Source organism: Pseudoflavonifractor phocaeensis, from assembly GCF_038439875.1.
Taxonomy (GTDB): Bacteria; Bacillota; Clostridia; order Oscillospirales; family Oscillospiraceae; genus Vermiculatibacterium.
Genome location: NZ_JBCDMT010000005.1, coordinates 167,756 through 225,426 on the forward strand (window position 1 = coordinate 167,756; position 57,671 = coordinate 225,426).

General features: G+C 63.9%; 47 protein-coding genes (1 of these 47 cut by a window edge). 25 read left to right on the forward strand and 22 right to left on the reverse strand.

What is annotated here, in order from left to right:
- Positions 1-31: 31 nt before the first annotated feature.
- The 5 genes from AAEU42_RS10565 to AAEU42_RS10585 form a co-directional block, all read right to left on the reverse strand.
- Positions 32-1,243: a carboxylate--amine ligase gene (locus AAEU42_RS10565; protein ID WP_342233515.1), complete on the reverse strand. Its 1,212-nt coding sequence runs from the start codon at positions 1,241-1,243 to the stop codon at positions 32-34.
- A complete protein-coding gene (locus tag AAEU42_RS10570; RefSeq protein WP_342233516.1) occupies positions 1,243-1,422 on the reverse strand; it encodes a hypothetical protein in 180 nt (59 codons plus the stop codon). The genes AAEU42_RS10565 and AAEU42_RS10570 overlap by 1 nt, the downstream gene beginning before the upstream one ends.
- A gap of 217 nt (positions 1,423-1,639) precedes the next feature.
- On the reverse strand, positions 1,640-3,880 hold the full coding sequence (locus AAEU42_RS10575; RefSeq protein ID WP_342233517.1) for a RelA/SpoT family protein: 2,241 nt from the start codon (positions 3,878-3,880) through the stop codon (positions 1,640-1,642).
- Positions 3,881-3,895: 15 nt separating this feature from the next.
- Positions 3,896-5,962 (reverse strand): single-stranded-DNA-specific exonuclease RecJ, encoded by a 2,067-nt coding sequence (recJ, locus tag AAEU42_RS10580; RefSeq protein WP_342233518.1) that lies wholly within the window; start codon positions 5,960-5,962, stop codon positions 3,896-3,898.
- Positions 5,963-6,080: 118 nt separating this feature from the next.
- On the reverse strand, positions 6,081-7,127 hold the full coding sequence (locus AAEU42_RS10585; RefSeq protein WP_342233519.1) for a M42 family metallopeptidase: 1,047 nt from the start codon (positions 7,125-7,127) through the stop codon (positions 6,081-6,083).
- Between the two features lie 70 nt (positions 7,128-7,197).
- Between AAEU42_RS10585 and ybaK the strand changes: the two genes are divergently transcribed.
- The gene (gene ybaK, locus AAEU42_RS10590) at positions 7,198-7,674 is read left to right on the forward strand and encodes a Cys-tRNA(Pro) deacylase (protein ID WP_342233520.1); all 477 of its coding nucleotides are present in this window, start codon (positions 7,198-7,200) and stop codon (positions 7,672-7,674) included.
- A gap of 17 nt (positions 7,675-7,691) precedes the next feature.
- Here the strand turns inward: ybaK and AAEU42_RS10595 are convergent, their stop codons facing one another.
- Entirely contained in the window at positions 7,692-8,615 is a 924-nt protein-coding gene (locus AAEU42_RS10595; protein WP_342233521.1) for a cation diffusion facilitator family transporter, read from the reverse strand.
- Positions 8,616-9,297: 682 nt separating this feature from the next.
- Here AAEU42_RS10595 and AAEU42_RS10600 point away from each other — a divergent pair.
- The 5 genes from AAEU42_RS10600 (at position 9,298) to AAEU42_RS10620 (ending at position 16,499) form a co-directional block, all read left to right on the forward strand.
- Positions 9,298-10,167, forward strand: a complete 870-nt coding sequence (locus tag AAEU42_RS10600) for a DUF4358 domain-containing protein (RefSeq protein WP_342233522.1) — start codon at positions 9,298-9,300, stop codon at positions 10,165-10,167.
- Between the two features lie 468 nt (positions 10,168-10,635).
- Positions 10,636-12,507 (forward strand): purple acid phosphatase family protein, encoded by a 1,872-nt coding sequence (locus tag AAEU42_RS10605; protein WP_342233523.1) that lies wholly within the window; start codon positions 10,636-10,638, stop codon positions 12,505-12,507.
- Positions 12,508-12,596: 89 nt separating this feature from the next.
- Positions 12,597-13,742 carry a YibE/F family protein gene (locus tag AAEU42_RS10610; protein WP_342233524.1) on the forward strand — a complete coding sequence of 382 codons (1,146 nt, stop codon included), beginning with the start codon at positions 12,597-12,599 and terminating at the stop codon, positions 13,740-13,742.
- 106 nt (positions 13,743-13,848) lie between these two features.
- Positions 13,849-15,066 (forward strand): FprA family A-type flavoprotein, encoded by a 1,218-nt coding sequence (locus AAEU42_RS10615; RefSeq protein WP_342233525.1) that lies wholly within the window; start codon positions 13,849-13,851, stop codon positions 15,064-15,066.
- Between the two features lie 95 nt (positions 15,067-15,161).
- Positions 15,162-16,499, forward strand: a complete 1,338-nt coding sequence (locus tag AAEU42_RS10620) for a transglutaminase-like domain-containing protein (protein WP_342233526.1) — start codon at positions 15,162-15,164, stop codon at positions 16,497-16,499.
- A gap of 88 nt (positions 16,500-16,587) precedes the next feature.
- Here AAEU42_RS10620 and AAEU42_RS10625 read toward each other — a convergent pair whose 3' ends face one another.
- The 6 genes from AAEU42_RS10625 to AAEU42_RS10650 are packed head-to-tail and all read right to left on the reverse strand — an operon-like array spanning position 16,588 to position 23,456.
- Positions 16,588-17,868 (reverse strand): L-cysteine desulfidase family protein, encoded by a 1,281-nt coding sequence (locus tag AAEU42_RS10625; RefSeq protein ID WP_342233527.1) that lies wholly within the window; start codon positions 17,866-17,868, stop codon positions 16,588-16,590.
- 45 nt (positions 17,869-17,913) lie between these two features.
- The gene (locus AAEU42_RS10630; RefSeq protein WP_342233528.1) at positions 17,914-18,993 is read right to left on the reverse strand and encodes a M24 family metallopeptidase; all 1,080 of its coding nucleotides are present in this window, start codon (positions 18,991-18,993) and stop codon (positions 17,914-17,916) included.
- Positions 18,994-19,003: 10 nt separating this feature from the next.
- Positions 19,004-20,392, reverse strand: a complete 1,389-nt coding sequence (locus tag AAEU42_RS10635) for a Sapep family Mn(2+)-dependent dipeptidase (RefSeq protein WP_342233529.1) — start codon at positions 20,390-20,392, stop codon at positions 19,004-19,006.
- Positions 20,393-20,402: 10 nt separating this feature from the next.
- A complete protein-coding gene (locus tag AAEU42_RS10640) occupies positions 20,403-21,746 on the reverse strand; it encodes a YjiH family protein (RefSeq protein WP_342233530.1) in 1,344 nt (447 codons plus the stop codon).
- A gap of 15 nt (positions 21,747-21,761) precedes the next feature.
- Entirely contained in the window at positions 21,762-22,262 is a 501-nt protein-coding gene (locus AAEU42_RS10645) for an L-2-amino-thiazoline-4-carboxylic acid hydrolase (protein ID WP_342233531.1), read from the reverse strand.
- A 30-nt stretch (positions 22,263-22,292) separates the two neighbouring features.
- Positions 22,293-23,456 (reverse strand): iron-containing alcohol dehydrogenase, encoded by a 1,164-nt coding sequence (locus AAEU42_RS10650; RefSeq protein ID WP_342233532.1) that lies wholly within the window; start codon positions 23,454-23,456, stop codon positions 22,293-22,295.
- A 287-nt stretch (positions 23,457-23,743) separates the two neighbouring features.
- Here AAEU42_RS10650 and AAEU42_RS10655 point away from each other — a divergent pair, with 287 nt between their 5' ends.
- Positions 23,744-24,607 carry a MerR family transcriptional regulator gene (locus AAEU42_RS10655; RefSeq protein WP_342233533.1) on the forward strand — a complete coding sequence of 288 codons (864 nt, stop codon included), beginning with the start codon at positions 23,744-23,746 and terminating at the stop codon, positions 24,605-24,607.
- Between the two features lie 85 nt (positions 24,608-24,692).
- On the opposite strand, the gene galE is transcribed toward AAEU42_RS10655, so the two are convergent.
- The gene (gene galE, locus AAEU42_RS10660; RefSeq protein WP_342233534.1) at positions 24,693-25,679 is read right to left on the reverse strand and encodes a UDP-glucose 4-epimerase GalE; all 987 of its coding nucleotides are present in this window, start codon (positions 25,677-25,679) and stop codon (positions 24,693-24,695) included.
- Between the two features lie 297 nt (positions 25,680-25,976).
- Between galE and AAEU42_RS10665 the strand changes: the two genes are divergently transcribed.
- Complete coding sequence (locus AAEU42_RS10665; protein WP_342233535.1) at positions 25,977-27,344, forward strand: MATE family efflux transporter; 1,368 nt, start codon at positions 25,977-25,979, stop codon at positions 27,342-27,344.
- Between the two features lie 107 nt (positions 27,345-27,451).
- Positions 27,452-28,243, forward strand: coding sequence for a polysaccharide deacetylase family protein (locus tag AAEU42_RS10670; RefSeq protein ID WP_342233536.1), 792 nt, complete (start codon positions 27,452-27,454; stop codon positions 28,241-28,243).
- 125 nt (positions 28,244-28,368) lie between these two features.
- Here the strand turns inward: AAEU42_RS10670 and arcC are convergent, their stop codons facing one another.
- The 6 genes from arcC to AAEU42_RS10700 form a co-directional block, all read right to left on the reverse strand.
- Positions 28,369-29,310, reverse strand: a complete 942-nt coding sequence (gene arcC / locus AAEU42_RS10675; RefSeq protein ID WP_342233537.1) for a carbamate kinase — start codon at positions 29,308-29,310, stop codon at positions 28,369-28,371.
- Between the two features lie 65 nt (positions 29,311-29,375).
- Positions 29,376-30,722 (reverse strand): YjiH family protein, encoded by a 1,347-nt coding sequence (locus tag AAEU42_RS10680; RefSeq protein WP_342233538.1) that lies wholly within the window; start codon positions 30,720-30,722, stop codon positions 29,376-29,378.
- A gap of 124 nt (positions 30,723-30,846) precedes the next feature.
- Positions 30,847-32,085 (reverse strand): agmatine deiminase family protein, encoded by a 1,239-nt coding sequence (locus tag AAEU42_RS10685; protein WP_342233539.1) that lies wholly within the window; start codon positions 32,083-32,085, stop codon positions 30,847-30,849.
- Positions 32,086-32,122: 37 nt separating this feature from the next.
- Positions 32,123-33,475: a Na+/H+ antiporter NhaC family protein gene (locus AAEU42_RS10690; RefSeq protein ID WP_342233540.1), complete on the reverse strand. Its 1,353-nt coding sequence runs from the start codon at positions 33,473-33,475 to the stop codon at positions 32,123-32,125.
- Positions 33,476-33,544: 69 nt separating this feature from the next.
- Positions 33,545-34,678, reverse strand: coding sequence for a Rossmann-fold NAD(P)-binding domain-containing protein (locus AAEU42_RS10695; protein ID WP_342233541.1), 1,134 nt, complete (start codon positions 34,676-34,678; stop codon positions 33,545-33,547).
- Between the two features lie 61 nt (positions 34,679-34,739).
- On the reverse strand, positions 34,740-35,342 hold the full coding sequence (locus tag AAEU42_RS10700) for a TetR/AcrR family transcriptional regulator (protein ID WP_342233542.1): 603 nt from the start codon (positions 35,340-35,342) through the stop codon (positions 34,740-34,742).
- A 442-nt stretch (positions 35,343-35,784) separates the two neighbouring features.
- Here AAEU42_RS10700 and AAEU42_RS10705 point away from each other — a divergent pair, with 442 nt between their 5' ends.
- On the forward strand, positions 35,785-37,299 hold the full coding sequence (locus tag AAEU42_RS10705) for a sodium:solute symporter family protein (protein WP_342233543.1): 1,515 nt from the start codon (positions 35,785-35,787) through the stop codon (positions 37,297-37,299).
- 111 nt (positions 37,300-37,410) lie between these two features.
- Here AAEU42_RS10705 and AAEU42_RS10710 read toward each other — a convergent pair whose 3' ends face one another.
- Together AAEU42_RS10710 and AAEU42_RS10715 are read right to left on the reverse strand one after the other, a co-directional pair.
- Positions 37,411-38,100, reverse strand: coding sequence for a helix-turn-helix transcriptional regulator (locus AAEU42_RS10710; protein WP_342233544.1), 690 nt, complete (start codon positions 38,098-38,100; stop codon positions 37,411-37,413).
- A gap of 32 nt (positions 38,101-38,132) precedes the next feature.
- Positions 38,133-40,268: a CocE/NonD family hydrolase gene (locus tag AAEU42_RS10715; RefSeq protein WP_342233545.1), complete on the reverse strand. Its 2,136-nt coding sequence runs from the start codon at positions 40,266-40,268 to the stop codon at positions 38,133-38,135.
- Between the two features lie 228 nt (positions 40,269-40,496).
- Between AAEU42_RS10715 and AAEU42_RS10720 the strand changes: the two genes are divergently transcribed.
- From AAEU42_RS10720 to AAEU42_RS10760, 9 genes are all read left to right on the forward strand, one after another.
- Entirely contained in the window at positions 40,497-41,699 is a 1,203-nt protein-coding gene (locus AAEU42_RS10720; protein ID WP_342233546.1) for a dipeptidase, read from the forward strand.
- A 62-nt stretch (positions 41,700-41,761) separates the two neighbouring features.
- Positions 41,762-43,306 (forward strand): ABC transporter substrate-binding protein, encoded by a 1,545-nt coding sequence (locus AAEU42_RS10725; protein ID WP_342233547.1) that lies wholly within the window; start codon positions 41,762-41,764, stop codon positions 43,304-43,306.
- A gap of 116 nt (positions 43,307-43,422) precedes the next feature.
- Positions 43,423-44,373 (forward strand): ABC transporter permease, encoded by a 951-nt coding sequence (locus tag AAEU42_RS10730; protein WP_342233548.1) that lies wholly within the window; start codon positions 43,423-43,425, stop codon positions 44,371-44,373.
- Positions 44,373-45,275: an ABC transporter permease gene (locus AAEU42_RS10735; protein WP_342233549.1), complete on the forward strand. Its 903-nt coding sequence runs from the start codon at positions 44,373-44,375 to the stop codon at positions 45,273-45,275. Before AAEU42_RS10730 ends, AAEU42_RS10735 begins: the two co-directional genes overlap by 1 nt.
- Before the next feature lie 16 nt (positions 45,276-45,291).
- Positions 45,292-46,278, forward strand: coding sequence for an ABC transporter ATP-binding protein (locus AAEU42_RS10740; protein WP_342233550.1), 987 nt, complete (start codon positions 45,292-45,294; stop codon positions 46,276-46,278).
- A complete protein-coding gene (locus AAEU42_RS10745) occupies positions 46,278-47,237 on the forward strand; it encodes an ABC transporter ATP-binding protein (RefSeq protein ID WP_342233551.1) in 960 nt (319 codons plus the stop codon). The genes AAEU42_RS10740 and AAEU42_RS10745 overlap by 1 nt, the downstream gene beginning before the upstream one ends.
- Before the next feature lie 43 nt (positions 47,238-47,280).
- Positions 47,281-48,228: an ornithine cyclodeaminase family protein gene (locus AAEU42_RS10750; RefSeq protein ID WP_342233552.1), complete on the forward strand. Its 948-nt coding sequence runs from the start codon at positions 47,281-47,283 to the stop codon at positions 48,226-48,228.
- Positions 48,229-48,240: 12 nt separating this feature from the next.
- On the forward strand, positions 48,241-49,830 hold the full coding sequence (locus tag AAEU42_RS10755) for an L-serine ammonia-lyase, iron-sulfur-dependent, subunit alpha (RefSeq protein WP_342233553.1): 1,590 nt from the start codon (positions 48,241-48,243) through the stop codon (positions 49,828-49,830).
- Positions 49,818-50,771 carry an ornithine cyclodeaminase family protein gene (locus AAEU42_RS10760; RefSeq protein WP_342233554.1) on the forward strand — a complete coding sequence of 318 codons (954 nt, stop codon included), beginning with the start codon at positions 49,818-49,820 and terminating at the stop codon, positions 50,769-50,771. The genes AAEU42_RS10755 and AAEU42_RS10760 overlap by 13 nt, the downstream gene beginning before the upstream one ends.
- 66 nt (positions 50,772-50,837) lie before the next feature.
- On the opposite strand, the gene AAEU42_RS10765 is transcribed toward AAEU42_RS10760, so the two are convergent.
- Positions 50,838-51,710 carry an AraC family transcriptional regulator gene (locus AAEU42_RS10765; RefSeq protein ID WP_342233555.1) on the reverse strand — a complete coding sequence of 291 codons (873 nt, stop codon included), beginning with the start codon at positions 51,708-51,710 and terminating at the stop codon, positions 50,838-50,840.
- A gap of 292 nt (positions 51,711-52,002) precedes the next feature.
- Between AAEU42_RS10765 and AAEU42_RS10770 the strand changes: the two genes are divergently transcribed.
- From AAEU42_RS10770 to AAEU42_RS10795, 6 genes are all read left to right on the forward strand, one after another.
- Complete coding sequence (locus AAEU42_RS10770; protein WP_342233556.1) at positions 52,003-53,130, forward strand: ABC transporter substrate-binding protein; 1,128 nt, start codon at positions 52,003-52,005, stop codon at positions 53,128-53,130.
- A 150-nt stretch (positions 53,131-53,280) separates the two neighbouring features.
- Positions 53,281-54,789 (forward strand): sugar ABC transporter ATP-binding protein, encoded by a 1,509-nt coding sequence (locus AAEU42_RS10775; RefSeq protein ID WP_342233557.1) that lies wholly within the window; start codon positions 53,281-53,283, stop codon positions 54,787-54,789.
- A gap of 5 nt (positions 54,790-54,794) precedes the next feature.
- Positions 54,795-55,772 carry an ABC transporter permease gene (locus AAEU42_RS10780; RefSeq protein ID WP_342233558.1) on the forward strand — a complete coding sequence of 326 codons (978 nt, stop codon included), beginning with the start codon at positions 54,795-54,797 and terminating at the stop codon, positions 55,770-55,772.
- A complete protein-coding gene (locus tag AAEU42_RS10785) occupies positions 55,762-56,715 on the forward strand; it encodes an ABC transporter permease (protein WP_342233559.1) in 954 nt (317 codons plus the stop codon). The genes AAEU42_RS10780 and AAEU42_RS10785 overlap by 11 nt, the downstream gene beginning before the upstream one ends.
- Before the next feature lie 13 nt (positions 56,716-56,728).
- The gene (locus AAEU42_RS10790; RefSeq protein ID WP_342233560.1) at positions 56,729-57,610 is read left to right on the forward strand and encodes a sugar phosphate isomerase/epimerase family protein; all 882 of its coding nucleotides are present in this window, start codon (positions 56,729-56,731) and stop codon (positions 57,608-57,610) included.
- Between the two features lie 37 nt (positions 57,611-57,647).
- Positions 57,648-57,671: the beginning of a Gfo/Idh/MocA family protein gene (locus AAEU42_RS10795; protein WP_342233561.1), read on the forward strand. It continues 978 nt past the right edge of the window; only the first 24 of its 1,002 coding nucleotides appear in the window; the start codon lies at positions 57,648-57,650; the stop codon falls past the right edge of the window.

Genomic DNA, 57,671 nt, shown 5'->3' on the forward strand with positions numbered 1-57,671 from the left:
TTTGAAGGGCAGTTCCTTAAGGGACGGCGTTTTAGTCTTTGGGCTTTTCCATGCTGGAGGCATACCAGCCGTATTGGCGGCGCTGGATGCGCCAGACGCGCAGCTTGTGCAGGAGGGCGTGGTCGGCGGAGTACCACAGGGGGTTCACCGCCGCCCCGGCCTTCTCCAGGGCCTTCATCTCCGGGTGAAGGCGCTTGGGGATATAGTCGTAGGCTACCTTCTTGGGGATGGCCCACCACAGGTGGCGGTTTTCCGTCACCACCAAGGGCTGTTCCTGGTGGAACACCCGGTCCTCCACCAGGAACCTGGCCAGGTTATAGCCCGCGCCGGTGACATAGTAGTTGCTGCGGCCCTGGCGGCAGTTGATCTCGAAGGCCTTGTAGCTGCCGTCCCGGGGGTCGAACTTGATATCGAAGTTGGAGAAGCCCACAAAGTGAATGTCCTCCAGGAAGCGGCGGAAGGTCTCGCACAGCTCGGCATTGGGCTCGGTGATGATGACGGCGTGGTTGCCGATGCCGTGGCGGGTGTGCTCCTCCAGGAGGACGTGGCCCAGGCACATGAGGCGGACCTTGCCCGCGCCGTCTGAATAGCAGGTGAGGACCCGCATGTTCTCGTCCCCGCCGGGGATGAAATCCTGGATGATGAGGGAATCCTCATAGCCGTGGCCGTAGATGTCGTCGATGACGGCGTCCACCTCCTCCCTGGTCTGGAGGATATAGGCCTTCTTCTGGGTGTCGAAGGGATGGTCCCAGTAGGTGGCCGACTCGGCGGGCTTCACGGCGAAGGGGCCGGGGAAGGGCAGGGTGAAGTCGTGGCCCATGGACTTTTGGTAGACAAAGGTCCTGGGGTGGTCGATGCCGTACTGGTCGCAAAGGGCGTAGAACCGCTCCTTGTGGATGAGGCCCTCCATCTGCTCCAGGGGGACATAGGGGGCCACCACGTTGGCGGGGTAATTGGACAGGTTGGCGGCGATGGACGTGAGGTAGTTGTCCCCACAGCCCAGGAGTAAAATCGTTTTGTCGGGGAACTCCGCCGCCACGTGGCGGACGTTTTCCAGCACGATCTCCGGCTCGTCGTTGCGCTCGCTAACCCGGTAGTCAATGATGGCGCTGCCGTAGCAGGGCCCCGAGGGGTACATGCCATAGGCCACCGTCTTGACCCCATAGGCCTCGTGAAAGGCCCGGGCCATGGAGTATACATTGATGTCCGCCCCCAGCAGGAGCGGGACAAAAGGCTGATCCATCAGCAATACGCCCCCTGAAATTCCATGTCGTACCAGCCCTCCCCCAGCTCGGTGAGGGTGGCGGGATAGTGGGCCTGAGCCCAGCCGGCCTCCTCCGCCGTGAGGCGGACCTGGCGGCGGAGGGTCTCTCCGTGGGAAAACGCCTCGGAGAGGCGGGCGGTCAGTTCGTATTCATCCATATCTGGTTTCCCTCTTTTTCTCTGCTTCTCTACGTTGGGGGGAAGGTGCTTCACGAGACGTTCCCCTCTTTTTCTCTATGTGGGGGTTTTGCTTGTCGAGGGGTTCCCCTCATCTTCTCTATATTGGGAGGTTTTGCTTGGCGATAGGTTCCCCTCATCCGCCCCAGTCTGCGGACTGGGGCACCTTCCCCCTGGGGGAAGGCTTTAGGGGCGGCGTTTAGCCGGCGGAGCGCTTGACCTGGTAGACGCTCTGGATCTGGCCCAGCTTGTTCATCACGTTGTTGAGCTCGGCGCGGTCCTTGACCTCCAGCACCACCGAAATGACGGCGTAGCCGTCGGGCATGGACTTGGCCGAGAGGCTGGTCACCTTCACCTTGGCCGCCGAGAGGGCCATGGCCACGTCCAGGGTGAGGGCGTCCCGGTCCTTGGCGGAGAGCTCCAGGGAGGTGCGGTAGCCGGAGAGGTCCCCGTCCACCCAGTCCACCTTCACCCAGCGGCCCAGCTCGTCGGGCTTGCGGTTCTCCTCCATGGCGTTGGGGCAGTCGGCCCGGTGGACGGACACGCCGTAGCCCCGGGTGATGAAGCCCACCACCGCGTCCCCGGGCACCGGGGTGCAGCACTTGGCGAACTTGACCAGGCAGTTGTCCAGCCCCTCCACGATGATGCCCGACTGGGAGTGGCGGCGGGGGGCCTCCTTCAGGGTGGCGGCGGTGTTTGCGGAGGAGGCGGGCATGATGACCCCGCCGTTCCCGGCGGCCAGCTTTTCCGCCTGGGCCTTGTCGGCCACGGATTTGTCCATGCGGACCAGCTCGTCCTTCATCCGGGCCACCACCTTCACGGCGGAGACCCCGCCGTAGCCGATGGCGTTGTAGAGCTCATCCAGGGCGCTGAAGCGGACCTTTTTCAGCAGGGCGGGCAGCGCCTCCTCGGCGGTGACCTCCGCCAGGGTCATGCCCTGGTGCTTGAGCTCGGACTCGAAGAGGGAGCGTCCGGTGGCGATGTTCTCCTCCCGGCGCTCCTTTTTGAACCACTGGCGGATCTTGTTGCGGGCCTCGTTGGACTTGCACAGCTTGAGCCAGTCCCGGCTGGGGCCGTGGGCGGATTTGGAGGTGATGACCTCCACGATGTCGCCGGACTTGAGCTGGGTCTCAAAGGGGACGATGCGGCCGTTGACCTTGGCTCCCGTCATGTGGTTGCCCACGGCGGAGTGGATGGAGTAGGCGAAGTCGATGGGGGTGGCCCCCGCGGGAAGGCTCTTCACGTCCCCCTGGGGGGTAAAGACGAAGACCTCGTCGGCGAAGAGGTCCACCTTGAGGGTGCGGACGAACTCATCGGGGTCGGCGTCCTGCTGGCTCTCCAGCAGCTTGCGGACCCACTCAAAGGCCTCCTCGGTGCCCAGGGCGTTGTTGGCCATGCCCTGCTTGTATTTCCAGTGGGCGGCGATGCCGTATTCGGCGGTGTTGTGCATCTCCTGGGTGCGGATCTGCACCTCGAAGGGCAGGCCCTCCCGGCCGATGACGGTGGTGTGGAGGGACTGGTAGCCGTTGGGCTTGGGGGTGGAGATATAGTCCTTGAACCGGCCCAGCACCGGGTTGAACATATCGTGGATACAGCCCAGGACGTAGTAGCAGGTGGGCACGTCGGCCACGATGACCCGGAAGGCGTAGAGGTCGAAGATCTCGTCCAGGGTCTTGTTCTGGGCGTACATCTTGCGGTAGATGGAGTAGATGTGTTTCACCCGGCCGTAGACCTGGCAGGTGATGTTCTCCTCGTCCATGCGGCCCTGGATGCGCCTTTGGATGCCCGCCAGAAACTCCTCGTGGGCGGAGGAGCGGGCCGCCAGCTCGTCGGCGATCTCCTGGTAACCGATGGGGTCCAGGTACTTCAGGGAAGTGTCCTCCAGCTCCCACTTGATGCGCTGCATACCGAGACGGTGGGCGATGGGGGCGTAGATCTCCATGGTCTCCAGGGCCTTTTCTCGCTGCTTGCGGGCGGACTGGTACTCCATGGTGCGCATATTGTGGAGCCGGTCGCAGATCTTGATGAGGATCACCCGGATGTCCTTGGCCATGGCCATGAGCATCTTCCGCAGGTTCTCCATCTGCTCCTCTTCCTTGGAGACGTACTGGACCCGGGTCAGCTTGGTGACCCCCTCGACGAGATCGGCCACCGCCGGGGAGAACCGCTTGGCGATCTCCTCGTGGGTGACGCCGGTGTCCTCGATGGTGTCATGGAGGAGGGCGGCGATGATGGAGTCGGTGTCCAGCTCCAAATCGGCCACGATCTCGGCCACCGCCAGGGGATGGGTGATATAGGGGGTACCGTCCTTCCGAAGCTGCCCGGAGTGGGCGTTGTCGGCGAAGGAGAACGCGTCGAAGAGCCGTCCTGTGTCCAGGGCCGGGTTATAGGCTTTGATCTTATCCTCCAACGCCTGATAGCGCTCTAAAATCGGATCCATACGTTCTCCCTCCTTTCAGGATCGGTCCGCCAGCCGGCGAAGCTGGCGCATGAGCTCGCTGCTCTCCAGGTCCACCTTCCCGGCGGTGTCCCGGATCTGGATGCGCAGGTGGTCGGTGGCCCGCTCCACCCGGATAAGGCCCCGGTCGTGAAAGACGGCCAGGCACACCTCGGTGCGCATGAAGGTCTCCCGGAGGCCGCAGGACCGGGCCACGTTCCGGGCCAAACGCTGGGCGGTCTCCTCGATGCAGCCCTCCCCGCAGCGGGAGCGCAGGTAGCGCCACAGGTTGGCGAACTCCTGCCGGCTGGGCAGGAGAGCGGCCGCCTCCGAGCGGGAGAGGGCCTCCCCCTCCATGAGCCGCCGGAACAATTCCTCCTCCGCCTGGGCCCTGGTGCGGGCGGGGCGCAGGTCGCAGACCTGGAGCTGGACGTTCCTCCAGCCCCGGTACTCGTTGATCTGGGGGTAGAAGCACACGTCCACCCGGTCCCCCGGGTTGATCCCCGCCTCCGCCATCGTGGCGGAGAAGAAGATGGCGTCCAGGTGCCCCCCGGAGACCGAGAGCTTCAATTTCATATGTTTCCCATTTCCCACCTGGGTCAGACCCGCCACCGTGCAGCCGTCCAGCCGAAACACCGGTTTTTGGTTGCCGGGGCCGTAGGGCTCCAGGAGGGACAGGCCCTCCACCTCCGCCTGGGTCAGCAGGGAGACGTCGGGCAGGACGCAGTCCACCGTCAGGACGGTGACCGGCTCGGCCTGGTTCCGGGCCTGCCGGGCCAGGTCGTTGACCCGGGCGCGGAAGGCGGGGATATGCTCTTCCAGGATGGTGAAGCCCGCCGCCAGCTCGTGGCCGCCGTAGGACTCCAGCAGGTCCCCGCACCCCTCCAGCAGGGTGAAGAGGTTCAGCCCGCCGTAAGAGCGGCAGGAGCCCTTGCCCCTGCCGTCCTGGAGACAGATCATGAAGGCGGGCACGGCGTACTTCTCCGTCAGGCGGGAGGCCACGATGCCCACCACTCCCTGGTGCCAGGTGTCCCCGGCCAAAACCAGGGCGTCCCGCTCCCCGGCGGGGAGGGCGTCCACCAGCAGGTCGCACTGGTCGAAGATGTCCCGCTCCAACTCCTGGCGCTGGTGGTTGAGCTCGCACAGCTCCTTGGCCAGCGCCTCGGCTCGGGCGGGATCGGACGTGAGAAGGAGCTCCTCGGCCACCTCCGCCCGGCCCATACGGCCGGCGGCGTTGACCCGGGGGGCCAGGGTGTAGCCGATGGAGATGGAGGAGAGGGCCTTGCCCTCGGCCCCCGCCTCCCGCAGCAGCGCCCGCAGGCCGGGCCGGGCGGTGCGGGAGAGGGCGGTGAGGCCCCGGCGGACGATGGTGCGGTTCTCGCCGGTGAGCTCCATCACGTCGGCCACGGTGCCCAGGGCGCAGAGATCGGCGTACCGGTCCAGCAGCTCGTTTTCCCGCTCCGGCCCCGCCAGGGCCATGCACAGCTTGAGGGCCACGCCCACCCCCGCCAGGCACTTGAAGGGGTAGGGGCAGTCCGGCCGGTGGGGGTCCACCACCGCCGCCGCGGCGGGGAGGACCTCCTTGCACTCGTGGTGGTCGGTGATGATGACCTCCAGCCCCAGGCCGGCGGCGAAGGCCGCCTCTTCCACGGCGGTGATGCCGCAGTCCACAGTGACCACCACTCCGGCCCCCTGCTCCGCCAGCTTTTCCACCGCCCCCCGGTTGAGGCCGTAGCCCTCCTCCAGCCGGTTGGGGATGTAGGGGAGAACCGTCCCCCCCTCCGCCCGGAGAAAATCCGTCAAAAGGCAGGTGGCGGTGATGCCGTCCACGTCGTAGTCCCCGTAGACGGCGATGACCTCCCCCCGCTCCAGGGCCCGCCGCAGCCGGCCCGCCGCCCTGTCCATGTCCGCCATGGACAGGGGATCATGGAGAGGGGGCTCTTCCAGCAGAAAACGCCGGGCCTCCTCCCCATCGCCCCATCCCCTGGCCGCCAAGACCTTGGCGCACAGGGCAGGGATGCCGGCCCGGCGGAGAGGTGCGTCCTCCCGGCCTGGGGCCAGCTCATTCCATTGTCTGTACTTCATGGGCTTATCCCGCCCTCCGAATTGAACAAATTATCTTTTATTATATCAAATCAGCGGGCGGGTGACAATGTTATGGGAAATATTTTTCCCCGGGCATCTTTTCCCAGGGACCGGGCGGTCATTCACACTCCAGGTACAGCCCGATGAGCTCCACGGTGGCCTTCAGGCCCTTCCAGTGGGTGCGCTCCATGCCGTGGGAGGCGTGGACGCCGGGGCCGATCAGGGCGCAGCGGGTGTCCCGCCCCGCCTTCCAGCACACCGCCGCGTCGGAGGAGTAGTGGGGGTAGATGTCCACGGCGTGGTCCACCCCCGCCCCCTCCGCCAGGGCGATCAGGCGGGAGACCATGCCGTAGTCGTAGGGCCCCATGTTGTCCTTGGCGCAGATGGAGACCTGCTCCTCGGTGCAGGACAGGTCCTCCCCGATGCAGCCCATATCCACCGCCAGCAGCTCCTCCAGGTCCTCGGAGAAGGTGGCGCCGCCGTGGCCCACCTCCTCGTAGACGGTGAAGGTGATTTCGGTGTCGTACCGGGGCCTCTCCCCCCGGTCGGCCATGATCCGCAGGGCGGTGAGGAGGCAGGCGGCGCTGGCCTTGTCGTCCAGGAAGCGGGACTTGAGAAAGCCGGAGGGGGTGACCACCGTCTTGGGGTCGTAGCACACGAAGTCCCCGGCACCGATACCCAGAGCCCGGACCTCCTCCCTCGTGTGGACCAGCTCGTCCACCCGCACCGCCATGTTCTTCTCGTCCCGGGGCCGGGTGGCGGCGTCGTCCTGGACGTGGGCGGCGGGGGAGAGGGAGAGGATGGTGCCGGTGTACACCTTGCCGGACCTGGTATAGATCCGGCAGTACTCCCCGTCCAAAGTGGGCAGCAGGGGGCCGCCCACGGGGGTGATCATCAGCATCCCCCCGTCGGTAACGGAGCGGACCATGAGCCCCAGGGTATCCACGTGGGCGCAGAGCCCCACCTTCCTGGTGTGCTCCCGGCCGGGGACCAGGATGGTCAGGTTTCCCTTGTTGCTCCGCCGGGTCTCATAGCCCATGTCCCGGGCCAGCCCCTCCGCCGTCTCCACCGCCTTTCCGGTGAAGCCGCTGGGGCTGTCCTGGCCCAGCAGGGCCCTCGCGTAGTCCATGGCCGTATCCCGGTAGGGCGTCACGTCCCATTTCATTTGAAATTCCTCCTTGATGGGTCTATAATACCCCCATAGTTTACCACAAAACGGGAGGTATTTCCACGTTATGGCTGAGGAAAAGACCAATGTGATGCGGCTTCTGGACCAGAAAAAGGTGCCTTACGCCCCCCACCATTATGACGTCAGCGACGGCGCCCTGGACGGCGTCACCGCCGCGGCGCGGCTGGGGGTGCCGCCGGAGACCTGCTTCAAGACCCTGGTGACGGTGGGGGCCTCCAAGCGCAGCCACGTGTTCGTCATCCCGGTGGAGCGGGAGCTGGACCTGAAAGCCGCCGCCAGGGCCGCCGGGGAGAAGTCCATCGAGATGATCCGCCAGGCCCAGCTCCTCCCCCTCACTGGCTACGTCCACGGGGGCTGCTCCCCCATCGGGATGAAAAAACGCCTCCCCACCTTTATCGACGACAGCGCCCAAGCCCTTCCCGAAATGACGGTGTCCGCCGGGAAGGTGGGTTGTCAGGTGACCCTGTCTCCCCAAGCCTTGGCCGGCTTCGTGGGGGCCCGGTTTGCCCCGGTGAGCAAATAAAAGAAGGGCCGGAGCGTTTAAAGCTCCGGCCCTTCCGCCGCGTCGTCCGGGTTGACGTGGATCATGATGTGCTTGATGTCGGGGAACCGGGTCTCCACCTCGCTGTGGACCGCCTCGGCGATGGCGTGGGCCTGGCGCAGGGGCAGGTCCCCGTCCACGGCGATCTCGGCGTCGATATACACCCGGCTTCCAAACATCCTGGTCCGAAGCAGGTCCAGCCGGACCACCCCCGCCTGGGCGGCGATATAGTCGGACACCGACTTCTCGTAGTCCTCGCCGCAGGCGGTGTCCACCATCTTGCTCATGGCGTCCTTCAAAATATCATAGGCCACCTTGAGGATGAAGAGGCAGATGACCACGCTGGCGATGGGGTCCAGGATGGGCCAGCCCAGCATGGCGCCCCCGATGCCCAGCAGGGAGCCCACCGAGGAGAGGGCGTCCGAGCGGTGGTGCCAGGCGTCGGCCATAAAAGCGTCGGAGTGGAGGAGCTTGGCGCACCGGCGGGTATACCAGTACATGGCCTCCTTCACCACGATGGAGACCACGGCGGCCGCCAGGGCCAGGCCCCCCGGCACCGCCAGCTCCTCCCACCGGCCGGCGGCGATCTTCTCGATCCCGGCCGCCCCGATGCCCAGGCCAGTGGCCAGCAAGATGAGCCCCAGCACCAGGGAGGCCACGCACTCCATTCGCTCGTGGCCGTATGGGTGGGCCTTATCCGCCTTGCGCTGGGACATCCGCACCCCCAGGAAAGCCACGAAGGTGGCGAAGACGTCGGACATGGAGTGGACGGCGTCGGACACCATGGCCCCCGAGCGGCCAACGATACCCGCGAAGAGTTTGAACGCGGTCAGGATGATATTTCCCCCGATGCCCACGGCGGAGACTTGGTCGACGAGCCTGCGCTCCTCTTCCGGCGTCTTTACAGTCTCATGAAAAACCATGGCAAACCCCCCTTTCTCCCATCATAAAGCATGCCCGCGGAACATGTGACTGTCCCGCGGGCATGTATCATGTCCTCCGCTGCCGAATCCGGCCCGGCTCCTCGCCTGTCTCGTATTCAAATATGCCCCCGCCGGGGGAGAGATTTTTCCTATTCTAGCAGTGCAGGGGGTCTTTGTCAAGCATAAACTCCGCCGCAGCCCGCATTTATGACGGTTCCGGGAGTCCCAGGCTTCCGGCAAGGCTCCGTTCAAAAATATCCTGGTAAAAATATTTGACGTCGCATGACCAATACCAGCGGAGGCGGCTTGTCGAAAATATACTGCGCGGACCAGAGAAAAAACCGGAAGGAAGTTCTTCTGGCCGCTCTTTCCGGGACTGGGCTTTCTCCCTGCGGCTCCGGGGGAGCAGTTTTTTCCCCCCCACCCCATTGCGGATGATTGGGACTCTGTCTCCGTTCCCCGTAAGGAGCCGACCATCTTACAGGCACGGGGCACATCCCCTTCGCGGCCTGGCCAGAGGCTTTTTAAGCGGACGGCGGTGGTCCGGCCGAGCGGAAAACGGACATTTTTAATGTTTAAATATTTTTTATTTTCTTTGGGAACTTTTTTCCCGTCCCTTCGTCAAAGAGGAACGCATGCCGCCGAAGGCATGGATCAAAACGACAAAAGGAGCAGAATACTTATGATGAAACGCATTGGTTCCACGGCCCTGGCCCTCGCCCTGGCCGCCTCCATCGCCCCCGCCGCCATGGCTGAGGATATGATGGATATCGTCCCCCTGTCCGACACCGGCTACGCCGCCTCCATCGCCGTCAACGGCGAGGAGCTGGATCTCTCCGGCATCCCCGCCGCCGAGGACGGCATCTACCTGCTACCCATGCGGGTGGTGACCGAGGCCGACTACGGCTTCGCCGACTGGTACGCCGAGGAGAACCAGGGCTATTTCGCCCTGGACGACCACCGCATCTACGTCAACTTCTCCGACAACTCCGTGGAAGTGGACGGCGAGAAGCTGGAGGACGTGACCGCCACCGTCATCGACGGCGTCACCTTCCTGCCCGCCAGTGTCATCGACGGCCTGGAGGGCTACTCCGTGCTGGTGGCCGAGCGTGAGCCCGCCCTCATCTCCATCTCCACCCCCAACGGCGCCCCCCTGACCAAGCTGGCCCGGGAGATCATGGACACCACCGAGATGGCCTCCTCCATGAAGAACAGCGCCGAGACCCTGAAGGACTTCGTGGGCATCGACCCCGCCAACTATGACGAGTTCGTCTCCTTCTCCTCCATGATGATCCGGGCCGACGCCCTGTTCATCGGCAAGCTGGCCGAGGGCGCCGACATGGACGCCGCCAAGGAAGAGCTGGAGGCCGTCCGTGCCCGCATCCAGCAATCCTTTGAGCAGTACCTCCCCGCCCCCCTGGAGATGGCCAAGAACGGCAAGATCGTGGAGAAGGACGGCTACGTGGCCCTCTTCATCTCCCCCGACGTGGACAAGGCCATCGAGATGTTCGAGGCCGCTGTGACCGAGCTGAACGCCGCCGAGGCGGAGTAAGCCTCCACCATCCAAACAGCATGACGGGACGCGCCCAAGGGCCCGTACCCATAAGGAAAGATGCGGGCCTGCCTTAGCCCTTTTGGCGCAAAAGTCTGCAAAACCGCCCGGCATCCGTCAGGATTGCCGGGCGGTTTTTCGTCTTTTTCCCTCAAAAGGGCGTTGGCAGGACTCCTTCGGACCCAGTTGGGCCCAATGAGGAGGAAGATGCAAGCAACATCGGCGCCGGCGCCCTGGCGGGCGCCAAGCCGGGGTTGCGCCGCAGCTTCGCCTCAGGGGACCCAACTGGGCGCATCCTTCCTTATGGGTGCGGGCCCAGGGGCGCGTCCCGTTTTTTGTCCCCCTTTGTAAAGCCTTTTCAAAGCCGTGTAAAGCTTTGGAAAAGTCCATTGTTTTCAATCCTTTCCGGTGCTACACTGGCCCCGGGTTCCAAAATCTGAGCAGAATGGAAAGGAAGTTTTGAGACTGATGAACCTTCGCAGAACTGTGATGGCCGGTGTTCTGGCCGGCACCCTGGCCCTGGGGGCTCTTCCCGCCGCCCTGGCCGCCACCGCCCAATACAACGACTCCAGCGCCACTGGCGGCGACGCCGCCTGGAAGGCCTGGGTGGAGGGCTGGGAGGCCCTCTCCGGTGACTACACCCAGGTGTCCCTCACCCCCGGCAGGGATGAGACCGAGCTGAATTTCGCCTGGTACTCCAAGGTGGAACCCGGCAAGGCCGCCACTCCCGTGGTCCACTTCGGCGCCGACAAGAACGCCCTCACCGCCTTCACCGGCGTGTCCGCCGAGGTGGACGACAGCCTGACGGGCGGGGTGAAGTATGTTTACAACCACGTCACCGTCACCGGCCTGAAGGAGAACACCACCTATTATTACACCGTGGAGAAAAATGGAGTCCAGACCCAGGCCGAGACCTACGCCACCCACAGCTTTTCCAGCGTGAAGCTGCTCTACGTGGGCGATCCCCAAATCGGCGCCTCCAAGGGCCAGCCCCAGAACGGGGAAAAGCTGGTCGCCGACGCCGGAGCCGCCAACACCGCCGCCCGGAACGACGGCTTCGCCTGGGCCCGCACCCTGTCCATCGCCCAGGAGCAGAACCCGGATTTGAGCTTCGTCATCTCCGCCGGCGACCAGGTGAACAAGACCGGCAAGGCCAAGGAGGAGGAGTACGCCGGGTATCTCGCCCCCGCCGTTTTGAAATCCCTGCCCGTGGCCACCACCATCGGCAACCACGACTCCCTGAACCCCGACTACCTCTACCACTTCAATAACCCCAACGCCACCGATTACGGCGCCACCCAGGCCGGGGGCGACTACTACTACACCTACGGCGCGGGGCTGTTCATCGTGCTGAACACCAACAACTACAACGTGGCCGAGCACGAGGCCGCCATCCAGGAGGCCGTGGCCTACGCCCCCGACGCCGCCTGGCGGGTGGTGACCATCCACCAGGACATCTACGGCTCCGGCCTGGACCACTCCGACACCGACGGCATGATCCTGCGCACTCAGCTGACCCCCATCTTTGACGCCTACGACATCGACGTGGTGCTCCAGGGCCACGACCACACCTACTCCCGCTCCAAGCTCCTCTACGGCGACGGCCAGAGCCACGGCACCTACGAGTTCCAGCTCAACGCCGACAAGACCGACTACGACTGGGACAACGCCTACAACACCCAGAACAACGCCAAGATCCCCCTGTCCCCCGCCGACGAGGCGGGCAAGGCCGCCCAGAGCGCCTTCCAGGCCGACAACTACTGCTATACCATCGAGAGCACCAGCGGCAACACCGTGGTGAACCCCAAGGGCACGCTGTACATGTCCGCCAACTCGGCCTCCGGCTCCAAGTTCTACGAGCTCATCGCCGCCCAGCAGGACTATATCGCCCAGCGCAGCCAGAACTGGCTGCCCAGCTACTCCGTCATCTCCATGACCGCCGACTCCTTCTCCATCGAGACTTACCAGGTCACCGCCGACGGCAAGGCCGAGCGGATCGACGAGGCCTTCACCATCCGGAAGGATGCCGCTCAGCCCGCCAACGCCCAGAAGGCCGTCACTGCCGCCGCTTCCCTGACCCAGGACGGCCAGACCTATTACCGTCTGCGGGACCTGGCCGCCAGCTCCAACGCCTTTGACGTGAGCTGGAACGGCGGCGTGGTCATCACCACCAAGACCGCCTACACCGGCTACAAGCCCACCGGCTCCGCAGAGGGCACCGCCGCCACTCTGAGCGCCAGCGTGGACGGCAGGACCGTCACCACCCCGGCCCTCCTCTCCTGCGGCAACTACTATGTCCCCGCCGGCTTCCTCCCCACCCTGGGCGTGGAGCTGGGATGATTCCCCCATTCCCATGCGCCACGCGGCGGGCGGGTTTCAGACCCGCCCGCCGCGCCGTATCCACCTGAATAGAGAAGGGGTTGAAGCGTTTGAATAGGAATTGGAAGCAGGGGCTTCTCCGCTGGGGGGTGCCCGCGGTGCTGGCGGCGGTCTTTCTGGCCTTTGTCCTCTGGCTCAACGGCGTGGACAAGATCCCCCTGGTCTCCCGGGTGGGACAGACCTTTGAAAAGGGGGTGGTGACCGCCGTCCTCCAGGACAACCTCCAGCCCGACGGCACCCGGATGGGGGAGCAGAAGGTGCTGGTGAAGATGACCACCGGCATCCGGGCCGGCCAGGAATTGGAGACCACCAGCAGCTCGGGCTACCTCTTCGGGGCGGGCTGCACCGTGGGGATGAGGGTGGTGGTCATCCAGAGCGTGGCGGGAGACTCCACCATCACCGCCGTCTACTCCGTGGACCGGGGCGGGGTGCTGCTCCTCTTCGCCGGGCTCTACCTGCTGGCCTTGTGCCTGGTGGGGGGAAAGCAGGGGGTCAAGGGGGCGTTGGGGCTCCTCTTCACCTTCCTTTGCATCCTCTTTGTCTATCTGCCCATGGTCTACCGGGGCTGGTCCCCCTTCTGGACGGCGGTGTTCGTCTGCGCCGTCACTACGGTGGTGACATTGTGGCTCATCGGCGGGCCCAGCCGCAAGACCGCCGTGGCGGTGGGGGGCACCGTGGCGGGGGTGGTCATCGCCGGGGCGGCGGCCTCCCTCTTCTCCGCCGCCAGCGGCATCACCGGGTGGAACGTCTCCGACATCGAGAGCCTTATGACCCTGGCCAACGCCGGGGACGTGCAGGTGGGGGGCCTGCTCTTCTCCGGGCTCCTCATCTCCGCCCTGGGGGCGGTGATGGATGTGGCCATGTCCATCGCTTCCTCCATCCAGGAGGTGTACGCCCAAAATCCCGCCCTCTCCCGCTTGGAGCTCTTCCGGGCGGGGATGCGGGTGGGCCGGGACCTGATGGGCACCGACTCCAACACCCTCATCCTGGCCTTCGCCGGCTCCAGCGCCTCCATGCTGGTGCTCAATTACGCCTACGACCTGCCCCTTTTGCAGGTGGTGAATTCCAATAACATCGGCATCGCCGTGATGCAGGGGCTCTCCGGCAGCTTCGGGATCGTGCTGGCGGTGCCCGTCACCGTGCTTTTGGCCGTGTGGGCCTACACCTGGGGACACAATGTCCCGCGGGACCCCTGATCGAGGGCGCGTTTCCATTTCGGGAACGCGCTTCCTCTTGTATTTTTGGACACGCTGTGATAGAATACCCCCGAAAATACTATGAATAAGGAGGTCATCGCAATTTATGTATTGTGTACGCCAAGTGACCGACCAGCTTTATTGGGTGGGCGCCAACGACCGGCGGCTGCCCCTGTTTGAGAATATCCACCCCATCCCCAGGGGGATCAGCTACAATTCCTACCTTCTGCTGGACGAGGCCGCCGTCCTCTTCGACACGGTGGACTGGTCCGCCTGCCGCCAGCTGATGGAAAATCTGGAGCACCTGCTGGACGGCCGGGCGCTGGATTACGTGGTCATCCACCACATGGAGCCCGACCACGGTGCCTCCCTTCAGGCGGTGCTGGACCGGTGGCCGGGGGTAAAGCTGGTCGCCACCGCCATGGCCTTCCGTTTCCTGGACCAGTTCGGCGTCTCCTCCGCCGGGCATGAGCGGATCACGGTAAAGGACGGGGACACCCGTTCCTTCGGGAAGCACACCGTCACCTTCCTCACCGCCCCCATGGTCCACTGGCCGGAGGTGATGGTCTCCTTTGACCAGACCACCGGCGCCCTCTTCTCCGCTGACGCCTTCGGCACCTTCGGCGCCCTCAACGGCAGGCTTTTCAACGACGAGATGGACTTCGACCGGGACTGGCTGGACGAGGCCCGCCGGTATTACGCCAACATCGTGGGCAAATACGGCGACGCCACCCAAACCCTGCTGAAAAAGGCGGCGGCCCTGGGGGACGAGCTGAAGCTCATCTGCCCCCTCCACGGGCCGGTATGGCGTTCCGACCTGCGCTATTTCCTGGACAAGTATGACAAGTGGAGCCGCTACGAGCCGGAGGAAAAGGGCGTGGCCGTCATCTACGGCTCCATGTACGGCAACACCGAGCAGGCCGCCGACGCCCTGGCCGCCGCCCTGGTGGAGCGGGGGCTCACCCAGGTGTCCCTGTGGGACGTCTCCTCCACCCACGTCTCCCACCTGATTTCCGAGGTCTTCCGCCTGTCCCACGTGGTGCTGGCCTCGGTGACCTACAACATGGGCATCTATCCTCCCACCCTGGATCTTCTGGAGGACATGAGGGCCCTGAATGTTCAGAACCGCACCTTTGCCGTCCTGGAAAACGGCACCTGGGCTCCCAAGTCCGGGGAGCTGATGGGCAAATTCGTCACCGAGGAGCTGGCGGGCTGCACCCTGCTGGAGCCCAAGCTCACCCTCAAATCCTCCCTTCCCGCCGCCCGGGCCGGGGAGCTGGAAGCCCTGGCGGACGCCATCGCCGCCTCGGTCAAAGGGGAATAAACTGTTCTAAAAAGGACCGCCTTCCGGCGGTCCTTTTCCTTGCCCCCGGGGGCGGGTTGTGGTATTCTGGTAGGCAATGAGAGGAGCGGGTATCCATGACGAAAAACGATGATTTCCTGTCCCTGCACATCCCCCTGCCCCCTGACGTAGCCCGGAGAAAGGCGGCGGGGGACCTGGCGGGGGCCGCGCGGCTCATCGACCGGTATCTCGCCCTGGACGGCCAGCCCGGGCTGGCCCCCCGGCTGCGGGTGGAAAAGCTGCGGCTGGAACGGCTGGAGCGGAACTACCCCTATGACCGTGCCGCCGCCCTGGCCCTGGTGCGGGCAGAGTGGCCCGGCTGCACCGACGCCCAGTTCGACGCCCTGGTGGACAGCGGGCGTATCGATTGGCGGTACATTGGCGGCGAGGCCCGGTACCACGACGCCTTTCTGGACTCCGCCCGCCTCTACCCCGCCGAGGCCCCCGGCCTGCGCCAGGAGCCGGAGGACAACGCCCTGCGGGACCAGGTGTTGGAGCGGATGGAGCGGGAGGGGGAGCTCACCGCCGCCATCACCCTGAAAGCCGCCATCCGGCCTACGGTGGCCGCCGCAGGGCGGCGGGTCCAGGCCTGGCTCCCCCTGCCCGCCGACTGCCCCCAGCAGAGCGGCATCGAGATTTTGGACGCCACTCCCGGCTTTGTGGCCGCCCCCGCCGACGCCCCCCAGCGGACCATCTACTGGGAGAGCACAGAGCGGGACGCCTTCGAGGTGACCTACCGCTACCGCCACCGGGCGGTGTATGTGGACCCCCTGGCCCTCCCCTGTGACGCCGCCCAGCCGACCTTCGACACCGGCGAGCAGCTTCCCCACATCGCCTTCACCCCCTACCTCCGGGCATTGTGCGCCCGGCTGACGGAGGGGTGTGCCGCCCCGGTGGAGAAGGCGGTGGCCATTTACGACTACGTCACCGGGCACGTGGACTACCGCTACCAGCCCGCCTACGTCCAGCTGGACGACATTGCCGACACCTGCGCCCGGGAGCTGCGGGGGGACTGCGGGGTGATGGCCCTCCTCTTCATCACCCTGTGCCGCATGGCGGGCATCCCTGCCCGGTGGCAGAGCGGGCTGTCCGTGCGGCCCGGCCACGTGGGGGCCCACGACTGGGCCATGTTCTACCTGGCTCCCCACGGCTGGCTCTTCGCCGACCCCTCCTTCGGCTCCTCCGCCCGGCGAAACGGCGAGGCGGGGCGAAGGAAACACTACTTCGGCAGCCTGGACCCCTGGCGGATGGTGGCCAACTCCGCCTTCCAGGCCCCCCTGACGCCCCCCGACCCGGCCTACCGGTACGACCCCTACGACAACCAGATGGGGGAGATGGCCGTGGACGGCGTGGGGCTGGATGCCCCCGAGATGGAGCGGACAGTGGAGCAGGTGGAATTCACCCTGGAGGGCTGAACGCCCCGGCAAGCCCGTTTCCCGCACCCCGGAACAGAAAGAGCCCCGGCCTCTCACGAGGCCGGGGCTCTCTTGCTGTTTTGAGGGGTCAGCCCTCCACCATGATTCGCAGAATCTCCTTGTCGGTGGCGTCCATGCCGTCCTTCGCCATCCGGCAAAAGCTGTCGATGGTCCCGGCGCAGTTCTCCTTCACCAGGCCCTCGCCGGGGCGGAACACCCGCCCCCGCTTGGCCATCTCGTAGCCCATGAGCCCGGCCTCAATGGAGCTGGAAATTTTGGCGGCGCAGGAGGACTTGGCCCCGTCGCACACCACGCCCCCGATGTTGCCCAGGCTGTTGGTGATGATCATGCCGATGAGCTCGGCGCCGGCCCCTTGGAGGAAGGCGATGCCGCAGGCGGCGGCGGTGCCGGCGCTGACCGCCCCGCAGAAGGCGGAGAGGCGGCCCATCTTGTACTTCTGCATGATGGCCACCAGGTTGGATACCAGCAGGGCCCGGTACAACTGGTCCCGGGAACAGCCCAGCTCCCTGGCGTACTCGATGACGGGTACGGAGACGGTGATGCCCTGGTTCCCGCTGCCGGAGTTGATGACCACGGGCATCTCACAGCCGTTCATCCGGGCGTCGGACCCCGCCGCGGCAGCGGCCCGGGCCCGGACGCCCACCGACTCGCCGTACACTTCCAGAAGGGTCTGGCCCACCGACTCGCCCCAGCGGGCGGAGAGGCCCTCCGCGGCGATGGCGCTGTTGCAGGCGATCTGCTTGTCCAGCACCCGCGCCACATTGGAGAGGTCCGCGGTCTGGGCGAAGGCCACGATTTTCTCCAGCGTCAGGCAGGAGCGGTCCGTCCCGCCCTCGCCCACGTCCTCCGGGGAGTGGGGGATGTCGTAGACCACGGCCCCGTTCTTCTCGATGTGGACGATGTGGTTGTGCTCGTGGAGAATTTCCACCATCACATTGTCCCCGCCCTTGGCGCAGCGCACGATGATGTGCAGCTTGGCGGGGGTCTCCAACAGGCGGACCCGGCAGACGTTTTGGGCCAGGAGCTCTTTGGTCCGGGCCAGGTCCTCCTCTGTCACGCTGGTCAGGACTTCCAGCTCCTTGGCCGGGTCGCCCCCCACGGCGCCCAGGACGGCGGCTGCCTCGATGCCCCGCAGGTCCACCGTCATGGGCACCACCACGGCCCGGGCGTTCTTGATAAGGTTGCCGCTGCACTCCACCGTCATCTCCTCCGGGACAGCCCTCAGGACCTCCCGGGCCTTCGCCGCGGCGAAGGCGATGGCGATGGGCTCGGTGCAGCCCAGGGCGGTGAGCAGTTCTTCCTTTAAAATGGCCTCATACAGGCGGCAATCGGTCTGACTTACTTCCATGATAGCGGTATTCTCCGTTTCTTCTTCAAGTGGATTTGCGGCCCATCAGGGGATGACCCGCAGTTCTTTGGGCAGGTGGTTGAGGACCTCCGCGCCGTTGGCGGTCACCGCCACCAGGTCTTCCACGCGGACGCCCCCCGTCTGAGGAAGGTAGATCCCCGGCTCTATGGAGAAAATCATGCCCTCCCGCAGGACGGTGTCCGAGGTCTCGCTGAGATAGGGCTCCTCGTGGAGCTGAAGGCCGATCCCGTGGCCGGTGCGGTGGGTGAAAAAGGGGCCATAGCCGCTCTTTTCGATCACGCCGCGGCACACCCCGTCGATCTCCCTCGCCGTCCGCCCCGGCCGCACCGCGGCGATGCCCGCCAGGTTGGCCTCCAGCACCGTGCGGTAGACCCGCTCCATCTCGGGGCTCACGTCCCGGAAAAACACGGTGCGGGTCATGTCGGACTGGTAGCGCCGGTAGGGGGCCCCCGCGTCGATGAGGATACAGTCCCCCGCCTTGGGGCGGACCTCACGGGACTGGGGGTGGGGGCTGGCGCAGTTTTTGCCGAAGGCCACCAGGGCCCCGCCCTGGGCGCCCTCCGCCCCGTGTTTGGAATACAGGCCGTGGATGCTCCGGCTGAGGCCCGCCTCGGTGGAGGATTCGGAGATGGAGGAGATGAGCTCCTCCACCACCCGGTCGTTGATTTGGGAGGAGCGGCGCATCAGCTCCATCTCCTCCCCGTCCTTGCACACCATGGGCAGGGACAGCAGCCGCCCGGCGGAGCGGAAGATGTGGTTGGGGGCCAGGGCCAGCAGGTCCAGCAGATAGCCGCTGGGCCAGGTCTGGTCCACGGCCAGCACGCCCCCCGGCGTCAGGCGGCGGGCCAGGTCTTCCAGGGCCCGGCCCTCCTCCCCGTCCCGGTGGCGGACGGTCTCGGCCCCCGCCCCCAGAGGGGCGAACAGGGCGTTGGCGTAATAGCGGCAGTTCCCCCGCAGGTCCACTAGCAGCACCCGGAGCCGCTCCATGCTCTCTTCCTCGGTCCCGGTGTAGTAGGAAAGGTTCCTGTCGTCGGTGATGAGCGCCTGGTCCAGGCCCAATTCTCCCATGGAGCGGACCAGCCGCTCCAGTCTGCCCCGTCTCATGGTCTTTCCCTCACGCCCTGCCGCTCAGGCGGTACAGCGTGTAGGAGACCATGTCGGCGTGGTCATAGAAGTCCTGGATGAGGACGAACTCATCCGGGGCGTGGACCCCGTCGCCGCAGCCGCCGAAGGCCACCAGCCTGCCGCCGAATTTCTTGGCATAGGTGCCCCCGGCAATGGCCACACATCGGGGCTCGGGCTTCCCTTTGTCCAGGCAGACCTCCCGCAGGACGGCGAACTCCTCCTCCCGGACGCAGTGGTGCCCGTCCACGGCGGAGAGCACCTGGAGCCGGAGCCCCGCGGCGGAGGCGGCCGCCTCCAGCTTGGCCTGGAGCTCCCCGGCGCTGGTGGAGGTGGGGTAGCGGATGTCCCCCACCGTCCACACCCGGTCCCCCTGGGTCTGGATGAGGCCCAGGCTCAAGGTCAGGGGGCCCATATAGTCGTCCCGGCAGGCAATGTCCAGCTTGGGCACGGTCCAGTCCAGGCCGATGGAGTCGGCGATGAACCGGGTCAGGCCGTCGGCCCGCTCCCCCAGCGCGTCCCCGGCAAATTGGGCGTACAGGGAGATGGCGCTGCGCCCGCTCTCGGGCATGGCGGCGTGGGCCGACGCCCCCCGGAAGGTCACCGCGGTCTGGTCCCCCCGGTCCTCCCAGGTCAGGTCGGGGCCGGTTTTCAGCTTCGCCGCGAACCGCGCCCCCTCCTCCGGGTTCATCCGGGCCCTGTCGAAGACGGCGGTCACCGAGGCCGGCACCATGTTGGGGGCCAGGCCGCCGGTGACGTCAAGCACCGGGCAGCCGGCGGGTTTTTGGCCCTCCATGCGGAATTCCATCCGCCCCTTTTCCGCGTTGACGATGTTGTATCCGTCGGCGTCGGGGGTGAAACCGAACAGGGGAAGGGGCTCTTGTTCCAGGTAGTGGTCCAGGTCCTCCATCCCGGTCTCCTCCGCGCAGCCGTAGATGACCCGGAGCTTCCGCTGGGGCGTGTAGCCCAGCTCCTTCATGCACCGCAGGGCGTAGAGGCCCACGACCACCCCCGGCTTGTCATCCCCGGCGCCCCGGGCGTAGAGGATGCCGTTTTCCTCCTCCGCCCCGAAGGGGGGATGGGTCCAGCCGTCGCCGGGGGGCACCACGTCCAGGTGGGCGATGGAGCAGACGTAGTCCTCCCCTGGGCCGTACTCGCTGTACCCGATGTAGTTGTCCAGGTTCACCGTCTTTAGGCCGAAGCCCTCGGAGAGAGCCAGGACGTATTCCAGCGCCCGGCGGGGCCCCGGGCCGAAGGGGGCGCCGTCACAGGGCTCCCCCCGGACGGTGTCCATTTTCAGCAGCTCCTTGAAGTGGAAGAGCATCTCTTCCCGGTAGCCCGCCATTTTCTCCTGGAGGGCCCTCGCAAATGGATTGATCATCTTATCCTCCTCAATGGATCAGAAGCCGGGTCAGCAGCCAGATGATGGGCATGGAGAGGACGGTCCGCTCAATAAACACCAGGAAGATTTTGGCCAGGTTGAAGTCCAGCTTGGAGCGGATGATCATGACGCCGATTTCGGACAGGTAGATGATTTGGGCGATGGCCATGCAGAACACGAAGAAGCGGGTGTCGATGGCGGTGATGGCCCCCGCCATGGCCACGGGGAGGAACTGGTCCAGGAAGCCGGTGAGCAGCATGGGCGCGGCCACCGTGGCCTCGGCAAAGCCCATCAGGTTCAGGATGGGGACGAAGGGGGCGGTTAGGATTTGGAAAATGGGGGTGTACTCGTTGACAATCATGCCGGTGGCGGCCACGAACATGACCATGGGCAGCACGTCGAACCAGACGCTTCCCACCGTCTGAACGCCCTTGACCATGAACTTCTTAAAGGTCATGCCGTCGGCCTTCTCCACGGCGCACCGCACCGCCCACTGCATCTTGCCAAGGCCGGTGGGGATCTCCTCCTTGATTTCGGCGGCGCCGTCCACGTACTCGTCCTTCTGCCGGTTGAGGGGGTACACCCGGGGCAGGAGGATGGCGCAGGGGATGACGGCGGCGTAGATGGTGAGCACGGAGGGCAGGAAATAGTCCTCCAGGCCGCACACCCGGGCCAGGATGAAGATAAAGCTGAAGGCGGCGGTGGAGAAGCAGGTCATGATGACGCAGGCTTCCCGCTTGGAGTAGTAGCCGTCCTTATACTGGGTGGAGGTGAGCAGGGCGCCGGTGAGGCTGCTGCCCATCCAGGAGGCGATGCAGTCCAGGGAGGCCCGGCCGGGCAGGGTGAAGAGGGGCTTCATGAGCTTGCGGACCAGGATGCCCACAAAGTCCATGATGCCAAAGTCGGTCAGCAGGCTGATGAGGAAGGAGGTGCCCACCATCAGCGTCAGGATGGTGGAGACGATGTTATAGGCCTCGCCGCCGGTGGCCGGGTTCCAGATACACTCCGGCCCCACCTGGAACAGGTAGCACACCAGATAGACAAGGGCCACAATCCGCACCCCGATGATGACGGGGCTGACATCGAACAGGCTGCGCATGGTCTTATTTTCCGTGATGAATTTGGGCTTGCACACCTTGGCAATGATCGGGAGCGCCGCCGAGATGGCGAACAGCAGAATGGCAAGCTGGTTGACAAAGGGATTCATCCAGCCCTGGATGATGTCGCAGAGGATGGACACGCCCAGGACGAATTTCCCGTTCACCTGCATGGGCACCAGGAACAGGACCGCGCCCAGGAGGGAGGGAATCAAAAACTTCAGGACTTGCGCCGTACTCGCTTTTTTCGTCTCCATTGTCGTCTCTCCTCCTTACTTTTTCAGCCGGAAGGTCAAATCGCAGCAGGGGGCGCCGTCGGCGATGGTGTCCCCCAGGGTGAAGTCCAGCTGGCAGGCCTTGGCGATGTTCCGGTCGCCGTCCATGGCGATGTCGCACAGCTTGCTCACTTCCTCGTCGCTGCAGCCGATTTCCTGCCAGCCCGCCACCAGGGGGCAGTGGTGGAACTGGATGTGCAGCTTGTCCTCCCCGCACTCCACGATTTCCATGTCGAAATACTTCTGGAAATCCTCGTCGGCGAACACCTCGGCAAAGCTGCTCAGGCTGTCGTGTTGGGCCCAGTCCTCGTAGAGCCCCGCGCCCTGGAAACAGCCGCACCGGGAGGTGGCCGCACGGGCAATCTCCTCCCAGTCGGCGCCCCGCTTCTTGGCCTCGTCCAGCAGCAGGTACAGCCATTGGGCCCGGTGGCGCATGGCGCCTCTCACCTTTTCCACGCAGGGCTCCTTGCAGATGGGTTCATTCTTGATTTTGGACATGTTGTTTTCCTCCCTTTTCTGTTTGCTCTCTCAGCGATAGATTTTCTTGCTTTGATAGGCGTCTCGCAGGATGCGGACGTAGTCCTCTGTTTCAATCGGCTTGCGGTTGTCCAGGCTCATGGGGCTCTTGGCGGCCCGGGCGGCCAGCGCCTCAAAGTCGGCCGGGTCCACCTGGGGGAAGCTGGCGAAGGCGGGGATTTTCAACTGGGCAATCAGCTCCTCCACAAAGCGGATGGACCGCTTGGCGTTCTCCCCGTCTCCGGCCCCCGGCTCCGCCGCCCCCAGGCGGTGGGCGATTCGGGCGTAATATGCCTCGTTCCCGGCCCGGTTGAACTCCATCACGTAGGGCAGGAACAGGGAATTGGCCACCCCGTGGGGGATGTGGTAGGCCACGCCCACGGTCTCCGCCACCGCGTGGACGGCCCCCACGTCGGAGTTGATGAAGGCCGCCCCGGCCATGGTGCTGGCCAGCATCATGGCGCTCTGGGCCTCCCGGTCCGAGGGGGTCTCCCAGCAGCGCTTAAGGTTTTGGGCAATCATCTCCATGGCCTGGAGGGCCAGGGCGCTGGAAATGGGGTTCGCCACCGCCGAGGTATAGGCCTCGATGGCGTGGGTCAGCGCGTCCACGCCGCAGGAGGCGACCAGCTTGGGGGGCAGGGTCGTGAGGAGTGCGGGGTCGCACACCGCCACGTCGGGGGAGAGGCTATCCGCGTCCATGATGGTCATCTTATACTGGTCTTGGGTGTTGGTGATGACCGAGACGAAGGTGACCTCGCTGCCCGTGCCCGCCGTGGTGGGGACGCAGATCAGGGGGAGCATCCGCTTGGGGATGGGCACGTCGTCCAGCTCCCGGCAGGACTTTCCGTTGGTCACGATGGCCGCCATGGCCTTGGACTGGTCCATGACGCTTCCCCCGCCCAGGGCCACGATCAGCTCCACCCCCTGCTCCTTACAGAAGGCCGCGCCCCTGTCGCAGTCCACGTCGATGGGCTCGGGCTGGAGCTGGGTGTAGACCTCGCAGGAGACCCCCGCCCCGGCCAGCTGGGTCTGGATGGCGGCTGCCGCCGGGGTTTGGGCCAAAAATGAATCGGTACACAGCATCACCTTTTTGACGCCGAACGACCGGACGGCCTCTCCCAGCTGGTCCAGACACCCATAGCCGGTTATCAGCTTCGTCCGCATGGAAAATCGCATGTGCAGCACTCCTATCCTTTTGTGTCTGACAAAAGTCTACATCATATAGCTGCTATACCGTCAATAGGTTTGTTAAATTTTTCACTTTAACCAAAAAAAGCCGCCGCGCTTTGTGCATTTTCCAAAATCGCAAGGAATAAAAAGGATTTATTTGCCCTTGCGTCTGTCGCCGTCGAAAATTTTGATCAAAACGCCCTTTAAATTTCGTGCCTTTTCAGAAGACAAATGGTATACTAAGTATATGATTCGACAAAAAACGATTTGGCAGAACGGAAGGGGTGGCCCGCATGCCGGCCGAGCTTACAAAGAACGAACTTTTGGTCTCCGGGCGTTTCGCCAAAATATGCGGCGTAAACAAACAGACGCTTCTCTACTACGAAAAGCTGGGGCTCTTCCCGCCCTGTTATCGGGATGAAACCGGGCGGCGCTACTACTCCACGGAGCAGATCGACACCTTCCACGTGATCCTGGCTCTGCGCAAAATCATGTCGCTGACCGAGCTGAAGCGGTATATCCAGACGCGGAAAACGGAGTACTTCTTGGAGCTCTTCGACCACAGCATTCGAAATTTGACCGACCAGATTTCCCATCTGGAAAAGTCCAGGGACATGATGCAAAAAAAGGTGGAGCTGGTCCAGGAGGTCAGAGATATCGACACCTCCATCATTTACATCCAGCATTGCCCCAGGGAGTACCTGAAGGTGAGCTCCAACACCCGGGACGCCTCCGTGGGACCGGGGACCCTTTCGGCGTTGGGCGTCATCATCCAATACCGGGTGGAACACGACCTGTGCCTCGGCCGGGCCATCGGCGGCATCCTCCCGTCGGCCTGGTTGGAGGGGAGCCAAACCACCCGCCATCAGTACTACTACTCGGAGCTGGCCCCCGACGCGCCCCCGGCGGAGGCCTTCATCAAAGCCGAGGGCAACTACATGATCTATTACCACAGGGGCGATTACCACACCACCTATTTGTCCTACCCCAAGCTTCTGGCCTACGCCAAACAGAACCACTTCAAGCTCGGGCCCTACGTCTACGAGGAATCCCTGGTGGACGAGACTGTGGAACTGAACCCGGAACATTACATCACAAAGATTTCCGTCCCCTTTGTGGCGTCCCGGGCCGAATGGCCGGAGGCGGAAGGCAGCTGAGCGCCACCCAAAAGACAAAAGCTGCGGAAAATAAAAAAACGGAGCGTATTTCTCAAGCAGAGAAATACGCTCCGTTTTTACTCTCTTACCGCCCGTAGCCTTCCGGGTGCCCCTGGTGCCAGGTCCAGGCGTCGGCAATGATCTCGGTCAGTCCCCGCTGGGGTACCCAGCCCAGGACCTCCCTGGCCTTCTGGTTGGAGGCGATCAGTACCGAGGGGTCCCCCGCCCGGCGGGGCTCCACCACGGCGGGGATGGGTTTCCCCGTCACCTTCCGGGCGGTGTCGATGATCTCCTTCACGGAGAAGCCGTCGCCGCTGCCCAGGTTGAAGGAGCCGCTCTCGCCGCCCCTGTCCAGGTACTCCAGGGCCAGCAGATGGGCCTGGGCCAGGTCCCGCACGTGGATATAGTCCCGCACGCAGGTGCCGTCGGCGGTGGGGTAGTCCTCCCCGAAGATGCCCACGTGGGGACGCTTGCCCAGGGCGGCCTGGAGGACGATGGGGATAAGGTGGGTCTCGGGGGAGTGGTCCTCCCCGATGTCCACGTCGGTGTTGGCCCCGGCGGCGTTGAAGTAGCGCAGGGCTGCGTAGCGGATGCCGTAGGCCCCGTCGCACCACTTCAGCATCCCCTCAATGGCCAGCTTGGTGGCGCCGTAGGGATTGGTGGGCTCGGTGCGGTCGGTCTCCTCGATGGGCTGCTTCTCCGGTTCGCCATAGGTGGCGGCGGTGGAGGAAAAGACGATCTTGTCCACCTTGTGGTTCTTCATGGCGGTGAGCATGCTCACCGCTCCGGCGACGTTGTTGCCGTAGTATTTGAGGGGGTCGGCGACGCTCTCTCCCACCAGGGAGAAGGCGGCGAAGTTGATGACCCCGTCAATGGGGAACTCAGAGAACAGCCGGTCCAGGAAGGCCCCGTCCCGCACGTCCCCCACCCGGAGCTGGGCCCCCTTCACCGCCTGCCAGTGGCCGGTGCAGAGGTTGTCCGCCACCACCACGTCATAGCCCCGCTCCACCAGCAGGGCCACCATGTGGCTGCCGATATAGCCGGCGCCGCCGGCCACCAAAATGGTCTTCATCAAACAAATCTCCCTTCCGCGAAGAACGCGTGTTTCTTACTCACAGTCGTCATTGCAGGTATAAAGCGCCGTTGTAGTCTATTTTGAAAGCCAGAATCATACCCACGATGTGGTTATTATACCACAGGCACGAAGCGCCGTCGTGGTCTATTTTCAAAATCCAGCATGATAACCACATCGTGGTTATCATACCACATCCGGGCCCCTTTGGCTATCGGGAAAAGGCCCGCCGTCTTGACAAGCCCCCCTGAGGCGTGTTACGCTCAAAACAGAGAAAATGGAAGCGGAGACGAGGCTATGGACAAACAGAAAACACTCATGACGGAGGGGGTCATTTGGAAGATCCTCCTCCGTTTTGCACTGCCCCTTTTGCTGGGGAACCTGTTCCAGCAGCTCTACAACACGGCGGACTCCTTCGTGGTGGGCCGGTTCTGCGGCGACAACGCCCTTGCCGCCGTCAGCTCCTCGGGGAGCCTGTGCCACCTGCTCATCGGCTTTTTCCAGGGGGTCTTCGTGGGGGCCAGCGTCATCATCTCCCGCCGCTACGGCGCCCGGGACAAGGAGGGGGTGGACACCGCCATCCACACCACGGTGGTCTTTTCCCTGGCGGCGGGTATCCTCCTGTCCATCCTGGGCATCTGCTTCACCCCCGCCATCCTGACCTGGATGGGCACGCCGGAGAACGTGATGCCCAACTCCGTCCTCTACTTCCGGGTCTACTGTGCCGGGCTTCTGGCCCTGGTGCTCTACAATACCGCCAACGGCATTTTTCAGGCCTTGGGTGACAGCCGCCACCCTCTCCTCTACCTCATCATCTCCTCGGTGGTCAACGTGGTGCTGGATCTCCTCTTCGTGGCCGTCCTGGGCTGGGGCGTGGCCGGGGCCGCCCTGGCCACAGTGCTGGGGCAGGTCCTCAGCGCCGCCCTGGGCTTCCTCCACCTGATGAGCGGAAAGTTCGTGGTGCGGATCTCTCTGAAAAAGCTCCGGCCGGACCGGGCCGTCCTGGGCCAGGTCCTGCGGCTGGGCCTGCCCAGCGGCGTACAGAACAGCGTCATCGCCATCGCCAACCTGGTGGTGCAGTCCAACATCAACGCCTTCGGGGACACCGCCATGGCGGGCTGCGGCAGCTATTCCAAGGTGGAGGGCTTTGTCTTTCTGCCCATCATGAGCCTCACCCTGGCCATGACCACCTTCGTCAGCCAAAACCTGGGGGCCGGGCGGCCCGACCGGGTCCGGGCGGGGGCCCGGATCGGCATCCTCATGACCACCGGGTTCGCCGAGCTGGTGGGCATCACCTTCTTCCTCCTGGCCCCCACCCTCATCGGCCTCTTCAGCGACTCCCCCCAGGTGGTGGCCTTCGGGATCCGGCAGGCCAGGGTGGAGGCCCTCTTCTACTGCCTGCTGGGCTTTTCCCACGGCGCCGCCTCCATCCTCCGGGGCGCGGGCAAGGCCATGACCCCCATGGCGGTCATGCTGGCGGTGTGGTGCGTCTTCCGCATCTGCTACATCACCCTCATGGTACGCTTCATCCCCGACATCACCGTGGTCTTTACCGCCTACCCCGTCACCTGGGGCATCAGCTCTCTCCTCTTTATCCTGGCCCTGCGGCGGGGCGGCTGGGCGGAATCCGCCGCCCTCCCCGTCGAAAGCGGGCCGGCGGACTGACCGGGCGGTTTTCAGAACCCGGAAAAGCCTTTCCGCCCCTTTCCGTAACATGACCCGTCCCCCTTTGTCATATAGTTTCACTAAGAAAGACAAGGAGGGACCTTATCATGAAACTGTTCCTGCTCAAACGAAAACACGTCACCGTTCTGGCCTGTCTGCTGGCGGCGGCGGTCATGTTCTTCGCGGTGAACCACCCCCTGGTGGTGGGGGCCGCCGCCACAGAACGCCAGTTGCCCATCTACTGCGTCCAGAGGGACCAGAAGATGGTCTCCATCTCCTTCGACGCCGCCTGGGGCAACGAGGACACCCAAGCCCTCATCGACATCCTGGGCAAGTACAACATCAAGGCCACCTTCTTCGTGGTGGGGAGTTGGGTGGACAAATACCCGGAGTCCGTAAAGGCCCTTCACGACGCCGGGCACGAGGTGATGAACCACTCCAACACCCACGCCCACATGTCCCAGCTGTCCAAGGAAGAGATCATCGCCGACGTGGAGGCCTGCAACGACAAAATCGAGGCGGTCACCGGGGTCCGCCCCACCCTCATCCGCCCGCCCTACGGGGAGTATGACGACAACGTCATCACCGCCATCCGCTCCATTGGCATGGAGCCCATCCAGTGGGACGTGGACAGCTTGGACTGGAAGGAGCTGCCCGCCTCGGAGATCACCCAGCGGGTCACCTCCAAGGTCCAGGCCGGCTCCATCGTCCTCTTCCACAACGCGGCCCTCCACACCCCGGAGGCCCTGCCCACCATCCTGGAGACCCTGCTCCAGCAGGGCTACACCTTCGTGCCCATCTCCCAGATCATCCTGCCCCAGCCCTACACCATCGACCACACAGGCCGCCAGCTGCCGGCGGCGCCGTCCACGGCCGCCCCGACCGCATCTGCTCAATAACCTTGCCATACAGATTCCCGGAAACAGCGTGAGCGACCGTGCGGAAACTTAAGCGGAGGGGAGGCACAACTGTGCCTCCCCTCCGCTTTCTCATTCCAGAACCACTCTGATAAAACCCAACCGTCTCAAGCAAATGTGATGACGGTGCCCGTCGTGCCTTTCAAGGCGTCAACCGCATGGTCCAGCGAGGTAATGATCGCCTTCTTTCCCGGGTTGGAGCGCACAAAATTCATACAGGCCTGCACCTTGGGCAGCATACTGCCGGGGGCGAAATGTCCCTCCTGTACGTAGCGGGCGGCTTCCGCCAGGGACATATGCCTCAGATTTTGCTGATTGGGCTTTCCCCAGTGAATGGAGACCATCTCCACCTCGGTAAGGATCATCAGCGCGTCGGTGTCCATCTGCTCCGCCAGGAGCTCGGCGGCATAATCCTTGTCAATGACCGCCTCCACGCCCTCCAGCGTGCCGTCCATATTTTCCACCACCGGGACACCGCCGCCGCCGCAGGTGATCACGATGGTCTTGTCCCAAAGCTGGCGGACCTGGTCGATCTCCACGATTTTTCGGGGAAGCGGAGAGGCGATCACCCGCCGATAGCCCCGGCCGGCGTCTTCCTTCATCACATACCCCTTGCTGGCCGTCAATTCCTCGGCCTCCTCCCGGGTATAGAAGCCGCCGATGGGCTTGGTCGGATTGGCAAAGGCGGGGTCGTCCCGCTCCACCACCATCTGCGTGACGATGCTGACCACGGGGATGTTTTTGTTCCACTTGGCCAGGGCATACCGCAGCGCCTGCTGAATGTGATAACCAATGTAGCCCTGGCTCATGGCGCCGCAGACATCGAAGGGCATGGCGGGCACCACATCCCTGGCGGTCTCTCCGGCCAGCATGATCCGGCCGACCTGGGGGCCGTTGCCGTGGACAATGGCCAACTCGTAGCCGCTGGCGCTGATTTCCGCGATGTACTCGCAGGTCTTTCTGACGACAGCGAGTTGGGCTTCCGCCGTGGGCTCGCTGTTTTTACTTTGCAGGGCGTTGCCGCCCAGGGCAATGACGATTTTAGGCATTTCTTATTCTCCTCGCTGAAATTTGGACATATGCCGCGGCGAAGAAAGCGGCCGCTGACCTCGGATCAGGCAATGCCGAAGAGGTTCGCGCACAGGACTACAATCGGAATACTGATGACGATCCGCTCCAGAAAAACCACGAACATCTGCCAGAGGTTGAAGGGCATTCGGGAGGTCAGGACCAGGGCGCCGATATCGGTGATATAAAGGATCTGCAGGATACAGCAGCAGCCAACCACAAACCTGGTAAATAGGGATGAGAACGCCGAGCCGATCACGACGGGGATAAACTGGTCGGCAAACCCCACCAGAATGGCGGAGCCCGCCTCCATCGCGTCAGGCACGCTGAAGACTTTCAGATACAGCCCCAGGGGGACCCCCAGATAGTCAAAGACAGGGGTATAGTTGGCAACGATCAGCGCGATGGTCCCAAAGGCCATGATGACGGGCATTGTGTTCAGCGTGAGGTCTGCCGCCGTGGTCACGCCTTTTTTCAAGAATTCCAAAAAGCCGGGCGCCGCCTCCGCGCGCTTTAGGGCCTGCCGGTATCCCCACCGCAGGTTGCTCATGTTCCGCGGGGCCTCCTCGTCGACCTGCCTGCCGTTGACCGCGTCATAGGTCTCGGGGATCCCGCGCAGGGGCCACAGCCGGGGCGTAATGACCGCGCAGATGACGCCCGCGGCGACTATGGTCAGATAAAACCTGCCGAACATCGTCCCCAGGCCCAGCATGGCGGCGATCATGGAGCAGAAGCTGATGCTTAAAAGGGAAAAATTACTGCTGATAATGGCGGCCTCCCGCGCGCTGTAAAAGCCGCCCTCATACTGGGAAATGGTTAGGTAAATGCCGCATACGCTGGAGCCGACCCAAGAGGTGACGCAGTCCAGCATGGCCCGCCCCGGCACCTTGAACAGCGGCCGGGAGATGCGTTTAAACAGGGAGCTGAATATGTCCAGCAGGCCGTAATCCGTCATGAGCGGGAGCAGGAGCCCACCCACCAGGTACCACACCGCGCAGCTTGGCAGAATGGTGGTGAGCATGTTTCCGCCCGTGTCCGCCGACCAGACGGCAGCGGGTCCCAGCCTAAAAAACACCAGCAGAGTGATGGCTCCGCCCAGGGTGCGGACCACCAGCCAGAAGAGATTGGGGGAAAACAGCCTGTTCAGCGCCTCGTGGCGGGAGAAAAAGGGGAGGGGGCATATTCTGTGCAGCAGGGAAAGCGCCGCCGACCCCACGGTGAGGATGGTGAGCAGGGGGATCAAAGCTCCGCCCAGGGCGGACTTGAGCCCATTGGCGATAATGCCGACAACGATTTCCGACTCGCCCCGGTAATTGACCGGGACGAGAAAAAGGATGATGCCGATGAGGGAAGGGATCATCAGCTTTAAAACCGTTTTTGTTTTTGAGCTCATCGCTTATCTCCTCCGAAAGGCGCCGCGCGCCTGCGCATCCACCCGGCGCGCCGCTTCAGCCCGGCGGCCGCGCCTGCCGCCGGGCTACGGCCGCTGCCGCTCCTGCCATTGTCCCCCAGGGGCGTTACTTTTGGATGTTCTTGGTGGCGCAGTGGATGCCGCCGCCCCTGATGTTCAGTGCCATGGAATAGACCGGAACGATCTTCCGATCCGGATAGGCGGTCTGCAGGGCGGACATGGCCTCCTGGTCCCTCTTGCGGATGGCCTCGGACTTTCCCTCTCTCCAGTAGCACTGGGCGATGACGACCTTGTTGCAGACCAGATAATTGATGTAGCTCATGGCCGGCTGCATGATGATCTCCCCCTCAGGCATCGGGGTGCCGTCGTCCAGAAGGGGCGCCTCGTTCTCGGCAAACCGCTTGCCCCAGGTCCTGTTCGTCCAATCGTCGGGCGTGGTGACGATATATTCGGGGATGGGGGCGGGGATCCGAATGATCTTCAGGGGGTTCCCCTCGGCGTCGGTCTCGTTTTTGAGCACCTCGTAAGCCATGTCGCAGCGCTCCTTGGTGATGCGGGCCGACTCCAGGGCCGCCGCTTCCTCCTCGTCGACGTCGAGCAGGAGAACGGTATTTCGGTCTACGAAGCGGGCCAGCTCGTCAATATGGCCGTTGGCGGAGCCGGAGCGGTAGACGGGCTTTCCATCCACGTAGTCCAGCACGCCGATGGTGGAGGCCTCTTCCTCCCAATGGCAGAGAGGGAGCCAGATGATCTTTTTCAGGTTGAATACCCGCTTGAACTCGGCTTCGACCTCTTCCTTCGTCATGCCGCCGTTGCGTTTTCTGACCTCGGTGTCCTCAATGGCCATCATGACCCCGGCGCCGTTGAACTCTTTGTCGCCGCCCTCGGAGATCAGGCAGGACTCCAGGATGTCATAGCAGCCCATCTCAATGGCCATATGAGGCGCGTATTTTTTGCACATGGTGGACATTTCGCTGTCCTCTTCCCCCATGCCGTACATGTCGAAGCGGAAGTGGACCAGCCGCGTCTCGCCCTTGTCGTTCTTCATGATATCGGGGCCGTAATCACGGGCCCAGTGCATCATGTCGGGCATTTGGGTAATGATGACGTCGTTCAGGTCGATGCCGCCCTCCGTCAGGATCTCGCGGCAGCGGTCATAGGTCCCCGGCCAGCCGCAGTTGATGATGACCTTTTCCACCTGGCCGATGAGGTTTTTGACGACTTCGTGCATCACGGCCTCGGTATACATCCCCTTTACGGGCTCGATGATGCGGGGCCAGCCGATGATAACGGCCTCCTGCTCCTCAAACTCGCCGGCGTATCGGAACGTATTTTTATCACTCACAGCAAATCCAACCTTTCATTTTCAATTATGGTGCCGATCAAAGGATCACAAACCCCATGATCAGATAAATAACGGCGGTCAGTCCGCCGGCGATCAGCGCGTAGGGACGTTCACTCTTCATCAGGTCCACGGGGTTGGAGTTCAGCTCCTCGCCGATAAACATGACCAGCGCGCCGCGGGGGCTGAGCACCGTGCCGAAGGTGGCGGCGGAAAACAGGACCGCGGAGAGGAGGAAGGGGCTGATGCCCATTTCGGTGGCAATGGGCAGGCAGGCGGCCATAAACATGGAGGTGGCGGGCCAGAACATCCCCGTCAGAGTCCCGATCGCCGTGGCGGACACAAAGAAGAAGAGCAGGACCGCGCCGGGCACCAGGGTGCTGGCAATGACCTGCACCAGCTCCGGGAAGCCAATCAGCTTCAGCACCGCGGTGAAGGTAAAACCGAACATGAGGTAAACCGTGGGGCGGAAGGTGGAAAACATGCCCTTCCAAAGGCTGTCCATAAATTCACCGAAGCTCATGAGGCCTCTGGCCAGGAACCACACCATTTCAAAGGCGATCACAAGGAGGCAGGCCACCGCCAAATCGCCGTTGTTCCAGATGCCGATGGCCAGAAGCACCGCCAGAGGGACCACGAAATCAAAGGGCTTGACCTTGCCCTCTTCCTTGGCGTCCGCATCCTCCACACCATAGACGGAAAAATCATAGGTCCCGTCCTTGACCTGCTGCATGGCCTTTTTGACGCTGCCGAAGCCGGGGACGATCCCCAAGGCAAAGAGGACGATGATCAAGGTGAGAATGATAGGGAAGAACATAAACGGCATGACCTTCGTGACAAAGTCCAAGGTGCCGTTGTTGGTAAACCCGGAGCTCTCCATCAGCTGCACGAAATAGACCGACCACGTGGCCATGGGAATCCAGCTGACCAGAGGAATACACAGGGAGAGGATCATCATCCCCACCGTCTCGACCGGCAGCCGGTTTTTGTGCCCGATGGACTTGCCGTAGGAATCCAGGACCGCGGCCTTCAGGAATTCGTCCGCATAGACCACGATACCCAGAAGGATGATGGAAATCAAGGACTTTTTATCGTTGTTGGCAAACTTCCGGGTGACCCAGTTGGTAAAGGCCTTGGTGGCTCCGGAATCAAAAAGGATCTGGGTCACGGGGCCGATGGCCAGCGTGAAAATGATGACCCACATGTTTCCGGGAGAACTGCTGGTGTCGGCCAGGAAATTGTAGAACAGCACGGGGATGTTCCAGTCGCCGTTCAGAAAGGAGTAGATGACGATCCCGACAACAACGCCCAGAACGCAGGATTCGAACGCCCGTTTTGTCTTCATGATGACAACAAAGGCAACCACAATGGGAATGAGGCTTAATAAGTACATATTGGCTCCTCCTTCATATCTCTCGGGCCCTCCGCGGCAAAACCGCCGCGCGCCGGCTGCCGCCTGCGCTTATCCCTCGGCGTCGTTGCCCATAACGGCATAGGTCACGGCCTTGATGGTGTGCTGCCGGTTCTCAGCCTCGCGGAAAATGTACTCGGCGTTGGCCTCGAACACCTCGTCCGTGACCTCAAAGCCTTTCTCCAGGAACTTTTTAAGCTCGGGATCGCTGATGGAGTCCACCAGCTTTCTCGCGCCGCTGTGGTCGGCGTTGTGGGTGGCGGGCAGCATGTGGATGAAGATGGCGTCCGGGTTTTCCGTCCGCTCCATCAGCTCCCGGTTGACCTGATAGTCCTTGTATTTGACGATGCCGGGCAGCCAGGTGATGGCCTTGTTGGTAAAGAAGCCCCAATTCTCGGTGGACACCACATCCGCGCCCTTGATCTCGTTCACGTCCTCCGTCTCGGTGAAGGTGCATTGAGGGTTGTACTTCGCGTACAGCTCCCGGACAAACTTTTTCTGCTCCTCCGGCATGGCGCCGGACCAGCCGTCGATCCGGGTGCCCTTGGGAACCTCTTTATAGAAGGTCTCCTGCTCCTCCTTGGTGAGCCGGGAGACGGCCTCCTCCAAAGACATAAAGGAAGTGATAAATTTGAAGTTCATACCGAACATGGCGCAGGCCACCGCGTAAGAAAACGCGCAGCAGGCGCCGCCCCGGCCGATGTAGACAAAGGTCTTTCCCTTGTACCCCTCCCGGCCGTAGACTTCATCCAGCGTCATGAAGTCGGCCAGCATTTGGGTGGGGTGCTCATGCATCGTGTAGCCGTTGATGATGGGAATAGTGGAATACTCGGCCATCTTCAGCAGCTGCTCGTGCTCCATCCCCCGGTAGGCGATGACGTCGTACATCGCGGAAAACACCCGCATGGAATCCTTGATCGTCTCCTTGGTCCCAAAGTGGGAGTTGGAAAGGTAAGTAGTGCCCATGCCCAGGTCGGGCGCGGCGGTCTCGAACGAGCACCTCGTCCGGGTAGACTCCATCTCGAACAGCAGGAGCATATTTTTGCCGATGTTCTTTTTCTGGTCAATACCCGCCTTTTTCTCCCGCTTCAGCTGGATGGACAGGTCCAGGAGATATCTGAGCTCCTCAGGCGTAAAGTCCTCCAGCGTCAAAAAGTGTTTTCCCTTCAGCGAACCGTTTTTCATACCATTCTCTCCTTCTCCACAAACATACAAGAATGTATGTTATAGGCAAAATTTTAACCCTTCATTTTAGGGTGTTTAACAAAAAATCAACATAGGTTTCAATTTCTTCTTCCGAAATAAACTGACCCTTTTTGTCGGAATAATGAACTGTGTTGAACGTATCAAAGCCCAGCAGATACGTATAGAGGGTAAGCGCCAGAAAACCGGCGGGCCTGTCGGTTCTGAACTCCCCCTGCGCCTGTCCTCTGCCGATCTCTTCCTCAATGATCTTTAAAAAGTGGTTATCCAGCTTGGCCTGCCGCTCCTTAAGATCCGTCAGCTCCTCGCTGGCCTCTACCTTGTAACGAATAATGGTCACGTAGGGGTTCAGGGCGTTTTTCTTCTGCAAGTTCAGAAGGAGAAAGCCCCGCAGCGTGGAATAGGCCGAGTCTTCATGCGGATAACGCCCATAGATATCCACATAGAACTTCTCGTACCGGTTCACGATCTCGTCCAAAATTTCTTTCTTGCTTTTAAAGCTCCAATAAAACGCACCTCTGGTGAGGCCCACGTTTTTCACGATGTCCTCCAGCGTGGTCTTGGAATACCCTTTGTTCAAAAATATTTCGACCGCGGAATCGATCAACATCTCCCGCGTCTCTTTTGAATTATGCTGCCTAGCCATACTCTTATCTCCTTACTGTTGAGCATAGTTTATCCGCATTGAAAACCGTTGTCAAGATATTAAACATACATGAATGTATTTTTATTGATTCTCCCTATTTTTTTGTTTTGGTTTTTGTCTATTTTGCATACTCCATTTTACATCAAATTTCCTTCCAAACTCAACGCATGGATGGATTCCTTTCTCTCGGCTTCCTGGCTCTTTCCGCCCGCACCGGCGCCATCAACGCTCAAGCCCCGCCGCTCCGCGGCTTCGACAAACCCTCAGGGCCCCAGGGCAGTCATCACGGAGTTGGGGGTGATGTGCTTCGGGGAGGAGCGGACCGGCTTTGACATGGGCCTCTCCCGCGCCGTGGAGGCCCGTCCCCGGAGGAAGTGGTGCTGAAGATCTCCTTGACAAAGTGGGTCCGGCGCGTATCATGATCTAGGAGGGGGCGCGTACAATGACAGCGCTGAATTATCTCGGTGTCATCCTGGTCCTGCTGCTCATCATCGGGGTGGGCGTCCGCTCCGGCCGCAAGGTGAAGTCGGCGGACGACTTCGCCACCGGCGGGGGCCGGTCCGGGCCCTGGATGATCTGCGGCACCATCATGGGGGCCCTGGTCTCCAGCCAGGCCAGCATCGGCACGGCCCAGCTGGCCTTCCATTTCGGGGCAGCGGCCTGGTGGTTCACTCTGGGCTCCGGCCTGGGGTGCCTCATCCTGGCCCTGGGCTACGCGGGCCCCCTGCGCCGCAGCGGCCACACCACCCTGATGGGGGTCATCGACCAGGAGTACGGCCACACGGTGGAATACGCCGGTTCCGTCCTCAGCTCCATCGGCATCTTTATTTCCGTTCTGGCCCAGGTGGTGGCCTGCACCGGGCTTATCACCGTGATCTTCCCCCTGTCCCTCCCAGCGGCGGCCGCCCTGTCGGCGCTCCTCATGGCGGTCTACGTGGTCTTCGGCGGGGCCTGGGGCGCCGGGATCGGCGGCATCGTCAAACTGGTGCTCCTCTACATGGCCTGTATCGCGGCCCTGGCGGCGGTCCTGTTCCTCTCCGGGGGCCCCGGCGGGCTGTGGGCAGGCCTCCAGTCCGCCCTCATCGGGACGGCCCAGGGCACGGCGGCGGGGATCGAGACCGTGTCCGACCTGACCGCCCGGTACGCCAGCCTGATTGCCCGGGGGGCCGCAAAAGACATCGGCTCGGGGCTCTCCCTCCTGCTGGGGGTGCTCTCCACCCAGACCTACGCCCAGGCCGTCTGGTCCGGCAGCAGTGACCGCGCCGCCCGGCGGGGGGCCCTGCTGGCCGCCGGGCTTATCCCCCCTGTGGGGGCCGCCGGGATCGCCGTGGGCGTTTTTATGCGGGCCCACTACATCACCCAGGCCGAGGCCGACGCCCTGTTGGCCGCGGGGCAGGCCATGCCTCAGGGGATGGGGGTCCTGGCCTCCACCATCCAGGTCTTTCCCACCTTTGTGGTCAACCATCTTCCCGTCCTGTTCGCCGGGATCGTGCTGGGCACCCTTCTCATCACCGTAGTGGGCGGCGGAGCCGGCCTCTCCCTGGGCGTGGCCACTATCCTGGTCAACGACATCTTCCAGAAGATATCCACCCGGTTCCGTTCCGCCGCGGCCAACCTGGCCGCCACCCGGGGGACCATTCTGGCCGTGCTGGCGGTCTCGGCGGTCATCGCCTGCGTGGTGCCCTCGGCCACCATCAACGACTTCGGGTTCCTGTCCATGGGCCTGCGGGGGGCCGTGGTTTTCGTCCCCCTCAGCTGCGCCCTGTTCCTCCCCGGGCGGATGGACCGCCGGTTTGCCCTGCTGTGCACCCTGGGAGGGCCTCTGGGTGTCCTGCTGGGGCAGCTTTTGGGCTCCCCCGTGGACCCGCTCTTCATCGGGATGGGCATTGCCCTTCTCACCGCCTGCCTGGGCTGTGCCCTGGGGCGGAAAAAGGCCCCCCTTTCCCAGTGGCCCTGACCCGCTCCCCCGCCGCCAATCTGGCCGGCGGACCAATTTCAACGCAACACAAAAAAACAAGGCGTCCATGGACGGCAGATCTGCCGTCCATGGACGCCTTTTGCCGCGGCCTCACTCCGCCGCTTTTTCCGCCTCGTCATCCTCCCCGCAGCCCTTGCTGCGGATGATGTCCAGATGGTGATACAGCTGATATTTGGTGATCTTGAAGGTCTCGCAGACCCGGTCTCCCGCTTTTTTGATGCGGAATACCCCCTTGCTCTCCAAAAAGTCCAGGGACCGGGCCAGCTCTTCCTTGTTCATGTCCCCGGGCGCCCGCCCGATGAGGTGGGTGCATTGAAGCATATAGTGGTCCAGCAGTTCGTCCACGTTTTGGACAAACAGCTCGTTCATGTCCCGCTCGCTGCCGTAGCGGGTGAGGCCGTGGAGCACCTTCTCCGCCTGGCAGAGCTGGGTGATGTCCTGATTGATGCACAAGGAGCCGAAGATCCTGCCCTCCCCGTCCCGCAGCAGAGCGGTGGAGGAGCGGATGATCCTGCCGTCCGGCCCGGTGGTGATGTAATTGTAGAGCCCGTCGCCCAGCTGGTCAGACTCATTGCTCAAGGTCTCCAGGCCGCTGGTGGTGATGGAGGAGCCCACCTTCCGGCCGGTGACCTGGCCGTTTTCGATGGCGACCACGCTGTTTTCATAGCCCTGGCTGAAGTCGTGGAGCACTACCTCACACTCGGGGCCGAAGTGCTCGGCCATGGACTTGAGGATGCTCTTGATGTTGTCGAGGGAAAAGGAATGTTCAAGCTCGGCCATCAGATGATCGTCTCCTCGCTTTGCTCCGCCGCTCAGCAAAAGATCAGCGGCAGATTGATATGGCTGGGGTAGCGCCCGCCGTGGTAGATCTTGTTGACCGCCACCACCGAGCCCATGTCCTCGAAGGGGCTGTCCCCGGTGTTGGTGTTGGGGAACACCAGGTTCTTGCTGGAGGACTGCACCTGGACCCGGAGCCGGTGCCCCTTGGCCAGCCGCCAGCCGTTGCTCTCCATCTGGAGGAAGTAGCGCTCCACCTTGCCCGGCTCCAGCAGCTTGGCCGTCTCAAAGCCGTCCCGGAACTTGGCCCGGATGATGTTCTCCGACAGCTGGCGGGAGTTGCCCTCCTCGTCCACGTCGGTGAGGCGCAGGATCCAGTCGGTATCCAGGGCCGAGGAGCTGGCGAAGAACTCCGCCGAGATCTCCCCCGCCAGGATGACGTCCCGCTCCAGGGGCTTGGAGGTGTAGACCAGCATATCCTCCCCCGCCTCATGGCCCTTGTAGTTGATGGGGGAGCGGTGCCCCACCTGTTCGGAGACCAGATCGGAGAAGGGGGTCTGGGGATCATAGTGGTAGGTGTCCGAGCCCTCCTGGGCGGGGTTTTCCCACTCCAGGCGGCCGTCCCCCCAGCAGGAGTTGGCGCGGCCGTCGCTGTCCAGGTAACAGCAGGTCATCTTGGCCTCCGCGGGGCTCCAGTCATCGGAGGTGTGCCACTGGTTTTCCCCCACCACGTAGTAGGTGGCCCGGGGCTCCCCGTCCATGCCGTTTTGGATCCCTTTCAGGTAATAATCATACCACCGCAGGTTATTGATGTCAAAGTTGTAGATGATGGCGTTGTTGCCGAAGGCCACGCCCTCCACGTCCCGGGTGGTGTTGGGGCCGTGCTCCCACGGCCCCAGGACGATCCGGCGGCCGGGCACGTCGTACTTGGTCAGGCCCCGCCAGGTCTCGCTGACTCCCAGGCCGTCCCCGTCATACCATCCGCTGATGACCATCATGGGGACCTTCACCCGGTGGAAGTTCCGGGTAAAGTCGCTGCGCTGCCACCACGCGTTCTCCTCGTCGTGGGTGGTCCACTTCTTCCACAGGTCGTTCTTGGGCGTGCCCAGCACCTTCTCCGCCAAGGAGGAGAGGGGGCGGATGTCCATCATGGGGGCCCAGTCTACCGTGTCGGACATGTAGTACATGTTGGGCCGCTGGCCGCTGGACTGGGCCAGGGCCCAGCACAGCAAGGGCTGGGAGCAGAGGGCCCCGCCCCGGCGCACGGTGTCGATGAAGGGGGAGCCCACGTTCACCTCGTCGATGACGCACTTCAGGTGGGGGTTGCCGCTGGTGGCCGCCTGGACCACCACGTGGCCCAGGTAGGAGGCCCCCCACATCCCCACGTTTCCGTCGCTCCAGGGCTGGGAGACGATCCAGTCAATGGTGTCGCTGCCGTCGTCCCGCTCGTAGGCGAAGGGGTCCAGATCTCCCTCGGAGTCGCCGCGGCCCCGCACGTCCTGCATCACCAGGGCGTAGCCCTTGTTGACGTACTTGGACAGCTTATAGCCGAAGCGCTCCTTGGTATAGCAGGAGCGCACCAGGATGGTGGGCCACTTCTGGCCCGGCCGGCCGCCCTGGGGCAGATAGACCCGCTGGGCCAGCTTCACCCCGTCCCGCATGGCGCACTGCTGGATGCCCAGGCAGTCGATCCCGTAGACCGGCTGGGAGAGGAGGGGATCGGTCCTGTACTGGACCAGGGGGGTCAGATCCTCACAGCCGGGGCGGACCACCACCTCCATGCCGTAGCGGTTGCTCATGAGGAAGGCGATGACCTCCCCCTCCAGGGTGATGATGTCCAGGGCGGGATCGGCGTTTCGCTGGGCCCATACCTGGGAGACGCGGCCCGTCCGATCCTCATAGGTGATGTGGCGGCTGTACACGTCGCCGCAGGGGAGCTCCACCCGCTCCCCCTCCCAGCGGGCCGCCAGGTATTCCGGGCACTTCTTCTGGATGCCGGCCAGGTCCATGACGACAAAATCCTGGACCCAGGGGGCGGTGGGGGTCTGGAGAAAGCGGGTCCGCTGATCCACGTAGGCGATCATGAGCCCCTCTTCCTGAAAGTGGACCACGGCGTCGAACACGCCGGAGCTGTACAGGTTCATTCCCTCAAAATAGCGGCCGTCCTTCATGTGTCAATGCTCCTTTTCCACACCAGTTTCGTGGTTTTTTCCTGTGTTCGGGCAGGTTCCCATCGAGCCCATCATATCGGCTTTCCACAGCGGTGTCAATGCGCGGGAGAGCAAAATCAAAAAGTTTTTTCAAAAATCAAAAAATGAGTTGAATTCGCAGGACAGATATGCTAGTCTTGAGCTAAGTACCGAGAATCGACACGCAGCGACGGGCGGGACCCAGGCACAATGACGAAAAAGGAGATGACCCAGATGGCCCTCAACTACGGGAAATACGGCCTGTACGACTTTCACCTGACCCCGGAGCAGGAGGAGAAGGCCCTGGCGGTCTATGAGGACAGCTATGTGATCGACATGCTGTTCCAGGGCCCCCTCTCCCCCTATTCCCTGGAGGAGTCCTTCTCCAGGAAGATCGAGGAGAAGTATGAGCCCCTCAAGACCACCGACCCGGACCGCTACCGGGGGAAGATCGCGGGCGCGGTGCTCCAGGCCGCCCTGGACGGAGAGCTGCCCGAGTTCAAGCAGTGCTGGTACGACAGCGGCATCACCGCCGGCTGCCGCCAGCTGGAGACCTCCGGCGGGCTAGACGACCTCATCAAGTCCATGGGGGAGTGCCAGGCCCAGTTCGACCGCTTTAGTGACTGGCTCATCAAGGCCACCAAGGCCGACGACATCGTCCGGGCCAAGCGGGAAAACAAGAAGGCGGGCTTCCTCCTCTGCCAGGACTCCTTCGCCCTGGGCAAGGACCTGGATATGATCGACGCCCTCTACCAGTATGGCCTGCGGGTCATGCAGCTGAGCTACAACACCCAGACCCACGTGGCCGCCGGCTGTTACGAGCGCACCAAGGCCGGGGTGACCAATTTCGGCGTGAAGTTCATCCAGCGGATGAACGACCTGGGCATGATCGTGGACACCGGCCACTGCAGCGACCAGACCGTGCTGGACGCCTGCGAGCTGTCCAAAACCCCCGTCATCGCCTCCCACTGCTGCGTGCGCAGCGTCTACCCCCACAACCGCTCCAAGGGCGACGAGGCACTGAAGGCCATTGCCCAGTCCGGCGGCGTGGTGGGACTGGTGGCCATGCCCAACTTCATCCACGCCGACAGCCACCACGCCACCATGGACCACGTGATGGACCAGATCGACTACGCCGTGAACCTCTGCGGCATCGACCACGTGGGCATCGGCACCGACTGGCCCATGAGCGAGGTGATGGCCTCCCTGGTCTACCTGCGGGACGTGCTCTCCCTCCAGATGGGCTTCCTGCCCGGGGACGGCCCGGCGGAGGAGACGGTGGAGGGCCTCACCGAATATCGCCAGTTCATCAACTTCGCCCGGGGCATGGTGGCCCGGGGCTACGGCGAGGATGACATCAAAAAGCTGCTGGGCGGCAACTGGCTGCGGGTGTTCCGGGAGGTCTGCGGCTGACCGGTCCCGATCCATCATGAAACTCAAATCATGTGTGTGAAAAGAAAGAGGGTAAATCGATCATGAAAAAGAAAGTTGCGCTTCTCCTCTCCTGCGCGCTGACCCTTTCCCTGGCGCTCTCCGCCTGCGGCGGGAACGACAATCCCCCCGCCGGCTCCGCCCAGCCCTCCGCCTCCGCCGGAGAGCCCGGCGTGGTCAAGACCGAGCTGGTGGCCGGCGTGGACAGCCTGTCCACCAGCATCGACCCCATGCTGGCCAACTTCAGCAACACCACCTCCGTGGCCAACCACATCTACAACACCCTGGTCAAGTATGATCTGAACAACGAGATCGTGGGCGACATGGCCAGCAATTGGAGCCGCCCCGACGACACCACCTGGGAGTTCACCATCCAGGACGGCTACAAGTTCCACAACGGAGACGACGTGACCATGGAGGACGTGGTCTTTTCCGTGGAGCGCTGCAAGGACATCCCTCAGGCCGTGCAGTACGTCACCGGCGTCACCTCCGTGACGGCGGAGGGCAATAAGCTCATCGTCAAGACCGAGACCCGGAACAACAAGCTCATCCACGACTTCACCAACATCGTCATCACCAGCCAAAAGGCCGTCACCGAGGCGGGGGACAACTGGGGCCAGATCGCCGTCGGCTCCGGCCCCTACAAGGTGGCCAGCTTCATCCCCTCCAACGAGGTGGTGCTGGAGCGCTGGGACGAGCATCCCACCCTCAAGCCCGCCCTGAGCAAGATCACCGTCCGGGCCATCGGCGACGCCTCCAGCAAGTACATGGGCATTGAGAAGGGCGATTTGGACTTCGTGGACAAGATCAACGCCGGCGACATCGGCCGGGCGGATGCCAACGACAAGCTGACCACCATTAAGGTCCCCAGCCTGGGTATCTTCTTCATGGCCGTCAACGCCAGCGTGGCTCCCTTTGACAACGCCAAGGTCCGGGAAGCTCTCCAGTACACCATCGACCGTGAGGCCCTCATCTCCCTGGGCAGCGGCATCGACGCCGTGGCCAACACCATGCTCTCCCCCGCCCTCCCCTCCTATAACCAGGATGTAAAGGCCCCCGGGCTGGACCTGGAGAAGGCCAAGGACATGCTGACCGAGGCGGGCTATCCCGACGGCTTCGACACCACCCTGTGGATCTACAACGACAGCCAAAAGACCTACGCCGAGCTGACCCAGGCCCTCCTCAAGGAGATCGGCGTCAACGTCACCATCGAGCAGCTGGAGTTCGGCAAGTTCCTGGACAGCCTGGACAAGGGCGAGCACATGATGCTCTTCGGCAAGCAGACCGCCTCCCCCTACGCCATCAGCTCCCTGGAGATGTACTACGGCGACCAGAACTTCGGCGGCGGCGGCAACTTCGGCTTCTACACCAACGACGAGGCCAACGCCCTCATCGCCCAAGGCCTGGCGGCCATGGACGAGGCCGAGGAGATCGCCTGCGCCAAGAAGATCCAGGAAGTGGTGGCCCAGGACAACCCCTACTATCCCATCTCCAACACCGTGGACTGCCGGGTGGTGGTCAACAACCTGAAGGGCTGCGAGTTCTTCTCCAACAGCACCTTCTCCTTCCTGAACGCCTACTTCGAGTGATCCGGCCCAACAGATCGTCCGTGAGGAGGGTGCCCGCGGGCACCCTCCTCTTCTTGGAATGACCCAAATACCGCCCCGGCGCCGTTTGCCGGGCGGGAAGAAAACGAGGCGACGGTATGCACAAGTATGTATTGAAGCGCATCCTCATGATGATCCCCATCATCCTGGGCATCACCTTTATCGTGTATTTCATCCTGGCCCTGACTCCCGGCGACCCGGCCAAAATGATCCTGGGCCAGGGGGCCACCCAGGAGCAGATCGAGGTCATGCGGGAGCAGATGGGGCTCAACGACCCGGTGGTGGTCCGCTACCTGAAATATATGTGGGGCGTCCTCCACGGGGACTTCGGCACCTCCTACTCCACCCGGGAGCCCGTGTTCGCCATGGTCCTCTCCCGCTTCCCCTACACCTTTAAGCTGGCCGTGCTGTCCATGATCGTCACCGTGGCCATCAGCATCCCCCTGGGGGTCTATTCCGCCGTCAAGCAGAACACCCTGGGGGACAGCTCCGTCATGGTGCTGTCCATGCTGCTGGCCGCCACCCCCAAGTTCTGGCTGGGCCTGTTGCTGATGCTGGTCTTTTCCGTGAAGCTGGGCTGGTTCCCCACCAGCGGCCTGGACACCTGGCAGAGCTATGTGATCCCAACCATCGCCATGTCGGCGGCGGGGACGGCCATCAATACCCGGATCGTGCGGGCCTCGGTGCTGGACGTGATCAAGCAGGACTTCATCCGCACCGCCCGGGCCAAGGGCGTGAAGGAGCAGGTGATCTTCCGCAAGCACGCGCTGAAAAACGCGCTGCTGCCGGTGGTCACCGTCATGGGCACCAGCTTCGCCGGCTCCCTGGGCGGCTCCGTGCTCATTGAGACCGTGTTCTCCATCCCCGGCATCGGCCTTTTGATGATCGAGCGCATCCGCCAGAAGGACATCCCCACGGTGCTGGCCTGCGTCATCTTTATCGCCGTGGTCTTTGCGGTGGTCAACCTGCTCACCGACATCGCGTACAGCTACATCGATCCCCGGATCAAGGCCCAGTACGCCGGCGGCGGGAAAAGGGGGCTGACGTGATGGCAAGGACAGCGGCAGTTTCCCCCGGCGCGGAGCTGGCCTCCGACAGCCGCAAAAAGGGGCTGTGGCGGGAGGCCTGGATCCGTATGCGCCGCAACCGGGCCTCCATCCTGGGCATGGTCATCCTGGGCGTCATCGTCCTGCTGGCCATTTTCGCCGACGTGATCGCCGACTACGACGGCGTGGTCACCAAGGTGGACATGACCCTCCGCCTGGCGCCCCCCAGCCTGGCCCACATCTTCGGCTGCGACGAGCTGGGCCGGGACCTCTTTGCCCGGATCATCCACGGCGCCCGCATCTCCCTCACCATCGGCTTCGTCTCCGAGGTGGTGGCCCTGACCCTGGGCATGTTCCTGGGCGCCGCCAGCGGCTATTTCGGCGGGAAGATCGACAACGTCATCATGCGCTGCATGGACGTGTTCATGGCCATCCCCAGCCTGCTCCTCTCCATCGCCATGGTCACCGCCTTTGGAAACGGCACCCCGGTGCTCATCCTGGCGGTGGCGGTGGGCTCTGTGCCCAGCCTGTCCCGGGTGGTGCGGGCCCAGGTCATGTCCATCAAGGGACAGGAGTATGTGGAGGCGGCCAGGGCCCTGGGGGCCAGCAACTTCACCATTATCACCAGGTACATCATCCCCAACATCATGTCCCCCATCATCGTGCAGGTGGCCCTGGACATCGCCGGCGCCATCATGACCATCAGCAGCCTGAGCTACCTGGGCCTGGGCGTCTCGGCCCCCACGCCGGAGTGGGGCTCCATCCTCAGCGCGGGCCAGACCTACATCCGGGACGTGTGGCACATCACGGTGTTCCCCGGCCTGATGATCGTCATCACCGTCATCGCCCTGAACATGATCGGCGACGGCCTGCGGGACGCGTTGGATCCCAAAATGAAACGATAGAGAGGGGGACGCCGCTTTGGACGAGAATATCTTATTGGAGATCAAAGACCTGGTGATCCACTACCACACCGACAACGGCGTCGCCCAGGCGGTCAACGGCGTGGACCTGACCCTCCGCCGGGGCGAGACCCTGGGGCTGGTGGGGGAGACCGGCGCCGGCAAGACCACCACCGCCCTGGGCATCATGCGCCTGCTGCCCGAGGAGACCGGCAAGGTGGAGGCGGGCAGCATCACCTTTGACGGGGTGGACCTGCTGAGTTTGAGCCACGAGGAGATGCGCCGCAAGCGGGGCGAGGAGCTGTCCATGATCTTTCAGGACCCTATGACCGCCCTCAACCCGGTGCTCACCGTGGGGGACCAGATCAGCGAGGTGCTGCGCTCCCACCACCCCGTCTCCCTGCATGAGGCCATGGAAAAGGCGGGGGATATGCTGGAGCTGGTGGGGATCCCCCGGGCCCGCCTGAACGAGTACCCCCACCAGTTTTCCGGCGGCATGAAGCAGCGGGTCATCATCGCCATCGCCCTGGCCTGCCGGCCCAAGCTCCTCATCGCCGACGAGCCCACCACCGCCCTGGACGTGACCATCCAGGCCCAGGTGCTTGAGCTGATGAACAACCTGAAGCGGGAGATCGACACCGCCATGCTCCTTATCACCCACGACCTGGGCGTGGTGGCCCACACCTGCGACAACGTGGCCATCATGTACGGCGGCGAGATCATTGAGTACGGCACCAAGGAGCAGGTGTTCGACCATGTGGCCCACCCCTACACCAAGGGGCTGTTCGGCTCCATCCCGGACATCACCAAGAACGTACACCGGCTCACCCCCATCGAGGGGCTGATGCCGGAGCCCTTTAATCTGCCCGAGGGCTGCAAATTCGCCAACCGCTGCCACCTGTGCACCGGGGCCTGCACGGCAGGCCCCATCCCGGCGGTGGACGTGGGCGGCGGCCACCTGGTCCGCTGCGTGCTGGCCCAGGCCCAGGAAGGAGGCGGCGCGTGATGGACACCCCGCTGCTGGAAGTACGCCACCTGAAAAAATACTTCGACACCCCCCGGGGGAAGCTCCACGCGGTGGACGACCTGAATTTCACCATCCAGAAGGGACAGACCCTCGGCATGGTGGGGGAGTCGGGCTGCGGCAAATCCACCGCGGGCCGCACCGTCATGATGCTCCATCCCCCCACCGCCGGCGAGGTGCTGTTCGAGGGGGAGAACATCGTGGGCGCCCAGGGCCGCGCCCTCAAGGAGCTGCGCCGGAAAATGCAGATCATTTTCCAGGACCCCTTCTCCTCCCTCAACCCCCGGATGACCGTGTTCGAGTCCATCGCCCACCCCCTCATCATCAACGGCATCTATAAAAACAACAACCAGGCCGAGGCCGAGACCCTCCGGCTGATGGAGCTGGTGGGCCTGTCCCGGCGGCTGGTCAACACCTATCCCCACGAGCTGGACGGCGGCCGCCGCCAGCGGATCGTCATCGCCCGGGCCCTGGCTTTGAAGCCCAGCTTCATCGTCTGCGACGAGCCGGTTTCCGCCCTGGATGTGTCCATCCAGGCCCAGATCCTCAACCTCCTCCAGGACCTTCAGGAGGAGATGGGGCTCACCTACCTGTTCATCACCCACAATCTGGCGGTGGTCAAGCACTTCTCCAATGACATCGCCGTCATGTACCTGGGTCAGGTGGTGGAGAAGGCCCCGGCGGAGGAGCTCTTCGCCCGGCCCCTCCACCCCTACACCCGGGCCCTGATCTCGGCCATCCCGGTGGCGGACATCCACGCCAAGCAGGAGCGGATCCTGCTCAAGGGGGAGATCACCTCCCCCATCAATCCCAAGCCGGGCTGCCGCTTTGCCAAGCGCTGCGCCTACTGCACCGAGGCCTGCACCGCGCGGGACCCCGAGCTGAAGGAGGAGTCCCCCGGCCACTTCATCGCCTGCGCCCGCTGGCAGGAACTCTGGTGAGGGGCCCTCGGGGCGCCTCAAGCCGAAATGAAGGAGAATCATAATGGTCAACATCGAACACAAGGACGTGTTGGAGCTGTTGGACGCCGGGACCTGCACCGCGCTGATGGAGCGGACCCTGGCGGATCTGGAGCTGGGCAAAGGGGTCCAATACCTGCGGGGGGTGACCCCCCTGCCCTCCCATGACCTTTTGGGCTTTATGCCCGCCTATCTGGGGGGGGACTTTTTTGGCGCCAAGGTCATCACCGTCTTTCACCGCAACCAGGAGGAGGGCTACCCCTCCCACCAGGGCACCGTACTGCTCTTCGACTCGCCCCACGGCTCCCTCCAGGCCATGGTGGACGGCGGCGCCGTCACCCAGGTCCGCACCGGCGCCGTGAGCGCCGTGGCCACCAAACACCTGGCCCGGCCCGACGCCAAACGTTTGGCCCTTCTGGGCTGCGGGGCCCAGGCCGTCTCCCACCTGGAGGCCATCCGCCTGGTGCGGGAGCTGGAGGAGGTCACGGTCTGGGACATCAGCGGCCGGCGCGCCGACGAGTTCGCCCAGCGGATGGGGGCCCGGACCGGCCTGCCCATCCGCCCCTGCGCCAACGTGGAGGCGGCGGTGGCGGACGCCGACATCATCTGCACCCTCACCCCCTCCACCACCCCCATTCTGGAGGGCGGGTGGGTCAAGCCAGGGGCCCACGTCAACGCCGTGGGCGCCTGCCGGGCCCAGGACCGGGAGCTGGCCACCGACCTGGTGGTCAGGAGCAAGCTCTACTGCGACGCCATGGAGTCCATCCTAGCCGAGGGGGGCGACTTCCTCATCCCCAAGGAGGAGGGGGCCGTGGACGACAGCCACATCCGGGGGAGCCTGGGCCAGGTCATCACCGGCCGGTGCCCCGGCCGGGAGAGCCCCGCCGAGATCACCCTGTTCGAGGCCCTGGGACTGGCCATCGAGGACATTGCCGCCGCCAAAGCGGCTTATCTGGCCAAGCGCGGCGGCTGATCGGAGGAGGCCATGAAACAGTTCGCCAGCATCTTCAACGACGTGCTGGGCCCCGTGATGCGGGGCCCCTCCAGCTCCCACACCGCCTGTTCCGTCCGCATCGGGGCCCTGGCCCGGGAGATGGCGGGGGGAAGCCCCGCCGCCCTCCGGGCGGAGTTCGAGCCCAAGGGTTCCCTGGCGGCCACCTACCGCTCCCAGGGGGTGGACGTGGGCCTTGCCGCCGGCCTGCTGGGGATGGCCCCCGACGCCGAGGGGCTGATGGATTCCCTGGCCCAAGCCCAGGCCCAGGGCGTTTCCGTCACCTTTCACGTCACCCCCTTCTCGGCGGACCACCCCAACACCTACCGGCTCACCGTCACCGGCCGGGACGGGCAGGCCACCCGCTTCACCGCCCTCTCCGTGGGGGGCGGGATGCTCCGCGTGGTGGAGGTCGAGGAGTTTCCCCTCCTTCTGGAGGGGGGCTTTTATGAGCTGCTCCTCTTCTTCGACCAGGACCAGCGGGCCCGGCTGGACGGCCTGGAAAAGCTGCTGGCGGAGACCTCCGCCGGCCGTGTGGAGCGGATCCCGGGGCCGGAGGGGTGGCTGATCCGGCTCTCCTCCCCCCTCCCGGTGGAGCCGGGCGTTTGGGAGGCGGCTTCCGCCCTTCTGCCCCCCCGGCGGGTCCTCCGGCTCTCCCCGGTCCTGCCCACCCCGTCCCAGCTGGAGCCCAGCGTCCCCTTCACGTCCATGGAGGAAATGCTCTCCGCCCGGCCCGGCAGGGCCCTGTGGGAGATCGCCGTGGAATACGAGGCCCGCCGGGGCGGGCAGGCGGAAGCGGAACTGCTGCGGCGGATGGAGGACATCCTCGCCGTGATGGAGCGGGGGGTGGAGACCGGCCTCCGGGGCACCGAGTACCGGCAGCGGCTCCTGGGCAGCCAGTCCCACCGGATGCTGGACCCCCAGCGGCAGGCCCGGATGATCCCCGACCCCCTCCAGCAGCGGATCATCGCCAACATCTCCGCCATCATGGAGACCAAAAGCAGCATGGGCCCCTTCGCGGCGGCCCCCACGGCGGGCTCCTGCGGCTGTCTGGCGGGCACGGTCCTGGCCGCGGCCCAAGAGATGGGCCTGGGGCGGGACGCCGTGGTCCGGGCCCTCTTCGCGGCGGGTGCGGTGGGGGTACTCATCGCCCAGCACTCCACCTTTGCCGCCGAGGTGGCCGGGTGCCAGGCCGAGTGCGGCGCGGGCTCCGGCATGACGGCGGCCGCCCTGGTGGAACTGGCCGGCGGCACCGCCCGGGAGGCGGCGGACGCGGCCTCCATGGCCCTTCAAAACGTATTCGGCATGGTCTGCGATCCGGTGGCGGGGGGCGTGGAGGTCCCCTGCCTGGGCAAGAACGTCATGTGCGGCCTCAACGCCCTGGCCAGCGCCAACATGGCCCTGGCGGGCTTTGACGCCGTCATCCCTCTGGACGAGACCATCGGGGCCCTGGACCGGGTGGGGCGGATGCTCCCCCGGGAGCTGCGCTGCACCGGTCTGGAGGGCCTCACCATCACCGACACCGGGAAACGCCTGGCCCGCCGGCTGGCGGGGGAAGGGGGATGCGGCGGATGCTGCTGCTGAACGCCAAGGAAGTCCACGCCCTGGCCCGGCCGGAAGAGCTGGTCCCGGTCATGGAAGAGGCCGCCCGGCTCTACGAGGCCGGGGATTTCATCATGCCCGACCGCATGGGGGTGCCCCAGGGGGAAAACACCTACCTGTACATGCCCTGCTTCACCCCCTCGGTCCACGGCACCAAGTTCCTCGCCCTCTTTCCCCAGAACCCCGGCCGGGGGCTGGCCCGCATCCAGGGCATGATGCTGCTGGGGGACCCGGAGACCGGCCAGACCGTGGGCCTGCTGGACGGCGGTGCCCTTACGGCCTGCCGGACCGGGGCGGTGGGGGCGGTGGGCATCCTGCACACCACCCCGCCCCAGGCCTCCACCCTCGCCCTCATCGGGGCGGGGGTCCAGGGCTTTCACCAATGCCTTTTCGCCGCCAGGGTGCGCCCCATCCGCACCGTCTTTGTCTACGACCCCCGGCCCGGCGCCGCGGCGGCCCTCTGCCGCCGCCTGGAGGAGGAGCTGGGGCTGGAGGCCGTGGCCTGTGCCGGGGCGGCCCAGGCCGTGGAGCGGGCGGAGATCGTGGTCACCGCCACGGCCTCCCGTGAGCCGGTGCTCCCCGACGACCGGGAGCTGGTGCGGGGCAGGCATTTTATCGGAATCGGCTCCTACAAGCCATTCATGCGGGAATTTCCCCGGGCGGTCTTTCAGGAGGTCCGGGAGGTCCTGGTGGACGTGGAATTCGCCAAGGAGGAGACCGGCGACCTGGCCGTTCCCCTGGAGGAGGGCTGGATCACCCCCGGCCAGGTCCGCACCCTGGGCAAAGCCCTCTCCGCCCCCTTGGACTGTTCGGGGACCACGCTCTACAAATCCGTGGGCATGGCCCTCTTCGACGTTCTGGCGGCGGACCATCTGCTCCGCAAGGCCCAGGCCCTTGGGGCGGGGGTCAGCGTGGAGTGGTAAGCCGCCTCTCCGGCGCCGGGGCAGAAAAACAGCCGGCCAACTCAGGCTATGAGTTGGCCGGCTGTTTTACGTCTCCCGATCCTCCCGGTAGCGGCGGCGGTATTCCGCCGGGGTCATTTTGAAGTTCAGCTCGAAGATCTTGTAGAACTGGCTGATGTTGCTGTACCCCACCTCCTGGATGACCTCGTTGACGCTCTGGTCGGAGGCGATCAGCAGCTTTTGGGCGTTGGCCAGCCGGAGCAGGGTGATGTATGCCTTAAAGGAGATCCGCATCTCGTCCTTGAAAAGGTGGCGGAAATAGGACTCGTTCAGATTCAAATGCCCGGCCACCTGCCGGAGGGTCAGGCGGGTGTTGTAGTGATCGTTGATGTACTCCCTGGCTTCCGCGATCTTGGGGTTCTGGCCGGGGCCGTTCCGCACCGTCCCGCTGGAGGCGCTCCTGGCCCGGGACAGGGTCAGAAGGATCTGGCGCAGAAGGATGTCCAGCTCCATCTGGCAGAACTCGCCCCCCGCCTTATAGGTCTCATAGGCCTTGCGGATCAGCTCCCCCAGGGGGGCGGCGGCGGGCTCCTGGGCGGAGATGCGGTTTTCAAACCGCAGGGGGTCGTACTGCAAAAACCGCAGGTATTGGGCGTCCACCGACTGCCCGCTGGGGGCTGAGATGATGGAGGGGAGAAAGATCAGGAAGAGGTACTGGGTCTCCTCCCCGGCGTCGGAGATGGCCACGTGGCTTTCGTAGTTGTTGGAGACAAAGATGTCCCCCGGGCTGACGGTGTATACCTTATTTAAATAGACAAACTTCCCCGTGCCCCCGGTGCACAGGCCGATCTCGTGATAGCGGTGCCAGTGCATGCTGTCCCGGTTGCCGGTCACGTCAAAGGGAAAGAGGTGGATGGGAAACGCCGGATCAAAATCATATTCCCAGTTGAAAAGCTTCATACGGGCCCTCCCGGCAGCCCCGCTGCCTCCATACGCCAGAATTGGCAGGTCCATGTGTCGATTTTTGCCGAAATAGATCTTTGTTTCTCAAATTTGCCCCTAAATTCTAAAATTTATCATAACATGGACCTATAAAATTTTCAATGGACCAGCCGCTTTTGTTAGAAACAATACCACAAATGGGATTGTTCCTCTTTGAGACCAACTGTAAAATATAGACAAGGATGGGTGGGCGCTGTCTCCAAAATTTTTACAATTTTGCACACCCAAATTGATAAAGGAAGTGGGAAACATGAAAAAACTGCTTGCATTGCTCTTGTCCGGCACCATGGTCCTGGGTCTCCTGAGCGGCTGTTCCAGTGAGAAAAAACCCGTGGAATCCGACGCACCCTCCGCGCCCGCCGCCGAGAGCGCCGAGCCCGCCCCGGAGGGAAAGACCTATAAGGTCGGCTTCTCCAACGTCTGGGTGGGCAACACCTGGGGCGTCCAGTGCGTCAACGAGCTGGAGGCTTTCCTGAAGAACAACGACCAGGTCTCCGAGTACTACATCTACAACGCTGACAACGACGTCAACAAGCAGATCTCCGACATCGAGGACCTCATCGCCAAGGGCGTGGATATGCTCATCCTCCAGCCCATCTCCGCCGAGTCCGTGGCCGCCGTGGTGGAAGAGGCCTACGACGCCGGCATCGTGGTGGTGGACTGCACCTCCCCCCTCTCCGACGCCACCGACAAGTATAACGTGTCCGTGGTGGCCCGGGACTACGACTTCGGTTACGTGGGCGCCAAGTGGCTGTGCGAGCAGCTGGGCGGCGAGGGCAACATCGTGTGCCTCGACGGCATGGCCGGCCTGTCCAGCGCCGTGCTGCGCATGGAGGGCGCCAACGCCGCCTTCGCCGAGTACCCCGGCATCAAGGTGCTGGCCTCCGAGTACGCCAACTGGGACTACGCCACCGCCAAGCCCGTGATGGAAAACCTGATGGCCGCCTATGACAATATCGACGGCGTCTGGTCCTCCGGCGGCGACATGACCCGCGCGGCCATCGAGGTCTGGGCCGACTCCGGCCGGGACTGGATCCCCATGATGGGCGAGGACTGCAACGGCTTCCTCAAGCTGTGGAGCCAGTATAAGGACGACGGCCTCTCCTGCATCGCCACCTCCCTGCCCACCTGGCTGTTTGCCTACGGCGCGGAGCTGGGTCTGGAGGTCCTCAACGGCACCTATACCGGCGAGAAGGACATCATCGTGGAGATCCCCACCATCACCAACGAGCAGGTGGGCGACTATGTGCGGGAGGACCTGTCCGACAGCTTCTGGTGCGGCACCCGCATGAGCGAGGAAGACATCCAGGCCCTCTACGGCAACGGCAACGATGGCTCTCAGGGCCTCAGCGGCCAGGGTGTCACCGGGGACCACTGATCCCACACTAAAAATCAAATCGTTCTCCTTGAAAGCGGCGCGCCCTTCGCCTGCCCGGCGTCGCGGCGCGCCGCCCCTTTTTCCGAGCCTGAGCGTCAAGGGGCGGGGTCTGACCCCCGCCCCCCAACCACAGCGAGAGGATGATGCGCCTTGGAACAGGATTTTTTACAGTTCCAACATATCACAAAGCGCTTCCCCGGCGTCACCGCCCTGGACGACGTGTCCATGGGGGTCCGGCCGGGGGAGATCCACGCCCTGGTGGGCGAAAACGGCGCCGGCAAGAGCACCCTGATGAACATCCTGGGAGGCAACCTCCAGCCTGAGGAGGGGGAGATCTTCCTGGAGGGCCGGGCCGTCCGGATCGCCAGCCCCATCCAGTCCTTTCAGATGGGCATCGGCTTTGTCCACCAGGAGTCCAACCTTTTGGACAACCTGTCGGTCTATGAGAACATCTATCTGGGCCGGGAGCTCACCGGCGGCCTGGGCCGGACCGACAAGAAGCGGATGTGCCGGGAGATCCTGGCCTGTGGCCAGCGCCTTGGCTATCAGCTGGAGCCGGAGCGGCGGGTGGCCGAGCTGAACCTGGCCGAGCGGCAGAGCGTGGAGATCACCCGGGCCCTGCTGGCCAATCCCAAGATCCTCATCCTGGATGAGCCCACCGCCGCCCTGGCCGAGGACGAGGTGGCCCGGCTCTTCCAAAACGTGCGGCAGCTGAAGGAGCAGGGGGTCTCCATCCTGTACATCTCCCACCGGCTGGACGAGATCATGGAGCTGGCCAACCGGGTGACCGTCCTGAAGGACGGCAAACTGGTGGGCACCCTGGACCGGGAGGAGCTGGACAAGGACCGCATGGTCAACATGATGGTGGGCCGGGTCCTGGAGGACATCTACCCCGACCGCAGCCAGGTCCGCCCGGGCGGCGAACTCCTGACGGTGCGGGACCTGACCATCCCCGGCAAGCTGGACCACGTGAGCTTCACGGTCCGCGCCGGGGAGATCGTGGGCCTGGGCGGCCTGGAGGGCCAGGGCCAGCGGACCGCCGTGCGGGCCGTCTTCGGCGACCAGCGCTTCTCCCAGGGGCAGATCGCCGTGGAGGGCACGCCCCTGAGCGGCGGCATCGCCAAGCGCATCCGCGGCGGCGTGGCCTACGTCACCCACGACCGCCGGGGCGAGGGGCTGGTGCTCACCCAGTCCATCCGCAAAAACAGCGCCCTGGCAAGCCTCCGCCGCCTGGCCTCCCCCGTTGGCTGGGTGCGGGAGTCCCAGGAGCGCTCCGAGGTGCAGGGGCACATGGAGGGGTTTCAGATCAAGGCCGCCTCCATGGAGGAACTGGTCTCCCACCTGTCGGGGGGCAACCAGCAAAAGGTGATGCTCACCCGCTGGCTGATGACCAAGCCCCGGGTGCTCATCATCGACGAGCCCACCAAGGGCATCGACATCGGCGCCCGGATGTCCATCTACCAGATCATCCACCGGCTGACCCAGGAGGGGATCGGCATCCTCATGCTCACCAGCGACATGGTGGAGCTCATCGGCCTGTCCGACCGGACACTGGTGTTCTATGAGGGAAAGATCGTCCAGGAGCTCAGCCGGGCCGAGATCACGGAGGAGAAGGTCATGAAGGCCGCCAGCGGCATGACGGAGGAGGAGGCCGGATGAGACATATGGAACGACTGCGCCGGAAGTTTTCCGCCACCCCCCAGCTGAGCAGTGTATTGACCATCTGCCTGCTCCTCGTCGTCATTTTCCTCTCCATGTGCGCCTACTCGGAGAGCTACCGCTCCCTCTACAATATCACCAACGTCCTGGCCCAGTGCGCCCCCCTGGCCTGCGTCAGCCTGGGACAGACCATCGTCATCATCAGCGGCGGCATCGACCTGTCGGTGGGCTCCACCATCAGCGTGTGCACCGCCATCGCCGCCCGGCTCATGGGCGGCGACAACCCCGCCCAGATCGCCTTCGGGGTCTTGGCGGTGTTTGCCTTCGCCGCGCTGGTGGGGCTGGTCAACGGCACCTGCGTCACCCGGCTGAAAGTCCCCCCCATGATCACCACCCTGTGCACCAGCACCATCCTCAACGGCGTGGCCCTGTGGATCCTGCCGGTGGCGGGGGGCAAGATCAACCCCTCCTTCGCCCGGGTGGTCTATAAAAAGTGGGATGTCCTCAGCATGCCCCTCATTCTCATGTTTCTTCTGTTCCTGGCGGTCCGCTACCTCATGTACAGCACCCGGACCGGGAAGAGCCTCTACGCCATCGGGCAGAACCGGACCATCGCCGCCTCCATGGGGGTAAAGACGGACCGCTCCTGCGTCAAGGCCTACGTCATCGCCGCGCTGTGCGCCGCCGTCACCGGGCTGCTGCTGGCCTGCCGGATGCGGGTGGGGGACCCCACCTGCGGCACCACCTACGGCATGGACTCCATCGCCGCCACCGTCATCGGCGGCACCTCCCTGGCGGGGGGCACCGGCCTGCTCTCGGGCACCGTCGTGGGGGCCTTCCTCATCGGTATGCTCTCCAACGTCATGAACATCCTGGAGGTCAACCAGTTCTATCAGTATGTGATGAAGGGCGCGCTTTTGATCGGCGCCATGGTCATCTACTCCATTTCCGACAGGCTGGAGGTGCGTCGCCGTGCGTCATGATACGCTTTTGAGGAGGAATGGCTCCTCGCTCCAGCCCGTCATCCTGCTGGCCATCATCGTGGTGATGATCCTGGCCCAGGCTGTCCTGGTGCCCGGCTCCATCACCGTGAACCAGCTCCTGCTGATCTCCCGGCAGGCCTCCGCCCTGGGCATCATCGCCCTGGGGCAGGCCATGGTCATCCTGGTGGGGGGCATCGACCTGTCCGTGGGGGCCACCGTCATGACGGTGAATATCTTCTGCATCGCCGTCATGGGGGGCTCCAACGCCAACGGGGCCAAGGGCATCCTTGTCTGCCTGCTCATCGGCCTGGCCATCGGCGCCGCCAACGCCGTGGGGGTCTTGCTCCTCAAGATCGCCCCCTTTGTCATGACCTTGTGCACCACCATGATCTGTGAGGGCATCTGTTACGTGTACACCAAGGGCTCCCCCACCGGGAGCGCCGCCCCCTTCATCCGCTCTCTGGGCACCGGCCGGTGGATGGGCATCCCCTACTCCACCCTGGTCTGGCTGCTCCTGGCCCTGGCGGTGTGGCTGGTGCTCCGGTACACCACCCTGGGCCGGAAGCTCTACGCCGTGGGGGGCAACCCCAAGGCCGCCCGCCTCAGCGGCGTGGCCAACCTGCGGGTGGTGGCGGGGACCTACATTTTCTCCGCCCTGATGGCCGCCTTTGCCGGGGTCATCCTCACCGGCTACCACAACATCGCCTCCCTGACCCTGGAGGGGGACTACGCCATGAACTCCCTGGCCGCGGCCCTCATCGGCGGCAACGCCATCGAGGGCGGCCGGGGCGGCGTCTGGGGCGTGGTGCTGGGGGCCTTCTTCATGATGCTCCTCATGGCCATGCTGACCATGATCGGCATCAGCGAGGTGGGCAAGCTCATCACCCAGGGGTGCATCATCCTGGTGGTGGTGGCCGCCCAGCAAATCTTCAAAAAAGACTGAGAGGTGAACATTCGTGCGCATTGGGATCAACCAGTTCTGCTTTCCCGCCGACTGCGACGTGCGCCAGGCCTTGGAGCGGGCCAAGGCCCTGGGTTTCGAGTGCATGGAGATCTGCCTGACCACGGACCGGCAGGAGGGCCTCAGCGCCGGGGGCGTCACCGACGCCCTGGGCATCAGCGGCTACTATAACCGCCTGCTCCACGAGCACGCCGGGGAGCAGGAGTTCCGCCAGCTGCGGGCCATGGCCCAGGAAATCGGCATCTCCCTGTCCAGCGTGGGGGGCATCATCAGTTTTTCCATCTACCCCCTCACCGCCCCGGACGGGGCCACGGCCCAAAAGAGCATGGACGCCGTCAAGCGGATGCTGGACGCGGCCCAGGCCCTTGGGGCCGCCTCCGCTCTCATTATCCCCGGCATGGCCACCGAAGAGATGGACTACCAGTGGGCCTATGACACCGCCCAAAGCCGCCTGGCGGCCCTGGCCGACTACGCCCCGGCGGTGAGGCTGATGGTGGAGAACGTCTGGAACAACATGCTTTACAGCCCCCTGGAGCTCTCCCGCTTCGTGGACGGCACAGGGAAAGCAAACGTGGGGGTGTGCTTCGACATCGCCAACGCCCGCCGCTTCGGCTACCCGGAGCAGTGGATCCGCACCCTGGGCCATCGGATCATGGAGCTCCACTGCAAGGACTACCGCATGTCGGTAGACAACATCAACGGCTTCACGAACCTGCTGGACGGGGACGTGAACTACCCGGCGGTGATGGCCGCCCTCCGGGAGATCGGCTACGACGGCGACCTGATCGTGGAGCTGACCCCGCCCGCCCACCATCTGGTGGACCAAACCCTCCGCCACGCGCGGGAGACCCTCGCCGCTTTGCTGCAAACTTGCTGAATGGAAAGGATGAAGCGCAATGAAAAAGTATGGTGTTATGATCGTCGGGACCGGCTGGGTG

What these genes read in the sequence shown, in the direction of transcription:
- AAEU42_RS10705 (WP_342233543.1), top strand. Translation starts at nt 35,785, where the DNA reads ATGACAGCGCTGAATTATCTCGGTGTCATCCTGGTCCTGCTGCTCATC.
- AAEU42_RS10720 (WP_342233546.1), top strand. Translation starts at nt 40,497, where the DNA reads ATGACGAAAAAGGAGATGACCCAGATGGCCCTCAACTACGGGAAATAC.
- AAEU42_RS10750 (WP_342233552.1), top strand. Translation starts at nt 47,281, where the DNA reads ATGGTCAACATCGAACACAAGGACGTGTTGGAGCTGTTGGACGCCGGG.
- AAEU42_RS10570 (WP_342233516.1), bottom strand. Translation starts at nt 1,422, where the DNA reads ATGGATGAATACGAACTGACCGCCCGCCTCTCCGAGGCGTTTTCCCAC.
- AAEU42_RS10770 (WP_342233556.1), top strand. Translation starts at nt 52,003, where the DNA reads ATGAAAAAACTGCTTGCATTGCTCTTGTCCGGCACCATGGTCCTGGGT.
- recJ (WP_342233518.1), bottom strand. Translation starts at nt 5,962, where the DNA reads ATGAAGTACAGACAATGGAATGAGCTGGCCCCAGGCCGGGAGGACGCA.
- AAEU42_RS10745 (WP_342233551.1), top strand. Translation starts at nt 46,278, where the DNA reads ATGGACACCCCGCTGCTGGAAGTACGCCACCTGAAAAAATACTTCGAC.
- AAEU42_RS10715 (WP_342233545.1), bottom strand. Translation starts at nt 40,268, where the DNA reads ATGAAGGACGGCCGCTATTTTGAGGGAATGAACCTGTACAGCTCCGGC.
- AAEU42_RS10625 (WP_342233527.1), bottom strand. Translation starts at nt 17,868, where the DNA reads ATGGAAGTAAGTCAGACCGATTGCCGCCTGTATGAGGCCATTTTAAAG.
- galE (WP_342233534.1), bottom strand. Translation starts at nt 25,679, where the DNA reads ATGAAGACCATTTTGGTGGCCGGCGGCGCCGGCTATATCGGCAGCCAC.
- AAEU42_RS10605 (WP_342233523.1), top strand. Translation starts at nt 10,636, where the DNA reads ATGAACCTTCGCAGAACTGTGATGGCCGGTGTTCTGGCCGGCACCCTG.
- AAEU42_RS10710 (WP_342233544.1), bottom strand. Translation starts at nt 38,100, where the DNA reads ATGGCCGAGCTTGAACATTCCTTTTCCCTCGACAACATCAAGAGCATC.
- AAEU42_RS10780 (WP_342233558.1), top strand. Translation starts at nt 54,795, where the DNA reads ATGGAACGACTGCGCCGGAAGTTTTCCGCCACCCCCCAGCTGAGCAGT.
- AAEU42_RS10585 (WP_342233519.1), bottom strand. Translation starts at nt 7,127, where the DNA reads ATGAAATGGGACGTGACGCCCTACCGGGATACGGCCATGGACTACGCG.
- AAEU42_RS10665 (WP_342233535.1), top strand. Translation starts at nt 25,977, where the DNA reads ATGGACAAACAGAAAACACTCATGACGGAGGGGGTCATTTGGAAGATC.
- AAEU42_RS10635 (WP_342233529.1), bottom strand. Translation starts at nt 20,392, where the DNA reads ATGATCAATCCATTTGCGAGGGCCCTCCAGGAGAAAATGGCGGGCTAC.
- AAEU42_RS10765 (WP_342233555.1), bottom strand. Translation starts at nt 51,710, where the DNA reads ATGAAGCTTTTCAACTGGGAATATGATTTTGATCCGGCGTTTCCCATC.
- AAEU42_RS10640 (WP_342233530.1), bottom strand. Translation starts at nt 21,746, where the DNA reads ATGGAGACGAAAAAAGCGAGTACGGCGCAAGTCCTGAAGTTTTTGATT.
- AAEU42_RS10755 (WP_342233553.1), top strand. Translation starts at nt 48,241, where the DNA reads ATGAAACAGTTCGCCAGCATCTTCAACGACGTGCTGGGCCCCGTGATG.
- AAEU42_RS10735 (WP_342233549.1), top strand. Translation starts at nt 44,373, where the DNA reads ATGGCAAGGACAGCGGCAGTTTCCCCCGGCGCGGAGCTGGCCTCCGAC.
- AAEU42_RS10695 (WP_342233541.1), bottom strand. Translation starts at nt 34,678, where the DNA reads ATGAAAAACGGTTCGCTGAAGGGAAAACACTTTTTGACGCTGGAGGAC.
- AAEU42_RS10615 (WP_342233525.1), top strand. Translation starts at nt 13,849, where the DNA reads ATGTATTGTGTACGCCAAGTGACCGACCAGCTTTATTGGGTGGGCGCC.
- AAEU42_RS10600 (WP_342233522.1), top strand. Translation starts at nt 9,298, where the DNA reads ATGATGAAACGCATTGGTTCCACGGCCCTGGCCCTCGCCCTGGCCGCC.
- AAEU42_RS10670 (WP_342233536.1), top strand. Translation starts at nt 27,452, where the DNA reads ATGAAACTGTTCCTGCTCAAACGAAAACACGTCACCGTTCTGGCCTGT.
- arcC (WP_342233537.1), bottom strand. Translation starts at nt 29,310, where the DNA reads ATGCCTAAAATCGTCATTGCCCTGGGCGGCAACGCCCTGCAAAGTAAA.
- AAEU42_RS10760 (WP_342233554.1), top strand. Translation starts at nt 49,818, where the DNA reads ATGCTGCTGCTGAACGCCAAGGAAGTCCACGCCCTGGCCCGGCCGGAA.
- AAEU42_RS10700 (WP_342233542.1), bottom strand. Translation starts at nt 35,342, where the DNA reads ATGGCTAGGCAGCATAATTCAAAAGAGACGCGGGAGATGTTGATCGAT.
- AAEU42_RS10595 (WP_342233521.1), bottom strand. Translation starts at nt 8,615, where the DNA reads ATGGTTTTTCATGAGACTGTAAAGACGCCGGAAGAGGAGCGCAGGCTC.
- AAEU42_RS10575 (WP_342233517.1), bottom strand. Translation starts at nt 3,880, where the DNA reads ATGGATCCGATTTTAGAGCGCTATCAGGCGTTGGAGGATAAGATCAAA.
- AAEU42_RS10620 (WP_342233526.1), top strand. Translation starts at nt 15,162, where the DNA reads ATGACGAAAAACGATGATTTCCTGTCCCTGCACATCCCCCTGCCCCCT.
- AAEU42_RS10725 (WP_342233547.1), top strand. Translation starts at nt 41,762, where the DNA reads ATGAAAAAGAAAGTTGCGCTTCTCCTCTCCTGCGCGCTGACCCTTTCC.
- AAEU42_RS10650 (WP_342233532.1), bottom strand. Translation starts at nt 23,456, where the DNA reads ATGCGATTTTCCATGCGGACGAAGCTGATAACCGGCTATGGGTGTCTG.
- AAEU42_RS10680 (WP_342233538.1), bottom strand. Translation starts at nt 30,722, where the DNA reads ATGAGCTCAAAAACAAAAACGGTTTTAAAGCTGATGATCCCTTCCCTC.
- AAEU42_RS10630 (WP_342233528.1), bottom strand. Translation starts at nt 18,993, where the DNA reads ATGAGACGGGGCAGACTGGAGCGGCTGGTCCGCTCCATGGGAGAATTG.
- AAEU42_RS10690 (WP_342233540.1), bottom strand. Translation starts at nt 33,475, where the DNA reads ATGTACTTATTAAGCCTCATTCCCATTGTGGTTGCCTTTGTTGTCATC.
- AAEU42_RS10730 (WP_342233548.1), top strand. Translation starts at nt 43,423, where the DNA reads ATGCACAAGTATGTATTGAAGCGCATCCTCATGATGATCCCCATCATC.
- ybaK (WP_342233520.1), top strand. Translation starts at nt 7,198, where the DNA reads ATGGCTGAGGAAAAGACCAATGTGATGCGGCTTCTGGACCAGAAAAAG.
- AAEU42_RS10645 (WP_342233531.1), bottom strand. Translation starts at nt 22,262, where the DNA reads ATGTCCAAAATCAAGAATGAACCCATCTGCAAGGAGCCCTGCGTGGAA.
- AAEU42_RS10565 (WP_342233515.1), bottom strand. Translation starts at nt 1,243, where the DNA reads ATGGATCAGCCTTTTGTCCCGCTCCTGCTGGGGGCGGACATCAATGTA.
- AAEU42_RS10655 (WP_342233533.1), top strand. Translation starts at nt 23,744, where the DNA reads ATGCCGGCCGAGCTTACAAAGAACGAACTTTTGGTCTCCGGGCGTTTC.